Source organism: Micromonospora sp. LZ37 (assembly GCF_059359015.1).
Map to the genome: position 1 here is coordinate 224,915 of NZ_JCADBL010000010.1, position 40,392 is coordinate 265,306.

At 73.1% G+C, this 40,392-nt stretch carries 48 protein-coding genes and 2 pseudogenes (1 of these 50 running past the window's edge); 20 read left to right on the plus strand and 30 right to left on the minus strand.

The genetic code is table 11. The features are described from left to right. A protein-coding gene (locus AC5L3Z_RS21290) for an SRPBCC family protein (RefSeq protein ID WP_494844488.1) crosses the window boundary here: on the plus strand, positions 1 to 955 show its 3' portion. It extends 125 nt beyond the left edge of the window; the window shows 955 of its 1,080 coding nt (coding positions 126–1,080); the start codon falls outside the window, past its left edge; its stop codon occupies positions 953 to 955. A 7-nt stretch (positions 956 to 962) separates the two neighbouring features. Here AC5L3Z_RS21290 and AC5L3Z_RS21295 read toward each other — a convergent pair whose 3' ends face one another. Further along, the gene (locus AC5L3Z_RS21295) at positions 963 to 1,985 is read right to left on the minus strand and encodes a tyrosine-type recombinase/integrase (RefSeq protein ID WP_494844489.1); all 1,023 of its coding nucleotides are present in this window, start codon (positions 1,983 to 1,985) and stop codon (positions 963 to 965) included. A gap of 76 nt (positions 1,986 to 2,061) precedes the next feature. On the opposite strand from AC5L3Z_RS21295, the gene AC5L3Z_RS21300 reads away from it, so the two are divergent. Continuing rightward, positions 2,062 to 2,655, plus strand: a complete 594-nt coding sequence (locus tag AC5L3Z_RS21300; protein ID WP_494844491.1) for a GNAT family N-acetyltransferase — start codon at positions 2,062 to 2,064, stop codon at positions 2,653 to 2,655. A gap of 230 nt (positions 2,656 to 2,885) precedes the next feature. Here AC5L3Z_RS21300 and AC5L3Z_RS21305 read toward each other — a convergent pair whose 3' ends face one another. The 9 genes from AC5L3Z_RS21305 to AC5L3Z_RS21345 form a co-directional block, all read right to left on the minus strand. Further along, on the minus strand, positions 2,886 to 3,383 hold the full coding sequence (locus AC5L3Z_RS21305; RefSeq protein WP_494844493.1) for a hypothetical protein: 498 nt from the start codon (positions 3,381 to 3,383) through the stop codon (positions 2,886 to 2,888). An 87-nt stretch (positions 3,384 to 3,470) separates the two neighbouring features. Beyond that, on the minus strand, positions 3,471 to 3,650 hold the full coding sequence (locus AC5L3Z_RS21310; protein WP_494844495.1) for a hypothetical protein: 180 nt from the start codon (positions 3,648 to 3,650) through the stop codon (positions 3,471 to 3,473). Further along, complete coding sequence (locus AC5L3Z_RS21315; RefSeq protein WP_494844497.1) at positions 3,647 to 4,588, minus strand: peptidoglycan-binding domain-containing protein; 942 nt, start codon at positions 4,586 to 4,588, stop codon at positions 3,647 to 3,649. The genes AC5L3Z_RS21310 and AC5L3Z_RS21315 overlap by 4 nt, the downstream gene beginning before the upstream one ends. Next, the gene (locus AC5L3Z_RS21320; RefSeq protein WP_494844499.1) at positions 4,585 to 5,118 is read right to left on the minus strand and encodes a hypothetical protein; all 534 of its coding nucleotides are present in this window, start codon (positions 5,116 to 5,118) and stop codon (positions 4,585 to 4,587) included. The genes AC5L3Z_RS21315 and AC5L3Z_RS21320 overlap by 4 nt, the downstream gene beginning before the upstream one ends. Beyond that, positions 5,115 to 5,684, minus strand: a complete 570-nt coding sequence (locus AC5L3Z_RS21325) for a MauE/DoxX family redox-associated membrane protein (protein ID WP_494844501.1) — start codon at positions 5,682 to 5,684, stop codon at positions 5,115 to 5,117. Before AC5L3Z_RS21325 ends, AC5L3Z_RS21320 begins: the two co-directional genes overlap by 4 nt. A 7-nt stretch (positions 5,685 to 5,691) precedes the next feature. Next, a complete protein-coding gene (locus tag AC5L3Z_RS21330) occupies positions 5,692 to 6,399 on the minus strand; it encodes a hypothetical protein (protein ID WP_494844503.1) in 708 nt (235 codons plus the stop codon). Positions 6,400 to 6,851: 452 nt separating this feature from the next. Next, positions 6,852 to 7,022 (minus strand): hypothetical protein, encoded by a 171-nt coding sequence (locus tag AC5L3Z_RS21335; RefSeq protein ID WP_494844505.1) that lies wholly within the window; start codon positions 7,020 to 7,022, stop codon positions 6,852 to 6,854. A 39-nt stretch (positions 7,023 to 7,061) separates the two neighbouring features. After that, positions 7,062 to 7,508, minus strand: coding sequence for a VOC family protein (locus AC5L3Z_RS21340; RefSeq protein ID WP_494844562.1), 447 nt, complete (start codon positions 7,506 to 7,508; stop codon positions 7,062 to 7,064). Between the two features lie 194 nt (positions 7,509 to 7,702). Continuing rightward, entirely contained in the window at positions 7,703 to 8,431 is a 729-nt protein-coding gene (locus tag AC5L3Z_RS21345; protein WP_494844507.1) for an SDR family NAD(P)-dependent oxidoreductase, read from the minus strand. Between the two features lie 76 nt (positions 8,432 to 8,507). On the opposite strand from AC5L3Z_RS21345, the gene AC5L3Z_RS21350 reads away from it, so the two are divergent. From AC5L3Z_RS21350 to AC5L3Z_RS21360, 3 genes are all read left to right on the plus strand, one after another. Further along, a complete protein-coding gene (locus AC5L3Z_RS21350) occupies positions 8,508 to 9,338 on the plus strand; it encodes a patatin-like phospholipase family protein (RefSeq protein ID WP_494844509.1) in 831 nt (276 codons plus the stop codon). Between the two features lie 50 nt (positions 9,339 to 9,388). Beyond that, complete coding sequence (locus AC5L3Z_RS21355; protein ID WP_494844511.1) at positions 9,389 to 9,850, plus strand: peroxiredoxin; 462 nt, start codon at positions 9,389 to 9,391, stop codon at positions 9,848 to 9,850. Between the two features lie 68 nt (positions 9,851 to 9,918). Then, entirely contained in the window at positions 9,919 to 10,605 is a 687-nt protein-coding gene (locus tag AC5L3Z_RS21360; RefSeq protein ID WP_494844513.1) for a hypothetical protein, read from the plus strand. A gap of 38 nt (positions 10,606 to 10,643) precedes the next feature. Here the strand turns inward: AC5L3Z_RS21360 and AC5L3Z_RS21365 are convergent, their stop codons facing one another. Beyond that, a complete protein-coding gene (locus AC5L3Z_RS21365) occupies positions 10,644 to 11,846 on the minus strand; it encodes a GNAT family N-acetyltransferase (protein WP_494844515.1) in 1,203 nt (400 codons plus the stop codon). A gap of 60 nt (positions 11,847 to 11,906) precedes the next feature. Beyond that, positions 11,907 to 12,362, minus strand: coding sequence for a MarR family winged helix-turn-helix transcriptional regulator (locus tag AC5L3Z_RS21370; RefSeq protein WP_494844516.1), 456 nt, complete (start codon positions 12,360 to 12,362; stop codon positions 11,907 to 11,909). A 100-nt stretch (positions 12,363 to 12,462) separates the two neighbouring features. Between AC5L3Z_RS21370 and AC5L3Z_RS21375 the strand changes: the two genes are divergently transcribed. Next, on the plus strand, positions 12,463 to 12,903 hold the full coding sequence (locus AC5L3Z_RS21375; RefSeq protein WP_494844518.1) for a MarR family winged helix-turn-helix transcriptional regulator: 441 nt from the start codon (positions 12,463 to 12,465) through the stop codon (positions 12,901 to 12,903). A 68-nt stretch (positions 12,904 to 12,971) separates the two neighbouring features. Here the strand turns inward: AC5L3Z_RS21375 and cydB are convergent, their stop codons facing one another. Together cydB and AC5L3Z_RS21385 are read right to left on the minus strand one after the other, a co-directional pair. After that, positions 12,972 to 13,970: a cytochrome d ubiquinol oxidase subunit II gene (cydB, locus tag AC5L3Z_RS21380; protein WP_494844520.1), complete on the minus strand. Its 999-nt coding sequence runs from the start codon at positions 13,968 to 13,970 to the stop codon at positions 12,972 to 12,974. A 15-nt stretch (positions 13,971 to 13,985) separates the two neighbouring features. Continuing rightward, on the minus strand, positions 13,986 to 15,398 hold the full coding sequence (locus AC5L3Z_RS21385; RefSeq protein WP_494844564.1) for a cytochrome ubiquinol oxidase subunit I: 1,413 nt from the start codon (positions 15,396 to 15,398) through the stop codon (positions 13,986 to 13,988). Between the two features lie 150 nt (positions 15,399 to 15,548). Between AC5L3Z_RS21385 and AC5L3Z_RS21390 the strand changes: the two genes are divergently transcribed. The 5 genes from AC5L3Z_RS21390 (at position 15,549) to AC5L3Z_RS21410 (ending at position 20,282) form a co-directional block, all read left to right on the plus strand. After that, positions 15,549 to 16,310, plus strand: a complete 762-nt coding sequence (locus AC5L3Z_RS21390; RefSeq protein ID WP_494844522.1) for a lysophospholipid acyltransferase family protein — start codon at positions 15,549 to 15,551, stop codon at positions 16,308 to 16,310. A 110-nt stretch (positions 16,311 to 16,420) separates the two neighbouring features. Next, positions 16,421 to 17,263 (plus strand): SDR family NAD(P)-dependent oxidoreductase, encoded by an 843-nt coding sequence (locus AC5L3Z_RS21395; protein ID WP_494844523.1) that lies wholly within the window; start codon positions 16,421 to 16,423, stop codon positions 17,261 to 17,263. 90 nt (positions 17,264 to 17,353) lie between these two features. Then, positions 17,354 to 18,121: a glycerophosphodiester phosphodiesterase family protein gene (locus AC5L3Z_RS21400; protein WP_494844525.1), complete on the plus strand. Its 768-nt coding sequence runs from the start codon at positions 17,354 to 17,356 to the stop codon at positions 18,119 to 18,121. A gap of 16 nt (positions 18,122 to 18,137) precedes the next feature. Further along, positions 18,138 to 19,523, plus strand: a complete 1,386-nt coding sequence (locus AC5L3Z_RS21405) for an MFS transporter (RefSeq protein WP_494844526.1) — start codon at positions 18,138 to 18,140, stop codon at positions 19,521 to 19,523. Between the two features lie 42 nt (positions 19,524 to 19,565). Then, positions 19,566 to 20,282 carry a thymidine kinase gene (locus AC5L3Z_RS21410; RefSeq protein ID WP_494844528.1) on the plus strand — a complete coding sequence of 239 codons (717 nt, stop codon included), beginning with the start codon at positions 19,566 to 19,568 and terminating at the stop codon, positions 20,280 to 20,282. Between the two features lie 72 nt (positions 20,283 to 20,354). Here AC5L3Z_RS21410 and AC5L3Z_RS21415 read toward each other — a convergent pair whose 3' ends face one another. Further along, complete coding sequence (locus tag AC5L3Z_RS21415; protein ID WP_494844530.1) at positions 20,355 to 20,810, minus strand: Rv0361 family membrane protein; 456 nt, start codon at positions 20,808 to 20,810, stop codon at positions 20,355 to 20,357. A gap of 105 nt (positions 20,811 to 20,915) precedes the next feature. On the opposite strand from AC5L3Z_RS21415, the gene AC5L3Z_RS21420 reads away from it, so the two are divergent. After that, complete coding sequence (locus AC5L3Z_RS21420) at positions 20,916 to 22,622, plus strand: acyl-CoA dehydrogenase family protein (protein WP_494844532.1); 1,707 nt, start codon at positions 20,916 to 20,918, stop codon at positions 22,620 to 22,622. A 67-nt stretch (positions 22,623 to 22,689) separates the two neighbouring features. Continuing rightward, positions 22,690 to 23,064, plus strand: a complete 375-nt coding sequence (locus tag AC5L3Z_RS21425; RefSeq protein ID WP_494844533.1) for a VOC family protein — start codon at positions 22,690 to 22,692, stop codon at positions 23,062 to 23,064. Between the two features lie 55 nt (positions 23,065 to 23,119). Here AC5L3Z_RS21425 and AC5L3Z_RS21430 read toward each other — a convergent pair whose 3' ends face one another. Then, on the minus strand, positions 23,120 to 23,965 hold the full coding sequence (locus AC5L3Z_RS21430; RefSeq protein ID WP_494844535.1) for an LLM class flavin-dependent oxidoreductase: 846 nt from the start codon (positions 23,963 to 23,965) through the stop codon (positions 23,120 to 23,122). 34 nt (positions 23,966 to 23,999) lie between these two features. Beyond that, a complete protein-coding gene (locus AC5L3Z_RS21435) occupies positions 24,000 to 24,998 on the minus strand; it encodes a tyrosine-type recombinase/integrase (protein ID WP_494844536.1) in 999 nt (332 codons plus the stop codon). 98 nt (positions 24,999 to 25,096) lie between these two features. Between AC5L3Z_RS21435 and AC5L3Z_RS21440 the strand changes: the two genes are divergently transcribed. Further along, a complete protein-coding gene (locus AC5L3Z_RS21440; protein ID WP_494844537.1) occupies positions 25,097 to 26,089 on the plus strand; it encodes a helix-turn-helix transcriptional regulator in 993 nt (330 codons plus the stop codon). A gap of 39 nt (positions 26,090 to 26,128) precedes the next feature. Here AC5L3Z_RS21440 and AC5L3Z_RS21445 read toward each other — a convergent pair whose 3' ends face one another. The 6 genes from AC5L3Z_RS21445 to AC5L3Z_RS21470 form a co-directional block, all read right to left on the minus strand. After that, a complete protein-coding gene (locus tag AC5L3Z_RS21445; protein ID WP_494844539.1) occupies positions 26,129 to 26,554 on the minus strand; it encodes an Hsp20/alpha crystallin family protein in 426 nt (141 codons plus the stop codon). 74 nt (positions 26,555 to 26,628) lie between these two features. Continuing rightward, complete coding sequence (locus AC5L3Z_RS21450) at positions 26,629 to 27,141, minus strand: GNAT family N-acetyltransferase (protein ID WP_494844540.1); 513 nt, start codon at positions 27,139 to 27,141, stop codon at positions 26,629 to 26,631. Positions 27,142 to 27,281: 140 nt separating this feature from the next. Continuing rightward, on the minus strand, positions 27,282 to 27,695 hold the full coding sequence (locus tag AC5L3Z_RS21455) for a DUF6069 family protein (RefSeq protein WP_494844541.1): 414 nt from the start codon (positions 27,693 to 27,695) through the stop codon (positions 27,282 to 27,284). Positions 27,696 to 27,769: 74 nt separating this feature from the next. Next, complete coding sequence (locus AC5L3Z_RS21460) at positions 27,770 to 28,243, minus strand: MarR family winged helix-turn-helix transcriptional regulator (RefSeq protein WP_494844543.1); 474 nt, start codon at positions 28,241 to 28,243, stop codon at positions 27,770 to 27,772. Positions 28,244 to 28,295: 52 nt separating this feature from the next. Further along, positions 28,296 to 28,814, minus strand: a complete 519-nt coding sequence (locus AC5L3Z_RS21465; RefSeq protein ID WP_494844544.1) for a DUF2087 domain-containing protein — start codon at positions 28,812 to 28,814, stop codon at positions 28,296 to 28,298. A gap of 5 nt (positions 28,815 to 28,819) precedes the next feature. Then, positions 28,820 to 29,365 (minus strand): MarR family winged helix-turn-helix transcriptional regulator, encoded by a 546-nt coding sequence (locus AC5L3Z_RS21470; RefSeq protein ID WP_494844546.1) that lies wholly within the window; start codon positions 29,363 to 29,365, stop codon positions 28,820 to 28,822. Positions 29,366 to 29,433: 68 nt separating this feature from the next. On the opposite strand from AC5L3Z_RS21470, the gene AC5L3Z_RS21475 reads away from it, so the two are divergent. After that, positions 29,434 to 30,669 (plus strand): MFS transporter, encoded by a 1,236-nt coding sequence (locus tag AC5L3Z_RS21475; RefSeq protein WP_494844547.1) that lies wholly within the window; start codon positions 29,434 to 29,436, stop codon positions 30,667 to 30,669. A 4-nt stretch (positions 30,670 to 30,673) separates the two neighbouring features. Here the strand turns inward: AC5L3Z_RS21475 and AC5L3Z_RS21480 are convergent, their stop codons facing one another. From AC5L3Z_RS21480 to AC5L3Z_RS21490, 3 genes are all read right to left on the minus strand, one after another. Next, entirely contained in the window at positions 30,674 to 31,063 is a 390-nt protein-coding gene (locus AC5L3Z_RS21480) for a cupin domain-containing protein (protein WP_494844548.1), read from the minus strand. A 34-nt stretch (positions 31,064 to 31,097) separates the two neighbouring features. After that, the gene (locus AC5L3Z_RS21485; protein ID WP_494844549.1) at positions 31,098 to 31,583 is read right to left on the minus strand and encodes a GNAT family N-acetyltransferase; all 486 of its coding nucleotides are present in this window, start codon (positions 31,581 to 31,583) and stop codon (positions 31,098 to 31,100) included. 76 nt (positions 31,584 to 31,659) lie between these two features. Continuing rightward, entirely contained in the window at positions 31,660 to 32,397 is a 738-nt protein-coding gene (locus tag AC5L3Z_RS21490; protein ID WP_494844551.1) for a class I SAM-dependent methyltransferase, read from the minus strand. A gap of 310 nt (positions 32,398 to 32,707) precedes the next feature. On the opposite strand from AC5L3Z_RS21490, the gene rox reads away from it, so the two are divergent. Further along, on the plus strand, positions 32,708 to 34,135 hold the full coding sequence (rox, locus tag AC5L3Z_RS21495) for a rifampin monooxygenase (RefSeq protein WP_494844552.1): 1,428 nt from the start codon (positions 32,708 to 32,710) through the stop codon (positions 34,133 to 34,135). A 318-nt stretch (positions 34,136 to 34,453) separates the two neighbouring features. Here rox and AC5L3Z_RS21500 read toward each other — a convergent pair whose 3' ends face one another. Both AC5L3Z_RS21500 and AC5L3Z_RS21505 read right to left on the minus strand, forming a co-directional pair. Next, entirely contained in the window at positions 34,454 to 34,957 is a 504-nt protein-coding gene (locus AC5L3Z_RS21500; protein ID WP_494844553.1) for a DUF402 domain-containing protein, read from the minus strand. A gap of 64 nt (positions 34,958 to 35,021) precedes the next feature. Then, the gene (locus AC5L3Z_RS21505; RefSeq protein WP_494844555.1) at positions 35,022 to 35,609 is read right to left on the minus strand and encodes a TetR/AcrR family transcriptional regulator; all 588 of its coding nucleotides are present in this window, start codon (positions 35,607 to 35,609) and stop codon (positions 35,022 to 35,024) included. A gap of 19 nt (positions 35,610 to 35,628) precedes the next feature. Between AC5L3Z_RS21505 and AC5L3Z_RS21510 the strand changes: the two genes are divergently transcribed. Next, on the plus strand, positions 35,629 to 36,033 hold the full coding sequence (locus AC5L3Z_RS21510; protein WP_494844556.1) for a nuclear transport factor 2 family protein: 405 nt from the start codon (positions 35,629 to 35,631) through the stop codon (positions 36,031 to 36,033). A 500-nt stretch (positions 36,034 to 36,533) separates the two neighbouring features. Then, a pseudogene (locus AC5L3Z_RS21515) lies at positions 36,534 to 36,896 on the plus strand (pyridoxamine 5'-phosphate oxidase family protein); the annotation flags it as partial. Between the two features lie 180 nt (positions 36,897 to 37,076). Here AC5L3Z_RS21515 and AC5L3Z_RS21520 read toward each other — a convergent pair. After that, entirely contained in the window at positions 37,077 to 37,853 is a 777-nt protein-coding gene (locus AC5L3Z_RS21520; protein ID WP_494844557.1) for a maleylpyruvate isomerase family mycothiol-dependent enzyme, read from the minus strand. Positions 37,854 to 38,251: 398 nt separating this feature from the next. Between AC5L3Z_RS21520 and AC5L3Z_RS21525 the strand changes: the two genes are divergently transcribed. Then, positions 38,252 to 38,872: a DUF1062 domain-containing protein gene (locus tag AC5L3Z_RS21525; RefSeq protein ID WP_494844558.1), complete on the plus strand. Its 621-nt coding sequence runs from the start codon at positions 38,252 to 38,254 to the stop codon at positions 38,870 to 38,872. Between the two features lie 365 nt (positions 38,873 to 39,237). Here AC5L3Z_RS21525 and AC5L3Z_RS21530 read toward each other — a convergent pair. Continuing rightward, a pseudogene (locus AC5L3Z_RS21530) lies at positions 39,238 to 39,740 on the minus strand (Tn3 family transposase); the annotation flags it as partial. 492 nt (positions 39,741 to 40,232) lie between these two features. Here AC5L3Z_RS21530 and AC5L3Z_RS21535 point away from each other — a divergent pair. Continuing rightward, positions 40,233 to 40,392 (plus strand): cold-shock protein (locus AC5L3Z_RS21535; RefSeq protein WP_494844565.1); only part of this gene is annotated, 160 nt, incomplete at its 3' end.

The following is a 40,392-nucleotide window of genomic DNA, read 5'->3' on the forward strand; positions in this document are numbered from 1 at the left end:
AGGCCTGCTGCTGCACACCGCCGGACTGCCCGGCTTCACCGCCGCCGTCGACGCCCAGGTCACCGAGCGGCGGGAACCGGAGCTGCTGGTGCTGCGCTGCCAGGAAGGCGACCGGCGCACCCTGCTGACCTGCACGATCACCCCCACCGCCGAAGGAAGCCAACTGACCGTCCGGGAAACGACGGAACCCGGCACCTGGTCCACCGAGGACCGCGACCGCCGCGAGCGGTACTACCAGCAGGCCCTGACCGGACGACTGCCCGCCATCCTCGACTGGCTGGCCTTCCAGCAGGTCGACCTGCGACGCGCCGTGGACAGGCCGACCGCCCAACTACCCGTCATCGCGCCACCCGACGACACCCGCGCGGCGCGCCGCCGTCGCGCCGCCCTGATCGCGGCCGCGGCCGTCGCCGCGCTCGCCGCCGGCGCGACGGTCTGGGCCCTGCTGCCGGGCACCCCCGAGCACACCGCCGGACCCGACCCGCTGCTGCCACCACCGGGCGCCGCGACCCCCACCAGCCGCCCACCCCGGGCGACCCCCGGCGCACGCCCCACCCGCGGCGCCGAGCCGACCACCGCCCGCCCGAGCCGTACCCGCACCGCGACGCCCCCGCCCACGCGCACCGGCGCGACCCCGACCACCGCCGCCGTGACCGCCCGCTACGAGACCACCGCCACCCGGATCTTCGGCTACCGCGGCGAGGTGGCCCTCGACAACGCCGGCGCCACCACCGCCCGGAACTGGACCGTCGTGCTCACCCTCTCCGACGCCGGCAGGGTCAGCAGCGCCACCGGGGCCGACTGGCGGCAGGACGGACGGTCGGTCACCTTCACCGGCCCACCCGTACCCGCCGGACGGTCACGCACGTTCACCTTCGACGTCCGCGACCCCGACACCCGCGCCAAGGCGCCCGAGAGCTGCACCGTCGGCGACGACCCGTGCGCCGGCCTGTGACCACCGCTCACCCGGCCGGCCCACCCCGAGGCACCCGGCCGGCCGGCAGCAGCCCCGCCAGCGCGCGGTGGGTCCGGTTCGACCGCACCGCCGCCCGCTGCTGACCCGCCGTGACCTCGATGTACGTCTGCGACGAGGCCAACGACGCGTGCCCCAGCAGCCGCATGATCTCCGCCGCGCTCGCCCCGTCCTCCGCCAACCGCGTCGCGAACGTGTGCCGCAGCGCGTGCAGCCGCGCCCCGGCCGGCACCCGGTCCACGATGCCCGCCCGCCGGTAACAGGAGTCCACCAGGTACTGCAGCCCGCCTCGGCGCAGCGGCTCACCGCGCCGGTCCACCAGCAGCGGCGAGTCCGGCCGGACCGTACGCGAGCCGAACCGGCGGCCCCGGCTGTCCAGGTAGGCGACCAGCACCGCGTCCAGCTCCGGCTCCACCGGCACCACCCGGGGCCGGCCGCCCTTGCCCGCCACGTCCACCCGCCGCTCGCCGGGCCGCCCGGACAGCGAGGAGACCCGCAACGCCAGCAGCTCCGACAGGCGCAGCCCGGCGCAGAGCGCCAGCGCGAGCACCGCCAGGTCCCGCTCCGGCCACGGGTCACGCTGCCGCTCGTCCTCCCGGGCCACCGACGCCAGCAGCTCCTCCGGGGTGCCCTCGCCGCGTAACGGCTTGGGCCGGGGGAGTGGCGCGCGGGGACGGTCCACCGCCGGCATCGGATTGCCCGCGACCACGCCGTCGGCCACCAGGAAGGTGAAGAAGCTGTTCCAGCTCGACCAGGCGCGGTGCACCGAGGAGGCCGCCCGGTCAGCGGCGAACCGGGCGAACGCCGCCCGCAGGACGCGGGGGGAGAGGGCGGTGATCATCAGGGCGTCGAGGGGGAGGGGAGGGGTCGCGTCCGCGGCGACGAGCGCGGCGACGGTGCGCAGGTCCCGCCGGTACGCCTCCAGAGTGTGGGGGGAGGGCTTGCGGGTGGCCCGCGCGGTCAGGAACTCCTCGATGAGGCGCTCAACCGATTCGTCCTGTTTGTCATGCATAAGGGATATTATGCAGCTTTTTCGGGTTCGTGGCCAGGGGCGGAGAAGGGGAGGAGCCTCGCCCTACAGTCGGCGCATGCCGTCACTCGCCACGCCCGCCGTGCCGCCCGGCGCGATGGCGGCGCTGACCCAGCCGGAGATCCACGGCGAGAGCGTGGTGCTGCGGCCGTGGCGGCCCGCGGACCGGCCGAGCGTCGTCGCCGCCTACGCCGACCCGGCCATCCAGCGCTGGCACTGCCGGTCCATGACCGACGACGAGGCCGGTGACTGGATCGCCGGCTGGCCGCGGCGGTGGCGCGCCGAGACCGGCGCCGGCTGGGCCGTGCTCCACGGTGGGCAGGTCGCCGGGCAGATCGGCCTGCGCCGGGTCGACCTGGTGGAGGGCCTGGCCGAGGTGTCGTACTGGGTGCTGCCGCACGCCCGTGGTCGGCGCGTCGCCGGGCGGGCGCTGGCCGCGCTGACCCGGTGGTCGTTCGCCACGTTGGGGCTGCACCGGGTCGAGCTGTCGCACTCGACGGCGAACCCGGCGTCCTGCCGGGTGGCCATGCGCGCCGGCTTCGCCGCCGAGGGCACGAAGCGGGGCGAGGGCCGGCACGCCGACGGGTGGCACGACATGCACCTGCACTCCCGCCTCGCCACCGACCGACCCCTTCCGGAGGAGGCCCCATAACGCCTTACTTGACATAATGTGCATTATCGAATGAAGCTCGGGTGGGCCGAGGGCCTGCTGAACCGGGCTCGTCGCGGCGAGGCGCAGTTCCATCCTGGACCGCCCGCTGCCGGTGCGTCGCTGACGATCCTTGCCCCTGCCAGGTCACGCGCTGGACCTGACGGGTGGAGACGATCAGGCGCCCGCGTCGCGTCGACGATGCGGCACCGTCCAGCTCCCCCGCGCAGCCACTACAACTGGTGCAGGAAGAGCAGGCCGAAGGCGGCGGCGAGCGCGGCACACCCCGCCACGGCGATGGTGCGAAGGCAGGTGCCCAGGTCGGCGTCCCAACCCTCGACCGCCCCGGAAGCGCGGCGGATGAGCGGGGTCGCGGCACGCCCGAGGCCGAAACCGACACCGGCGAGCGCGGCGACCTGCAGGCGCTGCCCGCCGAGGAAGACCGCGACCGCGAGCACGTACGGGGCGGTGGCCGACACGTACGTACGCACGCCGGTGCCGAGCTCGAATCCGAATCGCAGTGCGCCGCGGCGAGGGCTGTGCCGCAGCACGTCCTGCGGCACCTGCGAGGCGTTCTGCGGCAGTGGGAAAGCCACCACCTCGGTCTCCCGGAGCACCCCCAGCAGCGCCACCGCCACGATGAGCGCGTACCGCCAGGAGGCCGGCAGCGGCGCCGACAACCCGGAGAGCGCCCCGAGGACCACCCCGCTGAGCAGGCCGCCGGCGATCAACCCCAGGACGAACAGGGTGAGCAGCCTGCCCTGCGGATTCCGATCTCGCCGCCCGGGCGAGGCCAGCGCGTACGCGCTGTTGCGGGTTCAAACCGAGCCGGAGAGGGTGTAGCCGGCCAGCCCGCCGACCACCGCCCAGGTGAGCACGTGTCCGTACGCGGCGGCGAGCACCGCCCCGGCGGTGAACAGCAGGACGGGTACGAGCGGGTGGGTGGCCCAGCGGCGCAGCGGCGCAACGGGTCGTACCGGTGGCGGCTGGTTCGTCACACGACGCCGCCGGTGAGGGTGCGCCAGGTGTTCTGTCCCACGATGCCGTCGACGTAGAGCCCGCTCTTGCGTTGCACGTCGCGTACCGCGCCTTCGGTCTGCGAACCGAAGTACCCGGTCACGGGCAGGCTGTAGCCGTGCTTGTTGAGTTGCCGCTGCACGCCGCGCACGGCGTGCCCGCTGTGGGAAAAGCGCACGGTGCTCACCAGCAGGGGCCACGTCCCGGCGTCGACGACGCCGGTCGCGGTGATCTTCTTGGCCGTCTGGAACTGCTTCACCCTGGTCTCGGTGCCGCTGCCGAAGATCCCGTCCACCGTGGTCGAATGGCTGTGCGCGGTCAGCAGGTGTTGCACGGTGTAGACGTTCGTGCCGGTCTGGCCGCGCTTGGTGGTGGGCCAGTTGACCGTGGTGAGGCACCCGCAGCTGGTGTTCCAGCGGCAGATCGACCTGACCCAGCCCGAGCTGGTCTTCCGGTACCCGTCGTGGCACCGGCGTTCGACGCCGCAGGCGCAGGCGCCGCACGCGCCGGCGTAGCGCCACAGCCAGCCGTCGTACGTGCCGGCGTAGCACTGGTTCGGCCGTAGTCTCCAGGTCGTGCCGTCGTTCTTGTGGTAGCCGGCGTAGCTGCCGCTGGTGTTGCAGGCGTCGCCGAAGACCGGGCTGGGGCCGCAGCCCGGGGAACAGTTGTGGTCGGCGGCGTACGTCGGGCACCCGCCGTAGATCGTGTATCCGTCGGCGTAGGCGCGGCGGGCGGCCGGGAAGACGCTCAGCGCGGCCATTCCCACCGCGGTGCCGGCCTGGAGCAGCGTGCGCCGCGACAGCGCCCAGGAGGTGGTGAGTCGACTCCTGGTCCGGCTCGCCGGCGGGTGTCGGCGGGCCGCGGGGCCGGTACCGGGGTCGGTCCCCCGTAGGGCGGGTACGGCGTCGAGGGTGGTCACCGCGCGCCTCCTCGTTGGCTCGGAGCCGGTTGGTCGGACGGGTTGCCGACCTGGTCGAGTAGTTGGCGCAGAGCCGCCCGGGAGCCGACGGGCTCGGAGCGGCGGACGCGCCCGGTCGGGTCGATCACGGCGGCGAACGGGGTGGCGATCGCGTCGTACCGGTCGAAGAGGTCCGCCTGCTCGCCGAGGATGGTCATCGGCCGGTCGGCCGCGTGTGGCGGGACAGCCTGCCGGTAGAGGACTCGAAGCACCGCGTCGGTTCGTGGAGCCTGTGCGGTGGCTTCGTCGAGCAGTTGGTCGCAGGTCGCGCAGCCGCCGTCGAGGAAGAGCAGGACGAGGGTGGCCGGGGACGGTGGCGCGAGGTCACCGAAGCCGGGCGCCGGCGAGCCGGGCCGCAGGCCGACGGACGCGCGGCGGCCGACGGCGCCGTTGGTCAGGGCGTGGACCTGGCGTACCAGGCCGGAGACCACGAGGGCCAGTAGCAGGATGGCGATCCAGCTCAGGATCACCGCGCTCGTCTGGAAACTCATCCGGGTACCTCTCCTCGTGTCACCTCGAGCGGCGGCTGATCCGGGGTCGGGTCGTGCATGGCGGCTGGCAGGTGCGCCAGGAGCGCGGTGAAGGTCGCGGCGGCGAGCAGGACGATCGTGAGTCCGGTGCCGGCTCGCCCCACCGGCACGACCGCGCCGGACATCAGTGATCCGACCAGGGCCATGCCGGCGAGCGTGGCCGCGCGCGCCACCACCCAGCCGGTCATCGGCAGTTCGACCCGGGAGCACCCGCAGGGGACGGCCCGGCCGGTCGAGGTCACGTACCGGGCGTAGCCGGCGTACGTCGTCAGGAGTGCGCAACCGGCGGCCAGGACCACGCCCAGGAGTCGGCCACCGTCGTCGCGGAGCAGGGCGACGACTCCGGCTGCGCCGAGCAGGCCCTCGGTCGCGATGACCACCGCCGCGACGACGGACGGCGCGGGGACCACCCGCTGGGCGGCCAGCGCCGCCGACAGCGCCGCCGGCTTCGAGAGGTGCTCACCGCAGGCGACGAGCAGGGTGAGGAGCACGGTGTACGCCGCGACGCTGGCGGCCAGGGTTGACACGAGCGCCTCACTGGGCCGACTGGACGCGTAGCCGGTCCACCAGGTCCGGTACCCGGTCGAGCACCGTGTCGGCCAGTGGTAGCACGGTGACCCAGGTGTCCGCGGCGGCGAGCACGAAGTAGGGCTTGCCGTCCGAGAGCGTGTCCCGGAAGAGTTCTCCCGCCCGGGTTCGCAGCCCTCGCCACGACGGCAGCTGTCGCGCGCGTTCCGCGGTGAGCGGCGTCATGTCCAGCAGGCCGAGTCCGGGCACCTGCTTGAGCACCGTCGCCGGTGCGGTGAACCGGCTGGCGGCCCGGGGGTCGGGGCGCACGACGAGACCGTCGTCGTGCTCGGCGATTCGCAGTGTCCGCAGCACCGCGAGCAGGTCTGCGGTCGAGGCGCCGTACAACTGGGTGAGGAAGCAGTACCGGCGCCCGCGCCACGCCGCCACCAGCCGGTCCTCGTCCAGCCGCACCTGCGCGTCGTACGACGTCACGCGCGCCGTGGACAGGGTGCCGCCCTGATAGTTGAGGTGCTCGTCGAAGTCGGTGACGCCGAGGGCCTGTGCCAGTTCGTCGGCCAGGCCGACCGAGCCGGCGGTGAATTCGTGCTGGCGGCCGGCGATGGTCAGCTCGACCACCGAGGTGAACGGCGCGCTGAGGTCGAGTGGGCCGCTGAGCAGGAAGCGCCGGCCGTCCATGGCACGGTGTGCGACAGGAGCCTCCGTGGCTGCCATCACTCCACCTCCCCCGTGAGGTGCGGAATGTGTGGCGTCGAATTATCCGTGTGTCGAATATCACTCGCAAGCCCCGACGTGGCTCTTCTTCACCACCGCTCGTACCCTGCCGGTGGTGGGATCGGGGCCACCCGGCAGCGCGCACCGGATCGAGCGCATCGCGCCGACCGGACGCGGACGTCACGAATCGCGAGGACCGGGCGGCGGGTGAGTGCCTTGTTCGCGCGGCTCAGCCGGCTGGGCCGCCCAGTGGGCCTCCGGTCTGCTCTCCCCCGCCCGCGACAGCCGCCAGCATCTCGAGTTCCGGACGACGAAACCTGGACCCGGCTCGAGCTGGTGAGAGGTGCCGAACCAGGGCGGTTCCCACCAGCTTGAGCCGAGTCCAGGTCAGGGGCGCTTGACGTGGCTCGGGGAACGAGAAGGGGACAGCGGCCGACGATGACGAGGCCGGCTCAGTCGCTTCCGCTCGCTTCGGGCTTGGCCTGTTCGTCGGCCATGTACTGCGCGTACCAGGCCGGCCAGTCCGGGTCGGGCCCGGCCTCCTGCTCGTGGCGACCGTGTGCGGCCTCCGCGCGTCGCAGCGCGGCTGCCAGGTCGGCCACCGAGTCATAGGTCGTTGGCATGGGAGCGCTCCTTCGTCGCGATGCTCGCCGACCCGGCAGTCACTGCCACAGTCGGCCGGGAAAGCGCGTGGTGATCTCCTGGAGGAACCAGCCGTTGCCGTCCGGGTCGTTGAACGAGGCGAACGAGAAGTAGCTTCCGCGGTTCGGAGCCAGCCCGGGGACCCGTCCCTGGCCGTTCGCGAGGGGCAGGCCACCGCCCGCGTCGTGGAACACCTCGCTCACGTCGACGCCGCGGCCCACCAGTTCGGCCCGGGCCGCCTCGACGTCCTCCACCGCCAGGTACAGGCCCTGCACCGAGCCGGGCGCGGCGGTGGTGTGACCGGGGCCCACCAACATGGCCGAGCAGTCCGACCTGGGTGGTGTCATCTGCACCACTCGGCCAGGCCCCTCGCCGAGGTCGGCATCCTCCCGCCACCCCAGCGACTGGTAGAAGCTCTTGGCCCGGCCCACATCGGCGACGGGCACCATGACGAATTCGAGTCTCATGTCCACGCTGTCGGCTCCTCTCCCCTGCGATGGCAGCGACGTTTCCACGCCTTCGGTTTCTGTGCCCTTGTCTGGCTCCCTGCGCCCATCCTCAACCAGCAATCATCCGAAATCCTTAGAAAACGAGAAATCCTGGCAAGTCTGACGACTGGTGCCAGGGCGGATCTAGCTGATCGGGGTGGCCCGGGGCCGTGTCACAGGCCGCCGGCGACGCGCAGCACCGCGCCGGTGGTGTACGAGGCGTCCGGGCCGAGCAGCCAGGCGACGGCGCCGGCGACCTCGTCGGGTTCGCCGGCGCGGCCCATCGGTATCCGGCCGGCGGCGGTGTCGGCGCGGTCGGGCACGCCGGAGAGGGTGTGGATGTCGGTGCGGATGACGCCGGGTGCGACGGCGTTGACCCGAATGCCGTGCGGGGCGAGCTCCTTGGCCAGGCCGACGGTGAGGGTGTCGGTGGCGGCCTTCACGGCGGCGTAGTGGACGTACTCCCCCGGGCTGCCGAGGGTGGCGGCGGCGGAGGAGATGTTGACGATGGCGCCGCCTCGGGTGAGCCGGCGGGTGGCCTGCTGGGCGCAGAGGACGTACCCGACGAGGTTGACGTCGACGACGTGGCGCAGGTCGTCGGGGCGCAGGTCGGTGAAGGGCCCGATGGGGCTGGTGACGCCGGCGTTGTTGACCAGCCCGGTGAGAGGGCCGAGGTCGGCGGCGGCGTCGAATAGCCGCGCGATCTGTTCGGGGTCGGTGGTGTCGGCGGGTACGGCGACGGCGCGGCGGCCGAGGGCGTGGATGTCGGCGACGACGCCGGCGGCCGCGGCGTGGTCGCGGCGGTAGCCGATGGCGACGTGGTGGCCGTCGTGGGCGAGCCGGCGGGCGGTGGCGGCGCCGATGCCGCGGCTGCCGCCGGTGATGACGGTGACTGGGTTCAATGCGCCGCTCCCCTGCTCCGAGTGAGGCGACGCTACCGTTTCCGGCACCGGTCGGGCAGGGAGAGGGTGGTCACAGGTGACGCGGGCGTTGGTGTTGGGCGGCGGCGGGGTGACGGGGGTGGCCTGGGAGTGGGGGCTGCTGGCCGGGTTGGCGCGGCGGGGGGTGGCGCTGGCGGAGGCGGATCTGGTGGTGGGTACGTCGGCCGGGTCGGTGGTGGGTGCGCAGCTGTGCTCGGGGCGGCCGGTGGATGAGTCGTACCAGGCGCAGTTGGCGCCGCCGGTGGGTGAGGTGGCGGCGCGGTTCGGGGTGGCGGCGGTGGCGCGGCTGGTGTGGGCGGGTGGTCGTACCCGGGACGCGGTGCGGGCGCGGGCGCGGATCGGGGCGATGGCGCTGGCGGCGCGTACCCCGTCGGAGGCGTCGCGGCGGGCGGTGATCGAGGCGCGGTTGCCGGTGCGCCAGTGGCCGGCGCGGCGGCTGCTGGTGACGGCGGTGGACGCCGCCTCGGGTGAGTTCGTGGTGTTCGACGCCGGTGGTGGGGTGTCGTTGGTGGACGCGGTGGGGGCGAGTTGCGCGGTGCCGGGGGTGTGGCCGCCGGTGACGATCGGCGGGCGGCGGTACGTCGACGGTGGGGTGCGTTCGGCGGTGAACGCGGACCTGGCCGCGGGCGCGGAGCGGGTGGTGGTGTTGGCGCCGGTGACGTCGGCGTTCGGGCCGATGCCGCGGTTGTCGGCGCAGGTGGCGGCGTTGCGGGCGGGGGCGCGGGTGGCGGTGGTGTCGCCGGATCGGGCGGCGCGGGCGGCGATCGGGCGCAACGTGTTGGATCCGGCGCGGCGGGCGGCCGCGGCGCGGGCGGGCTTCGCGCAGGCGGCGGTGGTGGCCGCGGAGGTGGCGGCGGTGTGGGGCTGAGCGCGGCGCGTACGCTGCGCGCGTCGGTGCGGTGAGCGTGGAGGTGCGCGGTGGCGGGTGTGGGCGTCGGTGACGTGGTGGAGGATTTCGTCCTGCCGGACGAGACGGGTACGCCGCGGCGGTTGTCGGAGCTGTTGGCCTCGGGCCCGGTGGTGTTGTTCTTCTATCCGGCGGCGATGACGCGGGGGTGCACGGCGGAGAGTTGCCACTTCCGGGATCTGGCGGCGGAGTTCGCGGCGGTGGGGGCGCAGCGGGTGGGGATCAGCCGGGATCCGGTGGAGAAGCAGGCGGAGTTCTCCCGGCGGCACGGCTTCGACTATCCGCTGTTGTCGGATGTGGACGGCGCGGTGGCGGAGGCGTTCGGGGTGCGGCGCCGGCTGCCGTTGGGGCCGTTGAGCATGCGGCGGATGACGTTCGTGATCGGGGCGGACCGGCGGGTGCTCGCGGCGATCCACAGTGAGCTGGACATGAACGCTCACGCGGATCAGGCGTTGCGGGCCCTGGGGGGTTGATCTTCCGGCTGTCGCAGCCGGCTGGTATCAAGGGCAGCAATCAGACACGTGTACGGAAGAGGGCTGTGATGGCGGGCCAGGGTTTGTCCGATGACGAGGTAGCCGGCATCCGGGAGGCGTTGGCCGCCGGGCGGAAGCCGAAGGTGGTCTTCACCGCCTCGGCGGGGCAGGTCGCCGGGCAGGTGGGTCAGGTGGTGGAGCTGACCGATCCGGCGGTGTCCGACGAGTTCGTGGTGGTGCGTTTCGGCCGCGACGAGTTGCCCTTCTCCCCCGCCGACGTGGCGGTGGCGCCGCGTGGGGCGGGTCGGAAGGTGGTGGAGGCGAAGCCGGAGCCGCCGGCCGAGGAGCCGGTCGCGCCGGTGGAGCCGGAGTTCGTGCTGGACACCCCGCGGGTGCCGGCGCCGCGGCGGGAGGAGCCGAAGGTGGAGCAGCAGGTGGAGGCGAAGCCGGCCCGGCGGGCGGTGAAGGCGGTGAAGCCGAAGGGTCCGGCGGGGCTGACGGTGACGTTGGCGTACGCCGACGGCGAGTGGACGGTGGCGGCGCAGCAGGGTGCCAAGGCGCTGGCGAAGCCGTACGTGGTGAAGCCGGCGGAGGCGTTGAAGATGGTGGCGCTGGTGGACGTGCCGGGGGTGCAGGAGGCGGTGGAGCAGATCCTGGGCGCGGAGCGGGCCGAGGCCGAGCAGCAGGCGGAGAAGTTGCGCGCCGAGCTGGCGGAGATCGAGGCGCGCCTGGCGGAGCTGCGCGAGGCCCGCTGAACGGGTGGCGGGGCCGTTGAGGCGGCCCCGCCGACCGGTCAGAAGTAGTCGAGCAGGTGCGCCGGTCCCCCGGCGGCCAGCAGGTCCAGGGCCCGGGGGTCGGCGCCGGTGGCGCAGCGCAGCAGGCCCGCGTCGGTGACCGACTGGGCGGTGGCGGCGCCGGCGTAGAGCAGGGCGAAGCCGCGTACGGACAGGTGCAGGGCGGCGTCGGTGGTGACGCGGGTGAGCTGGGCGGCGCCGTCGGCGACCTCCAGGCGCCAGGTGCCGGTGTTCCAGTCGGCGAGTTCGTCGTCGAGGGTGAACTCGACGCTGCCGCGCGCGTGGCGGGGCCAGCCCCGTTGCCCCACGGCGCGGGTGACGTCGACGGGGCGGTGCATCCAGGTGTCCTGTTCGTGTTCGCGGGCCTTCTCCAGCGGCAGCTGGGCGGCGAGGGCGTCGCCGGGCAGCGGGGTCAGTCGCAGCGTCGGGGCGACGCTGTGCCAGCTGGCGAGGACGGCGACGAGTTCCCGGGCGGCGTCGGCGGTGGTGGCGAAGAGGTCCTCGACGGTGAGGACGGCGTCGGGCCCGTAGCCTCGGCCGCGGTTCCAGCCGGCGTAGCCGACGAGGCGTCCGTCGTGCTCGACGAGGGTCAGGCCGTCGAAGGGCGGGTCGTCGGCGGTGACCTGGTCGCGGTAGTGGTCGAACACCGGGCCGCGCCGGGTGAGCAGGCCGTTGCGGTGCCGGGTGACCTGTTCGTAGAGGTCGGACACGGCGGGCAGGTCGGCGAGGTCGCCGGGGCGGACGGTCAGCCGCCCGGTGGTGCGGTGCCGGGGCAGGACGGCGGTGGGCAGGTCGACCGTGCGCAGCACGCCGGTGACCTCCCAGCCGCAGGCGCGGTAGGGGGCGCCGACGGTGGGGAAGAGCGCGCTGACCGCGGCGCCCCGCTCGTGCGCGCCGCGCAGCAGGGCGCGCAGCAGCTCGCGGGCGACGCCCCGGCCGCGGGCCTCGGGGGCGACGGCGACGCCGGCGACGTCGGCGGCGGTGACCGGCCGGCCGGTCCACCACTGGTCGTGGTGCAGGTCGACGGCCTTGCCGACGAGCCGGCCGGTGTCGTCGAAGGCGCCGTAGCGGGTCATGCCGGGCACCGGGGTGGTGGCGTGTGCGGGTGGCTGCGGGGCGGAGCCGAAGGCGAGCCGGCCGAGCTGCCAGGCGTCGGCCAGCTCGTCAGCGGTGAGTTCACGGACGTCAGGGATGGTGGACACCCGGCACACCCTAGCCGCGTGGGTCGGGCCGGCCAGCCGGTTTTTCGGGCGGCCGGTGGGTCAGGGGCGGCTGTGGTGACGCAGGACTCTGGTCAGCAGGCGGGACAGCTGGTCCCGTTCGGTGGGGGTGAGTGGGGCGAGCAGGTCGTCCTGGATCCGTTGCAGGGTGTGTGCGATCCGGTGCAGTTCCCGTTCGCCTGCGGTGGTCATGGTGACGATGTTGCGGCGCCGGTCGGTGGGGTCGGGTGAGCGGCGGACGAGGTCGCGGGCGGCGAGTTCGTTGAGGGCGGCCACCACGTCGCTGCGGTCGATGCCACAGCGGCGGCCCAGTTCGGCCTGGCTGGCCGGGCCGTACTCCTCCAGCGCGGCGAGCAGCCGGTAGTGGTAGCCGCGGGCGTCGATCCGGCCGAGTCCTTCGGTGACGAGACGGGCGGCGTGCGCGGCGGTCTGGGTGAGCAGCCAGCTCGGGGTGGCCCGCAGGCGTGTGGGTGGCTGCGCACCGTCGGTGGTCTCCACGTGGCGGACCCTACCAGCGTTCGTTGGCGCGGCCCACGACCTCTGATACGTTGGCCGAGCCAACGTTGGCTGCGCCAACGAAAAGATCGGGAGGAGTCCCATGTCCCCCACACCCACCCTCGACGGCCAGGTCCTCGGCCAGGCCCACCACGCCACCCGAGCCGTACTGGAACGGGAACTGGCCCGGCTCGGGATCACCTTCACCCAGTCGGTCGTGCTCGGTGTCGTCGCCCGCCAGGGTGGCGAGGTCGACCGCGCCACCCTCACCGACCGGATCACCAGCGCCCTGAAGGTCGACGAACCGGCGGCGCGGACCGCGATCGCCGAACTGGCCGAGGCCGGGCTCATCCGGCAGGACGGCGCCCGCCTCGCGCTCACCGCCGCCGGCCGGGACGTTCGGGGTCGCGTCGACGACGCCGTCGCCAGCATCACCGCCCGCCTCTACGCGGGCATCCCCGCCGGGGAGATGGCCGTCGCGGGCCGCGTGCTGGCCCTGGTGAAACGGCGGGCCGACGAGGACCTGGCGGCGAGCCGGGGCTGACCGCGTCGCGGGGCCGGTGCGACCCCCTCGCACCGGCCCCGCGTCTCCCTCGCGCCCCACGCGTGGTCTCAGTGTTGCGGGATGTTCACTACCCCGATCCGCTTGCGGAACACCCAGTAGGTCCAACCTTGGTAGGCCAGGACGATCGGGGTGAAGATCACCGCCACCCAGGTCATGATCTTCAGGGTGTAGGGGGTGGAGGCGGCGTTGACGGCGGTGAGGGTGCCGGCGGGGTCGCCGGTGGAGGGCAGCACGTTCGGGAACAGCGCCGCGAAGAGGGTGGCCACGGCCAGGGCGATCGCCACGGCGGTGCCGGTGAACGCCCAGCCCTCCCGGCGTACCCGGGCCGCGGCGAGCCCGCCGAGCAGGGCCAGGGCCGCGGCGGCGGCCAGCACGACGGCGGCGGCGCTGGAGCGGATGTTCAGGGTCCAGGTCAGGAAGGCCACCGCGAGGACCGCGGCGCCGACGCCCAGCCGTACGGCGAGCGCGCCGGCACGTTCGCGGATGTCGCCGGTGGTCTTCAGGGCGATGAAGACGGCGCCGTGGGTGAGGAACAGCACGGCGGTGGTGGCCCCGCCGAGCAGGGCGTACGGGTGCAGCAGGTCGAGCAGGCCGCCGACGTACTCGTGGTCGGCGTCCAGCGGCACGCCGCGCAGGATGTTGGCGAAGGCGACACCCCAGAGGATCGCCGGCGCCAGGGAGCCGTAGAAGATCGCCCGGTCCCAGCGGCGCTTCCAGGACGCCTCGGGCCGCTTGTGCCGGTACTCGAAGGCCACGCCGCGGGCGATCAGGGCGAGCAGGATCAACAGCAGCGGCAGGTAGAAGCCGGAGAAGAGGGTGGCGTACCACTCGGGGAAGGCGGCGAACATCGCGCCGCCGGCGGTGATCAGCCAGACCTCGTTGCCGTCCCAGACCGGGCCGATGGTGTTGATCAGGACGCGGCGTTCCCGGTCGTCGCGGCCGAGGACGGGCAGCAGCATGCCGACGCCGAAGTCGAAGCCTTCGAGGACGAAGTAGCCGGTGAAGAGGACGGCGACGAGGAGAAACCAGATGGTGGTCAGTTCCACGGTGGGGCTCCGGGGTCAGTAGGCGAAGGCGAGCGGACGCTCGGCGTCGTCGGTGTCGTCGGGTTCCGGGGCGGGGGTGAGGTCGGGGACGCCGGCTCGGGCGTAGCGGACCAGCAGCTTGAACTCGATCACCGCGAGGGTGGCGTAGACCAGGGTGAAGGCGGTGAAGGAGGTGAGCACCTCGGCCAGCGACACGCTGCGGGACACGCCGTTGCGGGTGAGCATCTCGCCGTAGACGATCCACGGCTGGCGGCCCATCTCGGTGAAGATCCAGCCGAAGGAGTTGGCCAGCAGGGGCAGCACGGGCATGACCAGGCCGGCGCGCAGCAGCCAGCGGCTGGTCGGGGTGCGGCCCTTGCGCTGGGACCAGAGCACCAGCAGGGCGATCGCGGCGGCGGCCATCCCGAAGGCGATCATGAAGCGGAAGCTCCAGTAGGTGACCGGGATGATCGGGGTGTAGCTGCCGGCGCCGTACTGGCTGGCGTACTGGGCCTGGAGGTCGTTGATGCCCTGGACGGTGCCGTTGGGGTCGCCGGTGCCCAGGTACGACAGCAGGTACGGGATCTTGATGGCGAACAGTTCCCGGCTGCCGTCGAGGCTGCCGATGGTGAGCACGGAGAACGAGGCGGGGCTCTCGGTGGTGTAGAGGCCCTCGGCGGCGGCCATCTTCATCGGCTGCACCTGGGTCATGATCTTGCCCTGGATGTCGCCGGTGATGGCCACCAGCGCCGCGGAGACCAGGACCACCCAGGAGCCGAACCTGGTGGCGAACCGGTATGCCCCGGTGTCGGCGCTGCCGCGGTTGCGCATGATGTGCCAGAGCCCGACGGTGACCACCAGCGAGCCGGCGACCAGGAACGATCCGGCCAGGGTGTGCGGGAACGTGATCAGCGCGACCTTGTTGGTCAGCACGGCGACGAAGTCGGTGAGTTCGGCGCGGCCGGTGTCGGGGTTGATCCGGTAGCCGACCGGGTTCTGCATGAACGAGTTCGCCGCGAGGATGAAGTAGGCGCTGAGGTTGGACCCGATCGCGGCGACCCAGATGCTGGCCAGGTGCAGGCGCTTGGGCAGCCGGTCCCAGCCGAAGATCCACAGGCCGATGAAGGTGGATTCGAGGAAGAACGCGACCAGGGCCTCGATGGCCAGGGGTGCGCCGAAGATGTCGCCGACGAAGCGGGAGTAGTCGCTCCAGTTCATGCCGAACTGGAACTCCTGCACGATGCCGGTGACCACGCCCATCGCGAAGTTGATCAGGAAGAGCTTGCCGTAGAACTTGGTGAGCTTGAGGTACCGCTCGTTGCCGGTGCGGTGCCACAGCGTCTGGAGGATGGCGACCAGCACGGACAGGCCGATGGTCAGCGGCACGAAAAGGAAGTGGTAGACGGTGGTGACACCGAACTGCCACCGGGCGACGTCCAACGCGTCCACCTGGCACCCCCAGCTGTTCATACTACGAGACGTAGTAAATACTACTGCGCGTCGTAGAGGAATCGGCAGGGCCGGGGGGCCCGAACCGGCCCGGGACCAATGACCCTGATCACCTCCGCCACCGGACCCCCGTGCGACCATCCACCCCTGATGGACACCACCGGATGGCACCCGCCGCTGTTCTGGCGCACCGCCCAACTGATCGCTCGCCTCGCCGTCGCCGCCCTGGCCCGACTGGAGGTCACCGGCGACGTGCCGGCACACCTGCGCAGGGGGCCGCTGATCCTGGCCGCCAATCACATCAGCCCCTTCGACCCGGTCGTGCTGGCCGCCGCCTGCCGGGCCCGGGGCGTCGCACCCCGCTTCATGGCCACCGGCGGGCTGTTCCGCGCCCCCGTGCTCGGCGCGCTGATGCGCCACGCCGGCCACCTGCGCGTCGACCGGGGCACCGCCGCCGTGCACCACGCCCTCGCCGACGCCGCCGACGCGGTCGCCGCCGGTTCCGTGGTGCTGGTCTACCCGGAGGGACGCATCGGCCTGGACCCCGGACTGTGGCCCGAACGCGGCAAGACCGGCACCGCCCGACTCGCCCTGGCCTGCGGCGCCCCCGTCATCCCGGTCGCCCAGTGGGGCTCACACGAGGTGCTGCCGTACCGGGCACCCAAGGGCCTGCTGCGCGGCATCCTGCGCTCGATGCTGCGCCGGCCGGTGCTGCGGGTGCGCTTCGGCGAGCCGCTCGACCTGCACGACCTCGGTCGGGGCGCCGCCCGGCAGGGCACCGACCGGATCATCGACGCGATCACCGACGCCCTGGCGCCGCTGCGCCCCGACGAGCCGGACCGGCCCCGCCACGTCGACCCCGGTCGCCCCGTCGACACCAGCCGCGCCCACCGCCGCCGCCCGGCGGCCTGACCCGCCGGGCGGCGACCACGTCACCCGCCGGGCAACCCGGAGTTGCCCTCGCGCGGCCCGGAACGGTGAGAGCCTGCCCGCAGGCGTTCCACAGGAAAGGCAGGGCAGACATGAGCGAGCAGACAGTGCTGGTCACCGGCACCTCCACCGGCATCGGCCTGGAGATCGCGCTGGGCTGCGCGCGCGCCGGCTGGCGCACCGTGGCCACCATGCGTGACCTCGGGCGCGCCGACCGGCTGCGCGCCGCCGCCGACGCCGCCGGGGTCGCCGACCTGATCGACGTACGCCGCCTCGACGTCACCGACGCCGACTCGGCCGCCGCCGCCGTGGCCGAGACCGTGGCCGCGTACGGGCGGCTCGACGCGGTGGTCAACAACGCCGGCGCCGGGCACGTCGGCACCCTGGAACAGGAGACCGTCGACGACGTGCGGGCCGTCATGGAGGTCAACTTCTTCGGGGTGCTGCACGTCAGCCGGGCCGCGCTGCCGCACCTGCGGGCCAGCCGGGGCCGGCTGGTCAGCGTCACCAGCGTCGGCGGGGTCATCGGGCAGCCGTTCAACGAGGCGTACTGCGCGGCGAAGTTCGCCGTCGAGGGGTTCATGGAGTCCCTCGCGCCGGTCGCGGCGAGCGTCGGGGTGACCGTCGCCGTGGTGGAGCCGGGCGCGGTGGCCAGCGAGTTCGTCGCCAACGTCGGCATCGACCGGGACCGCGCGCTCGAGCAGGCCGGGGTGTACGCACCGGCGCTGCGGGCGTACCTCGACCGCGCCGGCGGGGTGTTCGCGGCGGCGCAGTCCTCGGCGGACGCCGCCACCGTCGTCGTCGCGGTCGTCACCGGCCCGACCCCGCCGCCGCGTACCCAGACCTCGACGACGGCGCGGGAGTTCGTCCGGGTGAAACTGGCCGACCTCGCCGGGACCGCGGTCACCGACCTGACCGGCGGCTGGCTGCGCTGAAGCCCGCCCTCCCGGCGGCGAGGGCAACGACGGAGCAGGTCGCGCCGACCGGTCATCCGGCAGTCCCCGGCGCGAGGCATACTGCGCTGCGTGCTGACCCGACCCGGCTATCTGGACGCCCCCGCGCCGCTGGCCTTCGCCCACCGCGGCGGCGCCGCCGAGGGCGACGAGAACACCGTGGAGGCGTTCGCCCGGGCGGTCGGGCTCGGCTACCGGTACGTGGAGACCGACGTGCACGGCACCGCCGACGGGGTGGCGGTGGTCTTCCACGACGCCACCCTGGAGCGGGTCACCGGTGAGCGGGGGCGCATCGCCGAGCTGCGCTGGGCCGACCTGGCGTCGGTACGCGTCGGCGGGGCCGCCGTCGTACCCCGGCTCGACGAGGTGCTGGGCGCGTGGCCGCAGGTGCGGTTCAACATCGACGTGAAGTCCGACGGCGGGGTCGCGCCGACGGTCGAGACGGTGACGCGGGCGGGCGCGGCCGAGCGGGTGCTGCTGGCGTCGTTCAGCGACGCCCGGCTGATCCGGCTGCGGGCCCTGACCGAGGGGCGGGTCGCGACCGGCCTGGGCATGCGCGGGGTGGCCCGGCTGCGGCTGGCGTCGCTGCACGGGTGGCGGCTGCGGCTGCCGCCCTCGGTGGTGGCCGCACAGGTGCCGCCGCGCTACGGCCGGGTGCCGGTGGTGGATCGCCGGTTCCTCGCCTACTGCCACCGGCTCGGGTTGCAGGTGCACGTCTGGACGATCGACGAACCCGCCCAGATGCACGACTTACTTGATCTTGGGGTGGATGGCATCATGACCGATCACGTCGGCGTGCTGCGCGACGTCTACCGCAGCCGCGGCCACTGGGCCGCCTGAAACCCCGAGGACCGCGATGGCCGACACGGTCGCCCCCACCGCCGCCGCCACCCCGGCGAGCACCCGCCGCGAACGCACCGGATGGTACGTCTACGACTGGGCCAACTCGGCCTTCCAGACCACCGTCATCACCGTCTTCCTCGGCCCGTTCCTCACCACCGTCACCGAGCTGGCCGCCGGGTGCGAACTCGGCGCGGACTCCTGCGACGGGCACGTGTACCCGCTCGGCATCAAGGTGGCGGCCGGCTCCTACTACCCGTACCTGATCTCGCTGTCGGTGTTCCTCACCGTGTTCGTGCTGCCGGTGATCGGGGCGATCGCCGACCGGTCGGCCCACAAGAAGCGGCTGCTCGCCGGGGCCGCCTTCACCGGCGCCGGGGCGACGGTCGCGATGGCCTTCGTCACCGGCGACCGGTACCTGCTCGGCGGCGCGCTGTTCCTGGTCGCCAACATCTCCTTCGGCGCGGCGATCGTCGTCTACAACTCGTTCCTGCCGCAGCTCGGCGGCCCCGACGAGCGCGACGGCATCTCCAGCCGCGGCTGGGCGATCGGCTACCTCGGCGGCGGGGTGCTGCTCGCGCTCAACCTGGTCGCGGTCACCATGTTCAGCGAGGAGGGCAACCCGCAGCGCACCCTCGACCTGGCCCGCTGGTCCATCGTGTCCGCCGGCGTCTGGTGGGCGGCGTTCACCCTGGTGCCGCTGCGCTGGCTGCGCGAACGCCCCACCGCCGCGGCGCTGGCCGGCGGCGGCAACGTGCTCACCGACGGGTTCCGCCAGCTCGGCCGCACCCTGCGGCAGATCAAGGCGTACCCGCTGACGCTGTTCTTCCTGCTCGCCTTCCTGGTCTACAACGACGGCATCCAGACCGTCATCACCCTGGCCAGCCAGTACGGCACCGAGGAGCTGCGGCTGGGACAGGACACCCTGATCGTGACGATCCTGCTGGTGCAGTTCCTCGCCTTCGGCGGCGCGCTGGCCCTCGGCGCGCTGGCCCGGCGCATCGGCGCGTGGAAGACGGTGCTGCTGTCCCTGGTGCTCTGGACCGGTGTGATCATCGCCGCGTTCCGGCTGCCCGCCGAGGCGCCGCTGCCGTTCATGCTCCTCGGCGGGGCGATCGGCCTGGTCCTCGGCGGCAGCCAGGCGCTGAGCCGGTCGCTGTTCAGCCAGCTCATCCCGGCCGGCAAGGAGGGCGAGTACTACGGCTTCTACGAGATCAGCGACAAGGGCACCAGCTGGCTCGGGCCGCTCGCCTTCGGTCTGGTGTTCCAGCTCACCGCCTCCTACCGGGTGGGCCTGGTCTCACTGCTGATCTTCTTCGTGGTGGGTTTCGCGCTGCTGGCCGCCGTGCCGATCCGCCGCGCCATCATCGCCGCCGGCAACACCCCGCCCCGGGTGCTCTGACCGTCCCGATCGGCACGGGCCGATGGACTAGGCTGCCCCGACGTGACCGACGACGCCGCTGCCGCCCTGACCTGCCTGGCCCGCCCCCTGCCGGGCCCGGACGACAGCCGGGCCGGCTGCGCCGCCGCCCGCGGCGTCGACGGGCGTCCCCTGCACGCCGCCGCGCTGAAGTTCTTCTGGGGGCCGATGGACTCCGGCAAGTCGACCATGGCGTTGCAGATGAACTACAACCACGCCCGGCAGGGCCGCCGCGGCCTGGTCACCACCCGCATCGACCGGTCCCTGGGACCGCAGGTGACCAGCCGCATCGGCCTGGCCCACTCGGCGGTCGAGGTCACCGACTCCCTCGACCTGCGCGCGCTGGTCCGCGACACCTGGGCCGAGGGGGTCCGCGTGGACTACCTGATCTGCGACGAGGCGTCGTTCTACAACGTCGAGCACGTCGAGCAGATGGCCGAGCTGGTCGACGGCTACGACGTCGACGTGTACGCGTTCGGCCTGGCCACCGACTTCCGCTCCTGCCTCTTCCCGGCCGCGCAGCGGCTGTTCGAGCTGGCCGACGAGGTGGCCCGCATCCAGATCGAGGTGCTCTGCTGGTGCGGCCGGGAGGGGTTGCTCAACGCCCGGGTCGTCGACGGCCGGGTGGTCCGCGAGGGCGCGCAGGTCGTCATCGGCGACACCGCGGACACCGCCGAGGTGCGCTACCAGGTGCTCTGCCGCCGCCACTACCGCAGCGGCGACCTCGGCCCGCGCTCCTGACCGGCCCACGGGCCGCGCAGCGGGTCGGCGTGCCACGGCACCGCCAGGTATGTCGCGGCGGCCGGTGACGGCTCAGTACGGGTCACCGCAGACCCGCCATTCGCCGTCCTCCTTCACCACCGGCAGCAGGCGCTCCTCGGCGGCCCCACCGTCGCGGGTGACCCGGACGGTCACCTCGCCGACCGGCCGGCCGGCCTTCGTCCGCACCGACACGTCGACGATCTCGTAGCCGCTGACCAGCGGCGGGGTCCGCACCCAGCCGGCGAAGCCGACCTCGCTCCACCGGGTGCGCGCCTGCGCGCAGAGCCGCTGGTAGGCCCGGTCGACGTCCCCGGCGGCGACCTCCCGGAAGAACCCGTCCGCGGTGTCCCGCACGGGGCCGCTGGCCCCGGTGACCACCTGGACGTTCCAGGTGCCCAACCCGGCCACCCCGACCAGGCACAGGGCCATCGTCAGGCCGCCCAGCACCAACCCGGTCCGCACCGGACGGCGGGCCCGGGCCGGTCGGGTCCACCCGTCACCGCCCATCACCTGCGACCGTATGCGCCCGGTACGCACCCGCGCAGGACATCGCCCCCTGTCGCGCCGCCACCGCATCGTCTACCGTCGGCGCACACCCTCGAAGGAGCGACGATGAGCCGCTACGTGCAGCCGGTACCGACCCCCGACGACCCGTACACCGGCGACGCGCTGCTGCGGTCCTGGCTGGAGCGGCAGCTCGGCCCGGCCGGCCACGCCGCGGCGAAGGGCCGCCTCGCGGACCTGGCCGCCGACGTCGTGGGGCCGCTGCGCGCCGCGCACGCCGACGCCGAGGCCCACCCGCCGAGGCTGGTCCGCTACGACCCGTGGGGCGCCCGCGTCGACCGGATCGACACCTCCGCCGGCTGGCAGGCCCAGCGGGCCGCCGCCGCGCGGCACGCCGTGGTCGCGCTGCCCTACCTGGCGTCCGCGCGCGGCACCTGGGGCGCCGCCGCCCGGGTCGTGCAGCACGCCCTGCTGCACCTGTACGGGCCGGAGTCGGCGACCTTCTCCTGCCCGGTGGCGATGGCCGACGGCGCCGCCGCGCTGCTCAACCTCCCCGAGGTCGATCCGGGGGTCCGGGATGCCTGGCTGCCCCGGCTCACCTCCACCGACCCGCAGACCGCCGTGGTCAGCGGCCAGTGGATGACCGAGTCACAGGGCGGGTCCGACCTGTCCCGCTCGACCACCACCGGCCGGCCCGCCGCCGACGGGTCGTGGCGGCTGACCGGGGAGAAGTGGTTCTGCTCCGCCGCCGACGCGCCGATGGCCGTGGCCCTGGCCCGCCCGGAGGGCGCCGGCCGGGGCAGCCGGGTGCTCGCCCCGTTCCTGGTGCCCCGCTACGCCGCCGACTCGCCGCTGGCCGGGGCGACCGCCGGGGCGGACACGCCGGCGCCCGGGATCACCGTGCACCGGCTCAAGGACAAGCTCGGCACCCGCGCGCTGCCGACCGCCGAGATCGGCCTGCGCGACGCGTACGCGCTGCCGTTGGGTGACCCGGCGGTGCCCGGCCTGGTCCGGGCGATGACCCTGGTGGTGGTGACCCGGGTGCACAACGCCGCGGCCGCCGCCGGGGGCATGCGCCGTGGTCTGGCCCAGGCCCGGGCGTACGCCGAGGCGCGGCACGTGGCCGGTGGCGCGCTGTCGGGCAGTCCGCTGCACCGGGCCACCCTCGGCGCGCTCGCCGTCGACGCCGCTGGCGCGTTCGTCCTCGCCGGGCACGCGTTCACGCTGCTCGGCCGCCTCGAGGTGGGCGCCGACCCGGAGGCCGCCGCCGAGCTGCGGGTGGTCGCGCCGCTGGCGAAGCTCGCCACCGGTCGGCTCGCCGTCTCCTCCGCCAGCGAGTACGTGGAGGCCTTCGGTGGCGCCGGCTACGTCGAGGACACCGGGGTCGCCCGGCTGCTGCGCGACGCGCAGGTGCTGCCGATCTGGGAGGGCACCACCAACGTGCTGGCCCTGGACGTGCTGCGCGCGGTCAGCCGGGAGGACGCCGGCGCGCCGCTGCTGCGCCGGCTCACCGCCGCCGTCGACCTGGCCCGGCCGCTGTCCCCGGTGCTGGCCGACACCCTCGCCGGGGTCGCCGACGAGCTGCGCGGCAGCCTCGCCGAGGTCACCGCCGATCCGGCGGCGGTCGCGGTGCTGGCGGGCGCCCGCGGGCTGGCCCTGCGGATGGCGTACGCGCTGACCGCCGCGCTGCTGGTCGAGCACGCCGCCTGGGGCGACGAGCAGGCCGAACTGGCCGCCCGGCTCTGGACCCGGCGGTGGCTGCGCGGCGAGGACATCGCCGCCGACGCCCACCACCACCTCGACGTGCTCTGCTGAGGATCGCCGCCGGTCCGGAAGCTGTACCTGCCAGGAGATGTCAGGTACGTGCGGCAGGCTGCCGGTCATGACAGCAACCGCCGACCTCGCCATGGTCAACCTGGACAGCTCCGACCCGGCCGGGCAGGCCGCCTTCTACCACCGCCTGCTCGGCTGGAAGATCACCCACAGCGAAGCCGAGTACGCCATGATCACCAGCCCGGACGGCACGTCGATCGGCTTCGGCCGGGCCGACGGCTACCGGCCACCGGCCTGGCCCGACGAGGACTCCGCCAAGCGCTACCACCTCGACCTGTACGTCGACGACCTCGAGGTGGCGGAGAAGGAGTTCGTCGCGGCGGGGGCGACCCGGCCGGAGTTCCAGCCCGGCGAGGGGCGCTGGGTGGTGCTGCTCGACCCGGTCGGCCAGCCCTTCTGCATCTGCCCCCGCCCGCGGGGCTGACGCCGCCTCCCCGGCCGGGTCGTCGCGGCCCGGCCGGGGACGGCGCCGGCACCGGTCAGCGCAGCGGACCCCGGGCCACGGCGCTCCGCATGTCGTCCGGGTCGCCGGCCGGGACGTACTCCAGCCACCAGGTGGCGCCGGCCGCCGCCAGCTCGCCGAGGTACGCCCGCTCGGCCCGCTCGTCGGCGCGCCGCCGCCGTCCGCCGATCGCCACGTCGAACGGCGCGCCGTCCGCCCGGGTCGGCGGCAGCGCGCCCACCAGGTCGCGCACCTCGTCGGGGGTGAAGTCGGACCAGCCGTCGGTGTCGGTGAGCTTGTACGGCACGATCCCGTCGGCCCGTGCGGCCCGGCGGAGCACCGCCGTGGCCTGGGTGCTGCCGCCCACCCACACCGGCACCCGGGGAGACTGCGCCGGCGCGGGCCGCAGCGCCACCCCGTCGGCCCGGTAGTGCCGCCCCACGTGCGCGACCCGCTCGCCGCCGAGCAGGGCGACCAGCACGTCGAGGCCCTCGTCGAGCATCGCGGCCCGGACCTTCAGGTCGGTGGGCTCACCGAAGGCGGCCCACCCCCGGTCGGCGGGGTCACCGACGCCGACGGCGACACCCGCGCGGCCGGCGGAGAGGTGGTCGAGGGTGAGCACCTCCCGGGCCAGCTTCGCCGGGCGGCGCCGCGGCAGGCCGGTCACCGTGGTGCCCAGCCGGATCCGCCCGGTGCGCCCGGCGATCGCGGCCAGCAGCAGCCACGGATCGAAGGTGGGTGGGTCGTCGCCGGCGTGGTGGATCAGGTAGTCCTCCAGGAACACCCCGTCCCAGCCGGAGCGTTCGGCCAGCTCGCCGAGCTCGACCAGCAGGGACGCGGTGACGCCCGGGCCGCCGCAGCAGATCTCCAGTCCGTGTCGCATCCCCGCACCGTACGGACGGGGCCGGACAGTCGGCTCAGGTGCGGCGCCGGGCGCGGGCCGCCCAGATCACGTACGCCGGGTCGCGGTCGAGGTTGTGCCGGTCCCGGTCGTAGCGGCGGGTGGTGCGCGGGTCGGCGTGACCCATCGCGTCCTGCACGTCCTCCAGCGGCACCCCCTCGGCGCGGGCGGTGGTGGCGAAGGCGTGCCGCAGCGAGTGCGGCGACAGCTTCGCCGCGGCCGGAATGCCGGCGGCCTGCGCCAAGCGGCGCACCAGGCGGAACACCGAGTGCCGGTCGAGGCGGCCCCCGGTGGCGGTGACCAGCAGCGGGCCGGTGAGCGCGTCCACGCCGACCCCCTGCGCGGCGGCCCGTTCGGCCAGGTACGCGTCGACGGCGTACGCGGTGCCCGGGGTGAGCGCCCGGCGGCGCGGCTTGCCGCCCTTGCCGATGAAGCGGACGCTGCGGTGCCCCCGTTCGGCGCCCAGGTCGGCCAGGTCCAGCGACACCAGCTCCCCGACCCGCAGGCCGAGGTCGGCGAGCAGGGCGAGGGCGGCGCGGTTGCGGGCGGCGGTCGGGCCCCGTTCGGCCTCGGCGGCGGCCAGCAGCGCGTCCACCTCCTCCGGGGTCAGGCCGACGGTGGCCGAGTGGTCCCGGTCCACCCGGGGCCGGTCGGCGCCGGAGACCGGGTTGGCCTCGACGGCCCGCAGCCTGACCAGGAACTCGTACCAGCTGGACAGGGCGGAGAGCTTGCGGGCCACGGTGGCCGGGGTGAGCGGCCGTCCGGTCCGGGCGCCCACGGTGGACTCCAGCTGCCGAGCGTAGGCGTTGACGTCGAGGAAGTTGGCGAGCAGCGGGTCCAGGTCCCGGCCGGCGCACCAGGTCAGCCAGCTCGCGATGTCCCGCCGGTACGCGTCGCGGGTGTGCTCCGACAGCCGCCGGTTGCGCAGCCACGCCTCGGTGAAGTCGACCGGCCCGTCGGGCAGGGCGGGTCGACCCGCGGCGCGGGGCAGGACCGGGACGTCGGCACGGAGCATGCGAGAAAGGCTCTCAGTCTTCGGGGCGATTGACCATGAGGCGCGCCCGACGGGATTGCGACACCGTTCCACGTCGGCGCGGGCGTTACCGTCGTCGGGTGCGCGCCAGCCGGCTGGTCTCCCTGCTGCTGCTCCTGCAGAACCGGGGGCGGCTGACCGCCCGCGAACTCGCCGACGCCCTGGAGGTGTCGGTCCGCACGGTCTACCGGGACGTCGAGTCCCTCGGCGCGGCCGGGGTGCCGGTCTACGCCGACCGGGGACCGGCCGGCGGCTACCGGCTACTCGACGGCTACCGCACCCGGCTGACCGGGATGACCGCCGGGGAGGCCGAGGCCCTCGTCCTGGCCGGGATGCCCGGGCCCGCCGCCGAGCTGGGCCTGGGGTCGGTGCTGGCCGCGGCGGAGTTGAAGCTGCGCGCCGCCCTGCCGGCGGAGCTGGCCGACCGGGGCGACCGGGTCCGGCAGCGGTTCCACCTCGACGCGCCGGGCTGGTTCCGCGACCCGGAACCCGTTCCGCACCTGACGGCGCTGGCCGGCGCGGTCTGGGAGGACCGCATGGTGCGGGTGCGCTACCTGCGGTGGCAGCGTCCCCGTGAGGTGACCCGGGTGCTCGCCCCGCTGGGCGTGGTGCTCAAGGCCGGCCGTTGGTACCTCGCGGCCCGTTCCGGTGACCAGCTGCGCACCTACCGGGTCGGGGCGGTGCAGCAGGTGACCGTCCTCGACGAGCGGTTCGACCGGCCGGCCGACTTCGACCTGGCCGCGTTCTGGGCCGACTGGACCGACCGGTACGAGCGCGGCGTCTACCGCGACGAGGCCCGCATCCGGGTGACGGCGGCGGCGCTGGAGTTCATGGCCCACGTGTGGCCGACCGCGATGAGCCGCGCGGCCCGCGCGACGGCGGGTGAGCCGGACGCGGAGGGCTGGCGGCACACGACGGTGCCGATCGAGTCGGTCCGGCACGGCCACACCGAGCTGCTCAAGCTGGGCGCCCAGGTCGAGGTGCTGGCGCCGCCCGAGCTGCGCGAGATGGTGGCCGCGACCGCGCACGCGATGGCCGGCCGCTATCCGCGCCCGGGCGGGCCACCGGCGTGACGGCGGGGGGTGAACCACCCCCGCCGTCGTCGGCCGCGCTCACCTGGTGAGCTGCTTGTGCCGGTTGCGCTGGGCGGTGACGTTGATCCGGCGCGGCTTGGCGCGTTCCGCGATCGGGATGCGCAGCGTCAGCACTCCGTTGTCGTAGCCGGCTTCGAGGCGGTCGGTGTCGAGGGTGTCGCCGAGGAAGAGCTGCCGGGTGAAGGTGCCCATCGGGCGCTCGGCGGCGACGAGTTCGACGTTCTCGCCGGTGGGGCGGTGGCGCTGCGCGCGGACGGTCAGCACGTTGCGCTCGACCGTGCACTCGATGCTGTCCGGGTCGACGCCGGGCAGGTCGAAGGCGGCGTAGAAGTGGTCGCCGTCGCGGTAGGCGTCCAGGTGCATCGTCGCCGGGCGGCTGGTGGTGCCGAAGAACTGCTCGGCGAGCCGGTCGATCTCACGGAACGGGTCGGTACGCATCAACATGGTCGTGCCTCCTCGGTTCTCCTGGGCCGAAGGTGTCGGGTTGAGTCGAACCGACTCAACTTCCTCTTCTGTATTTAGCGCGTGGAAGGGCCGACGTCAACCCGCAGCGTCTTTTCGAACCAGTGCTCCGCGTAGGGGCCGTCGTTGAAGGCGGGGATCTCGGCGTAGCCGTGCCGGGCGTACAGGGCGCGGGCCTCGACCAGGTCGCTGCGGGTGTCCAGCCGGATCCGGTCGACGGCGAGCGTGCGGGCGTGCTCCTCGACCGCTGCGAGCAGCGCCGCTCCCCCGCCGCGGCCGCGGTGCCCGGGCTCGACGTACACCCGGGTCAACTCCGCCCAGCCGGGCCGCAGGCGCAGTCCCGCGCAGCCGGCCGGCGCGCCCTGCCGGTGGGCGAGCAGGAACAGTCCGGTGGGGGCGACCAGGTCGCCGCTCGGGTCGTCGGCCATCGCCGACTCGACCTCACCGGCCCGGCAGGGGCGGCCGTGGTAGCGCCGGACCATCTCGTCGAAGTACCGCCGCAGCAGCGCGACGGCTTCGGGGTGGTCGGGGTGGGCCGGCCGGATGCTCCAGGTCGCGGTGCTCCTCACCCGTCGATCATGTCCGGCGGGTCAACCGGGTTTCGGCGACGCCGCTCCGGCGGCGCCGCTCCGGCGGCGCCGCTCCGGCGGCGCCGCTCCGGCGGCGCCGCTCCGGCGGCGCCGCTCCGGCGGCGCCGCCTATCAGCGGGTCAGCGGTGGCGCGAGGGCAGCAGGGAGATCAGCACCGCCGCCACCGCCAGGTGCATCGCACCGAGGGTCAACTTCGCGCCGGTGGTGGCCTCGGTGGCCGTGAGAGGAAGCAGGGAGAGCAGGGCCACCACCACGGCGAGGGCGATCCAGACGGTGGTCGCCCGACGCGGCAGGAAACGCTCGAGGACGGCCAGCGCCGCCCAGCCGACCAGCGCGGCGCCGAGGGAGAAGAGGACGACCGGACCGATCCCGACGGTCATCTCCGGCTGCCCCGGGTTCTTGACGGTGTAGTCCACCCCGGCGATGGCGCCGATCACCCAGATCAGCACGCAGGCCAGAACGGCGCCGGCGACACCGACGGCCCGGCGGCGCGCGGGCGTGACGGTGGTGGCGGGTTGTGCGGTCGCGCTCATGGCTGCTCCTCGGTCGCGGGAACGAACAACGCGACCGTACCAGATAGTCTTGATCTGAACTATCTTCTACGGAACTAGCAGCCGGGGCGGTCCGGTGGCCCACACGGACCGGTGCCGGCCAACCGGCCGGACACCAGGCTCTCGATCGACCGGAGCAGCACCGCGCGGTCGGCCTCGGGCAGCGCGGCGAGCACCTCCTGCTGGATCCGGGCGGCGATCTCCTGCGCCCGACCCAGGACCCGCTCCCCCTCCGGGGTCACCTCCACCAGGCGGGCCCGACGGTCGCTCGGCGACGGGAGACGCCGCGCGAGCCCCGCCGCCTCCAACTGGTCCAGCGTGACCACCATGGTGGTCTTGTCGATCCCGCACAGCTCGCCGAGCTGCCGCTGGGTCAGGTCGCCGGGTCGCGCCCGCAGCAGCACGCAGTGCGCCCGCGGCGAGATGCCCAGTTCTCCCAGGCCCCGCGCGTGCTCGGCCATCAGGGCGTGGCTGGCCCGGGAGAGCAGGAACATCAGGTCCGGGGTGCCGCCGGGCGAGCAGGAGGTCATGCACCGAGGCTAACAAGATGGTCCGGAACGGGATCGTCTCCCCGACGGACGGTCAGGGGCCGGTCCGCCAGTAGATCCCCTGCTCCCGGGCGAGCAGGCCCTCGTCCACCAGAGAGCGCCGCAGGGTCACGTGGTCGGCGGTCCCGCCCTCGCACCAGCCGCGGAGCATCTCGTCGACCGCCCGCTCCGGGTAGCGCAGTCCGGGCTCGAACGACTCCACCAGGTGGGTGAGCAGCACCCGCCGACGGCCACGCTGGGCCGGCAGCGCCACCAGGGCGCCGTCGCGCAGGAACGTCCGCAGCACCCGGTCGGCGGGCTCCTCGGCGGCGCGGGGTGCGGCGGGCGTACGGGCCGCCTCGCGGAACCGGTCCGCGTCGACCCGCAGGTCGCCGTCGGCGCCGGTCACCACGCCCGCCTCGGCCAACCGGCGCAGCGCGGTGACCACCTGACGGGTGGACAGGCCGGCGCGCGCGGCCACCGCCGCGGTGTCGGCGCCGCCGAGCACGACGGCGGCGAAGACCCGCCGGCGTACGTCGTCGGCGAGCGCTCCGGCGAGGGTTCGGGTCGTCATGCCGGTCACCCTGTCAGCGACGTACGGTCACCGCCAGGTGTTTTCCCGGCGGCGGTGTCAGCGGCAGGTTCGGCCTGCAGGGAGACCCGCCGGAGCAGGTCGGCCAGGAGTCGCCGTTCCGCCGGGGTGAGCACCGCCAGCAGGCGGTGCTCCTCGTGGCCCAGCACGTCTATGGCCGCCCGCCAGCCGGCGTGGCCGGCGTCGGTGAGTTCGACGTCGACCCGGCGTCGGTCGACGGTGGACGGAATCCGGCGCACGAAGCCGCGCCGGAGCAGAGCGTCGACCCGGGCGGTGACCGAGGCGGGTGCCATCCGCAGGTCGTCGGCGAGTTCGGTTGGCGCGGCCCGGCCGCGCCGACCGGCCAGGGCGTGCAGGGTGTCGAACTCGTGGGCGGGCAGGTCGAGCTCGGCCAGCGACCGCTCCTTGACCGCCCGCAGGTGCCGGGTGAGGAAGGCCATCCGGGTGACCGCTTTCTCGATGTCGGGGTCGAGGTCCGGCAGGACGGGCAGCCACCGTTCGACGTGCCGGTCGGCGCGGTCGCGGTCGGTCATGCGCCCACTGTACGACGGCGTCGAATAATTCATTGACGAAAGGTTCGACGTCGAAATACATTCCCAGGGTGACCCACCCTCTGCGGCTCCCCGCCTTCCGGCTGCTCTTCCTCGGGCGCACCGTCTCCGCCGTGGGCGACGCCGTCGTGCCGGCCGCCCTCGCCCTCGCCGTGCTCCGCGCCACCGGCTCCACCGGCGCCCTCGCCCTGGTGCTGGCCTGCGCGATGCTCCCCAAGCTGCTCCTGCTGCCGCTCGGCGGGGTGGTCGCCGACCGCTTCGACGCCCGCCGGGTCGCCCTCACCACCGACCTGGTCCGGTGCGCCGCCCAGGTGGCCGTCGGCGTGGAACTGCTCGGCGCCGGCCCGTCGCTGACCCACATCGCGGTCGCCTCCGCGGTCGGCGGCACTGCCTCCGCCTTCGCCATGCCCACCGCCTCCCCGCTGGTCGCCGGTACCGTGCACGCCGACGGACGGCAGCAGGCCAACGCCCTGATGGGCGTCACCGCCAACGCCAGCCGGCTCACCGGACCCGCCCTCGCCGGCCTGCTGATCTGGGCCGCCGGCCCCGGCTGGGCGTTCGTCCTCGACGGCCTCACCTTCGCTGTCAGCGCCCTGCTGCTCAGCATGGTGCGGATCCGGCACGTGCCGGTGCCGCACCGCTCGATGCTCACCGACCTGGCGCACGGCTGGCGCGAGGTGCGCGGCCGCGACTGGTACTGGACCAGTCTCATCGGCCACGGGGTGTGGAACGGCGCCGCCGCCGTGCTGATGACCCTGGGCCCCGTCATCGCGACCACCCAGCTCGGCGGCGAGGGCGTCTGGGTGCTCATGTTGCAGGGCGGCGCCGTCGGCCTGCTGATCGGATCACTGCTGGCCGCCCGGGTCCGCCCCCGCCGGCCGGTGCTGATCGCCAACCTCGGCCTGGCCACGTACGCGGCGCCGTTGCTGCTGCTCGCCGTCGCCGCGCCCGCACCGGCGGTCATCGCCAGCTACTGCCTCGCCCTGACCGCGCTCGGCTTCCTCAACCCGGTCTGGGAGACCGTCGTGCAGGAGCAGGTACCACCGCAGGCACTGGCCCGGGTCACCTCGTACGACTGGCTGATGTCCCTGGGCGCGATGCCGGTCGGCTACGCCGTCGCCCCCCTCGCGGCGCACGCCTGGGGCGAGGCGACCCCACTGGTCGGCGCGGCGGTGCTCGTCGCGCTCTCCTGCGCCGGCACCGCCGCCGTTCCCGCCGTACGCCGACTCACCTGGCAGGCCACGCCCGCGCCGCAGCCGGTGGCCCCCACCGCGACCACCGGCTGACCGGTCAGAGCGGGTGCCCGGTGGTGGCGTCCACGTGGCCGGGGACCTCCTCGTGACGGTCACCGACACTCGACGTCCCGGACGGCTCGAACATCAGGATCGACGCGCCCTGCGGCGCGGACGGGCGGTGCGGCACCCCGCGCGGCACCACGTACACCGCGCCGCGCGGCAGCACCACCGTCCGCTCGCCGGCGTCGTCGCGCAACTCGATCCGCAGCTGCCCCTCCAGGACCAGGAAGAACTCGTCGGTGTCGTCGTGGGCGTGCCACACGTGCTCACCGGCCACCTTCGCGATCCGCACGTCGTAGTCGTTGACGCGGGTGACGATCCGCGGACTCCACAACTGCTCGAAGCGGGACAGCGCCGCCGCCAGGTCGATCGGCTCATCACTCATCGACCCATCCTGACACCTGCGCGCCGCCCCGGGGTCACAGGAACCGGTGCATGACGTGCAGGCCCACCCGACCCTCGGTCGGATGCGCGAACGACTCCGGCACGGTGCCCACCACCGAGAACCCGAGTCGCCGGTACAGCTCGACGGCCGCGTGGTTAACCTCGACCACCGCGTTGAACTGCATCGCCGCGTACCCCTGGGTGCGGGCCCAGTCCAGCGCGTACTCGGCCAGGGCGCGACCGACACCGCGGCCGCGGGCGTCGGCCGCCACCATGAAACTCGCCGTCGACACGTGCCCACCGGGCCCCGGCCGGTTGCGGCCCATCTTCGCCGTGCCCACGACCCGGTCGCCGTCGACCGCGACGACGGTGCGCCCCGGCGCGGCCTCCACCCACACCTCACGCGCGACCTCCGACGGCCAGGCCGGGTCGTACGGGAAGGTGTCGCCGGCGCCGGTCACCTGCGCGAAGATCGGCCACACCGCCGGCCAGTCGGACTCCGTGAAAGCTCTGATCCGCATCCGGCGGACGCTAGCCACCCCGAGCGGCACGGACAAACGGCTTTTCCGCCGCGGTGACCCGACGCGACAGCGTCGGCTATGCCGCGACCGCGATCACCAGGAACTCGCCGTCCGTCCCCGCGCCCACCGGCTCGCCGTGCCAGCCGCCGTGGATCCGCTCCACCCGGAACCCGGCCGCGGCGAGGGACCCGCGCAGCTCCTGCTCGGTACGGAACCGCAGCACCGCGTCGCCGCGCAGCTCCCGGTCGGGAAAGCGGTAGTGACGGGTGAAGTGGACCAGGCCGCCCTCCACCGCGGTGACCTCCGTCCAGACCTCCACCTCACCGCCGTCCGGCAGGCGCAGCCGCCGGCGGGAGTCGACCGGGTTCCACCGCTCCCACCGCCGGTCGGCTGGATCACGGGAGTCGAACACCAACCGTCCGCCGTCGACCAGTGCCCGCCGCAGCGCGCCCAGCGCACCGGCCCACTCGCCGTCGGTCACCAGGAACTGCGCGACATGGCTGGTCATCACCGCGACGTCGTACGCCCGCCCGGGTAGCACCTCCGCGCCGCCCTCGATCCAGGTGACGCGTTCGGCGCCGGGCTTGGCGCGGGCGGCATCCAGGCAGGCGCGGGCCGGGTCGACGCCGGTGACGACGTGCCCGGCGGCAGCCAGGCCGAGCGCCAGCCGGCCGGTGCCGCAGCCGAAGTCGAGCACCCGCACGCCCGGGGTCTCACCGACCATCGAGAGGAAGAAGTCGTCGTCGCGACCCCACGGGCACTCGACGTCGTAGACCGCGACCAGGCGGGTATCGGTGAACTCCGCGTTGCGCATCGCCGCACCTCAGCGCCTGTGGAGGAAGTTGCTCCTCCAAGAGCGGACGGCCAAAAGAAACGGCAAGGAGATTGCCTACTCCTTGCCACTTCCAACATATAGCAGACCGGGGGTCTTGCGGCAAGACCCGGGTCGTGCCGCAGAATCTCCAGCCGCAGCCAGAAACTGCGGAAATCAGAAAGACGCGGAGTACCCGCGGAATGGCGAAAAAGCCGGTGGGGCTCGCGGTGTGGTTGCGGGACTTCAGCGCGGAGGCGCGGGTGTGCGCGCCGCAGCCGGCCGAGAGGCGACCTGTCAAACGGGGGGTTTCATGGTTGACGTGATCGTGGTCGGCGGCGGACCGACCGGCCTGATGCTGGCCGGCGAGTTGCGCCTGCACGGTGTGCACACGCTCGTGCTGGAGAAGGAGACGGAGCCGACCAGGTACGTCCGCGCGCTCGGCCTGCACGCGCGCAGCGTCGAGGTGCTGGACCAGCGCGGTCTGCTGGAGCGGTTCCTCGCGCTCGGCCAGCGGTACCCGGTCGGTGGTTTCTTCGCCGCCATCGCCAAGCCGTCGCCGGACCGGCTGGACACCGCACATCCGTACGTGCTCGGCATCCCGCAGACCACCACCGACCGCCTGCTGGCCGAGCACGCCACCGAGGTCGGCGTCGAGATCCGGCGCGGCTGCGAACTGGTCGGGCTCAGCCAGGACGACCACGGGGTGACCGCCGAGTTGGCCGACGGCACGCGGCTGCGCTCGCGCTACCTCGTCGGCTGCGACGGCGGCCGGAGCACGGTGCGCAAGCTGCTCGGCGTCGGCTTCCCCGGCGAGCCCACCCGGGTCGAGACGCTGCTGGGCGAGATGGAGGTGGCAGCCTCCCCGGAGACGGTGGCCGCCGTGGTGGCCGAGGTCCGCAAGACCCACCTTCGGTTCGGCCTCGGGCCCGTCGGGGAGGAGGTGTACCGGGTCGTCGTGCCCGCCGAGGGCGTGGCCGCGGACCGTACGACTGCGCCCACCCTGGAGGAGTTCCAGCGGCAGCTGCGGGCGTACGCCGGCACCGACTTCGGCGTGCACTCACCGCGCTGGCTGTCCCGCTTCGGCGACGCCACCCGGCTGGCCGAGCGCTACCGGACCGGCCGGGTGCTGCTGGCCGGCGACGCGGCGCACCTCCACCCGCCGACCGGCGGCCAGGGACTCAACCTCGGCATCCAGGACGCGTTCAACCTCGGCTGGAAACTGGCCGCCGAGGTCAACGGTTGGGCGCCGGAGGGGCTGCTGGACAGCTACCACGCCGAACGGCACCCGGTGGCCGCCGACGTGCTGCACAACACCCGCGCGCAGTTCGAGCTGCTCTCCCCCGAGCCGGGACCCCGGTCGGTGCGCCGGCTGGTGTCGGAGCTGATGGACTTCGAGGACGTGAACCGGTACCTGATCGAGAAGATCACCGCGATCGGGGTCCGCTACGACTTCGGAGAAGGCCATGAACTGCTCGGCCGGCGGATGCGGGACGTGCGACTGAAGCGCGGGCGCCTCTACGAGCTGATGCACGGCGGCCGTGGGCTGCTGCTCGACCAGACCGGCCGGCTCTCGGTGGCGGGCTGGGCCGAGCGGGTCGACCACGTCGTCGACGTCAGCGAGGAACTGGACGTGCCCGCGGTGCTGCTGCGGCCGGACGGCCACGTCGCGTGGGTCGGCGAGGACCAGCAGGATCTGCTCAGCCAGCTGCCGAGGTGGTTCGGCGCTGCCGTCGGCTGAGCGCTCGGCCCATGCTGAAATTGTCATCCGGTACGCCGATGGAGGGTCCGCACAGCTCTCGGGAATTGTCGAAGCGGTATCCCGTCATGCTCGGTCACGGCCTCACCTTCTCTTTGTTCGGAGTCGGTGTCCTACTGCCGGCCGTGGCCGCCGACTGGATCACGATCATCGGTAGCGCCCGAAGATGGTCGCGTTGCGACGACGCCGACCGATCCGACGGGCCAGCGGTACAGCGTTCATTTTTGAACGCGGCCCAGCCTGTCGCGTCGGGGACGCACCCCTCGACGCGACACTGGTGCCGGCTGGACATTCGAGTCCTCACCTCTGTCGGGAGAGCAGCTGCCAGCCGCGCCGCTGCCAGGGCTCGTCCCGGCGCCGGAGTGCCTCGGCACGATCTTCGGCGGTGGACCGTGCGAGCTCGGCCTCGTCCGGGCTCATCCAGCCGTTACGGCACGCCTCTTCGTACTCGTCCCAGTCTTCGATCTCGACGCGGGAGTCCCGCTCGTGGAGGACCGGGTCCAGTTCGAGATCGACGTACCGCCAGCCCGCCTCGGTGCTCTCCGGCGGGAGGCACACGTCGATCTCAAGTCGCCGGTCAGCAGGATCATCGACCCACCACGCCACCCAGGGACGGCCCGCCGCGAGCAGCACCAGGACGGGTACCGCCAGTACGCCGCTGCCGTGCGGAGCGCCCCAGCGTGAACCGGTCGGACCCCGCAGCCACGTGCCGGCGCGGTCCTGGCGGATCTGCTGGAGGTCGAACCAGAAGACGCCGCCGGGGCGCTTGATCTTGAACAGACGTACGCTCCCGTCGTTCCGCACCGTGTCCACGTTAAGAGCAGCATCGAGTACGCCGCGACCCGGCACTCCGGTGGGAGGCGTCGTCTCAGTCGCGCTTCAGGCCCGAGAAGATGACCGCGAGCGTGCGGGCTTGCAGCTGCTCGTCCCATCCACCGTGCACGGCCCCCTGGCACACGCTGACCAGCAGCGCCATCACCTCGGGTAGCCGTACCGGGGCGGCGACCGCGCCGGTGGCCTGCGCCTGTTCCAGCAGCCCGGCCACCGCCTGCTCCAGATGACCGACCGCGTCCGGGATCCGGATGTCCACCCCGGACCCGGCGAGCAGGTCGACGACGGTCTTCTTCGCCGCGGCCTGCGCCACCATGTGCGTGAAGAAGGCGAAGAGGTCGCGCTGCCCGGCCTCCTCGACGAGCTGTGTCAGCAGTCGCTTCATGATCGCGGCGAGCAGGTCGTCCTTGGTGGGGAAATGCCGGAAGACCGTGCCGACCGCGACGCCGGCCCGCCGGGCCACCTCCTCGGTGGAGGCACGGGGGCCGAACTCGGCGAAGACCGACTCGGCGGCGTCCAGGATGCGTACGCGGTTGCGCTGCGCGTCGGCACGCAGCGGCGGCCCCTCTACCAAAATGAGTCTCCACTCATTATTCTCGGCGACACAAGTCGAGTCCTGACTCATCTTATCCAGGAGGACGACCATGACGCCGAACGAGATCTTCGACAGCATGCGCGCCCGGTGGCTCGCGAACCTGCCCACCTTCGAGCCCGACCTGCTCACCGACGACGTGGTGATCGAGACACCGTTCGCCGCACCCGGCCGCCCTACGCGTACCGAGGGGAAGCAACAGGTGCTCGAGTACACCCGATGGAGCCGAGCGACGTTCCCGGTCCGGTTCGACGACTGCCGCAACGTGGTCGTGCACGAGACCGCCGACCCCGAGGTCATCGTCGTCGAGTACGAACTGGTCGGCACTCACACCGCGACCGGGACAACCGCCTCGGCGCCGTTCATCGGGGTGCTGCGTAGCCGCAACGGCAAACTGGCCCACTGGCGCGAGTACCAGCACACCCTCGCCATCGCCCAAGCCGTCGGTCAGGCATAGGCCCCGGATCAGGAGTGAGCCGCAGACGGAGCCGCTGCACCTCGTGAGGGGCCAGGCCGCCCACCGCGCTGCGGGCGCTGATCGCCTCAGACGCCGACCAACATCTTCGTTGATCCCCGGGCCCGCACCAGGGCGGCGGGGCACGTGCCCGCCCTGTCGTCCTCGGTCCTCCTCTTCAGAAGCCGGCGACCTCGGTTCGGTGCCGGGGACACCGTCGTGAGCGTCCGTCGCTCCGTTCGCGGGTTGCAACAGAACAGACATTATGGTGTACCAGGGTTTCGCCCCTTATGTCCGCCTACATTGTTGAATTATCGGTAATCGTTATTCGTTAATCCGGCAAGGGTCAGTGAGGCGAGCTGGCTGAGGGGTTCGCCCGCCGTTGTCAGGTCTCACCTGAGCTGGCGAGTTCCCAGGCGGTTCGCCGGCACAGGTGGCGGAGCCTCACCCGATCTGGCTGAGCGCTCTCGATGTGGTGTGGCTCAGCGCTGGTGGCGAAGCCGATGACCGAACTCACCGAGCAGACCCGGCGGTTGATCGCCTGCTCGTCGCTGGTCCTGGTCGCCAGCGTGGACGCACAGGGCAACTGTGACGTCTCCCCGCGCGGCGGCCCCGCCGGGTTCGTCGCCGTCCTGGACGCGCGGACGGTGGCGATACCGGACGCGACGGGCAACAAGCGTCTGGACAGCCTGCAGAACGTCATCGCCACCGGGCGGGCCGGGCTGCTGTTCGTCATCCCGGGGCACACCACGACGCTCAGGGTGAACGGGCGGGCCTGCGTCTCCACCCGCCCCGAGCTGCTCTCACAGCTGACCGCCGTGGGCAAGCCACCGGCCAGCGCGCTGGTGCTGGGCATCGAGCAGGCCTACCCGCACTGCCCCAAGGCGCTGCTGCGCGGCGGGGCCTGGAAGCCGGAGCTGACGATCGCCGACATCGAACAGGTGGAGGCGGACTCGCTGAAGTACCGCTACGAGTGGGAGCCCGCGGACCCACCGCCGTGCGCTGAGGCCGAGGTCGGCGCAGGGCGATGGGTCCGTCGTCGCGTCCTATTCCTCCGGCTCCCAGGCGATCAGCTGGTCGAAGACGCGGCGGTCGCCGTCGAGCCGCAGCAAGTCCATCGGAATGCGGCCGTAGAAGAACATGACCAGCTCATTGGCCGTACCCCGGGCGGAGGCGTAGGCCGCCTCCGGGCCCTCGCCGGCGACCGGCGCGGAGAGCCGGGCGGTCCGTGCGCCGCCGGCGGAGAACCAGAGCCGCCAGGAACGGCCCTCGGTGGCGTGGTAGTCGATGACAGCGGGCTTGTGCGGCCACGCGGCCGTCGTCGCGACGCAGGTGGTCAGGAACTCGTCGACACCGTCGAGGGCCACCTCGTCCGGCAACGGCTGCGGGGCGCCCACGGCGACCTGGGCGTCATAGGTGTGCACGGCGACCTGCTGAAGCTGATGCCGGGCAACGGCACCAGCGGTCTGCGGCGCCTGCGACGAACCCCACCACGTCCAGCAACCACGATCCGGGCCGGCCTCCCGCAACGCGGCCAGCAGCTCCCCCGTCGACGCGGCGAACCAGGCCAGCAGGGCCTCGCGCTCCCGGGGCGGCACCGGGGCGGACATCGCCGGAGGAGCGTCGGCGGGCCCCGCGGCCACGATGGCGGCCCACTTGCGGCGTCCCTCGCCCAGGTGCTGCACCAGGTCGAACAACGTCCACTCGGGGCAGGTCGGCACTCGCACGTCGAGGCTGGGTGCCGCGGCGACCGCCGCCCGGAAAGCGGTCGATCGCTCGTCTATCAGCCGCAACAGGCCAGCGAACTCCAGAGTCTTTCCCACCGCGGCTTTGTACCACCCCACTCCGACGACCGACAGGATTTCCCCACCCCCGGCGGCGGGGCCACGCGGAAAATCCGTTGCCCGGCGGCCCGCGGGTTGACCATGCTGACGCGCATGGATCAGTGACCAGTGGCGCACGTGCGCGATGAAAGCGGGTTCGAGTCACCTCCCCGTCTCGGTCCGCCGTGCCACTCGAAGCCCGCACCGGGTGACCGGTGCGGGCTTCCTTCACGCGACGTGATCTGCGACGTCGCGCCAGCCGGCGTGCTCCGCGCCGAGACGCCGGCTGCCCGCCACTGGATCCGGGAGGCACCCCCCGGCGCGTCATCGCGCTGCCGGGCGCCTCCTGCCTAGACCTTGGAATCGCCGAAGTCATGAATAGTTCCAGCCATGTCCGCGTGCCGGCCGACGGTCGCGGACCCGGCATCGACCGCAAAGCGCTGTGGGTGGTCAGCGAGCTCGGACTGCCGGCCATCGTCAAAGCCTGCGTGTCGTGCAGGTCCACCCGTCACCGTCCCACCGGGAAGATCCGGGTCAACGCGAACCACAAGCTGCTCGACGTGTGGCTGCTGATCTGCTGCGACCTGTGCGGCCGCACGTCGAAGATCCCCGTCCACGAGCGCGTCAACGTGCGGGGGCTGGACCACGAGCGGCTACTGAGGTTCGAGAACAACGATCCAGCCATGGTGCGACAGCTGACCATGGACGCGACGCTCGCTCACAAGGCCGCCTACCAGCTGGACTGGACCGGCACCTGGCAGTTGGACACCGACATACCGTTCTACGACCTCCTGCGCGAGGATGCCGCGCCGCTCAAGGTCATCATCAGGTTCGAGCTCCCGGCACCCGTCCGGGTCGAGAAGCTGCTCACCGCCGGGTTCGGCCTGAGCCGTCCCGCCGTGCGAGGCATGGTCGACTCCGGGCGCATCCGCCTGCCCCTGCCCATCGACGCCAAGGCCCGCGAGGACTTCACCTTCCTTGTCGTCACCGCCCCACCGCTGTCACCCGAGCGGGCATGAGGTGCCGCCCCACGGCGCGATGACCTGCGCCGTGGAGCGGCCCGTACCATCCGGCCCGCCGGCCGTCGCGGTCGGCGGGCCGGCCCAGCCTGCGGCGGCTCACTTGAATGTGCCGGCCTTCGCCCGCACGGACATGCCTGCGTGCGAATCCCGTGCTTCAAAGACCTCCGCTTGGCTGTCCGCGACATCTCGCCTGAGCGACTACTCCCGCCTCGCGAGCAACGCATCCACCCGCGGGGCCGGACAGCACCTCCGCTCGCGGCCCGCGACGCGGACACCGAACCCGCGCCTTATCGCCCCGTTACACACCGCTGCCACGCACTCAGACGGGTGCCCCCTTTAAGGCCGGGCGCGGATCGCCTGCGTCATGGCATCAGCCGACACCGGCACTCCGGGTCGCGCAGGGACCTGAGCTGCTGTGCGCTTGACGGGGCGGGGAAGGTGTAACGCGCCCCAGCATGTTGATGTGCGCGTACCCGAGCGGTGACAAGCGGGCGGCGTCCTCGTCGCGGACCTGGTAGTCTGGGCGCGGAGCGCGGTGACGGCCAGGTCGATGTAGCGGGTGTTGAAGAGCACGACCGCGTTGAGGACGAGTCCGAGCGCGCCCAGCTGGTCTTCCTGTCCGGTGCGGTAGGGCTGCATGATGTCGCCGCGGTGTCCGTGCAGGATCTTGCGGGCCAGGGAGTGTCGGGACTCGCCGATGTTCAGTTGCCGGGTCACGGTACGCCGGTAGGTTTCGTCGACCGGGTCGACCATGGCCAGCAGGTGCAGGGTCTTGGCGATCCGGCCGGCACTCGGCCAGGGCTTGACCGAGCGGGATGGAATGCCCGTCGCGGGTCAGCATCCGCAGCAGGTCGTAGGCGCGGACCCCCGTTCTCCACCGGAACCACTGGGCGAGCCGGCCGATCCGCTACCTGACCCCGTCCCGCCTCAGAGCGAGACAGCGCTTCCGCAGGTGCCCCACGCCGAACCCGTGTGGACGGACATCGTGGCCGCTCGGCCTGACGGGGCCCGACTGGAATTCACGCCACACCAGGCGCGACCTGCCGATTCTCGGTGTCGCTGCTACTTTTCAGTCTTGCAACGAGCCCGTCGCGCAACCGGTCAACGTGCCGTCGACGTGGCGTGGTAAGCAGACGAGTGACCAGGTCCACTCACCGCCATGGGATCGACGACAGATCTTGTGCTACGGTAACCGAGTTGCAGTTTTGATTTCCTTAGACGTTTTCCGGCGCCTGATGGGGCATCTGAAACCCATCCAGGCGCTTTTCGTTTTTCGTGTCGTTTCGACGCGGGTGATCAACGCGGCGGCGTAAGGGTCCGCAGAGTGCGGTCTCTAACAGCCTGCGAAGGAGCAGACATGACTACAGGTACCGTGAAGTGGTTCAACGCCGACAAGGGCTTCGGCTTCATCAGCCCCGACGACGGCGGCGCCGACGTCTTCGCCCACTTCTCCGCGATCTCGGCGAGCGGCTTCCGCAGCCTCGACGAGAATCAGAAGGTGGAGTTCGACATCACCC

Excerpts from the sequence above, each read along its gene's own strand:
- AC5L3Z_RS21415 (WP_494844530.1), bottom strand. The coding sequence starts at position 20,810 with ATGGGCGGTGACGGGTGGACCCGACCGGCCCGGGCCCGCCGTCCGGTG.
- AC5L3Z_RS21480 (WP_494844548.1), bottom strand. The coding sequence starts at position 31,063 with ATGAGTGATGAGCCGATCGACCTGGCGGCGGCGCTGTCCCGCTTCGAG.
- AC5L3Z_RS21390 (WP_494844522.1), top strand. The coding sequence starts at position 15,549 with ATGGACACCACCGGATGGCACCCGCCGCTGTTCTGGCGCACCGCCCAA.
- AC5L3Z_RS21335 (WP_494844505.1), bottom strand. The coding sequence starts at position 7,022 with ATGCCAACGACCTATGACTCGGTGGCCGACCTGGCAGCCGCGCTGCGA.
- AC5L3Z_RS21420 (WP_494844532.1), top strand. The coding sequence starts at position 20,916 with ATGAGCCGCTACGTGCAGCCGGTACCGACCCCCGACGACCCGTACACC.
- AC5L3Z_RS21375 (WP_494844518.1), top strand. The coding sequence starts at position 12,463 with ATGTCCCCCACACCCACCCTCGACGGCCAGGTCCTCGGCCAGGCCCAC.
- AC5L3Z_RS21425 (WP_494844533.1), top strand. The coding sequence starts at position 22,690 with ATGACAGCAACCGCCGACCTCGCCATGGTCAACCTGGACAGCTCCGAC.
- AC5L3Z_RS21470 (WP_494844546.1), bottom strand. The coding sequence starts at position 29,365 with ATGACCGACCGCGACCGCGCCGACCGGCACGTCGAACGGTGGCTGCCC.
- AC5L3Z_RS21295 (WP_494844489.1), bottom strand. The coding sequence starts at position 1,985 with ATGCATGACAAACAGGACGAATCGGTTGAGCGCCTCATCGAGGAGTTC.
- AC5L3Z_RS21340 (WP_494844562.1), bottom strand. The coding sequence starts at position 7,508 with ATGAGACTCGAATTCGTCATGGTGCCCGTCGCCGATGTGGGCCGGGCC.
- AC5L3Z_RS21460 (WP_494844543.1), bottom strand. The coding sequence starts at position 28,243 with ATGACCTCCTGCTCGCCCGGCGGCACCCCGGACCTGATGTTCCTGCTC.
- AC5L3Z_RS21465 (WP_494844544.1), bottom strand. The coding sequence starts at position 28,814 with ATGACGACCCGAACCCTCGCCGGAGCGCTCGCCGACGACGTACGCCGG.
- AC5L3Z_RS21510 (WP_494844556.1), top strand. The coding sequence starts at position 35,629 with ATGACGCCGAACGAGATCTTCGACAGCATGCGCGCCCGGTGGCTCGCG.
- AC5L3Z_RS21300 (WP_494844491.1), top strand. The coding sequence starts at position 2,062 with ATGCCGTCACTCGCCACGCCCGCCGTGCCGCCCGGCGCGATGGCGGCG.
- AC5L3Z_RS21430 (WP_494844535.1), bottom strand. The coding sequence starts at position 23,965 with ATGCGACACGGACTGGAGATCTGCTGCGGCGGCCCGGGCGTCACCGCG.
- AC5L3Z_RS21330 (WP_494844503.1), bottom strand. The coding sequence starts at position 6,399 with ATGGCAGCCACGGAGGCTCCTGTCGCACACCGTGCCATGGACGGCCGG.
- AC5L3Z_RS21490 (WP_494844551.1), bottom strand. The coding sequence starts at position 32,397 with ATGCGCAACGCGGAGTTCACCGATACCCGCCTGGTCGCGGTCTACGAC.
- AC5L3Z_RS21485 (WP_494844549.1), bottom strand. The coding sequence starts at position 31,583 with ATGCGGATCAGAGCTTTCACGGAGTCCGACTGGCCGGCGGTGTGGCCG.
- AC5L3Z_RS21435 (WP_494844536.1), bottom strand. The coding sequence starts at position 24,998 with ATGCTCCGTGCCGACGTCCCGGTCCTGCCCCGCGCCGCGGGTCGACCC.
- AC5L3Z_RS21455 (WP_494844541.1), bottom strand. The coding sequence starts at position 27,695 with ATGAGCGCGACCGCACAACCCGCCACCACCGTCACGCCCGCGCGCCGC.
- AC5L3Z_RS21320 (WP_494844499.1), bottom strand. The coding sequence starts at position 5,118 with ATGAGTTTCCAGACGAGCGCGGTGATCCTGAGCTGGATCGCCATCCTG.
- AC5L3Z_RS21445 (WP_494844539.1), bottom strand. The coding sequence starts at position 26,554 with ATGTTGATGCGTACCGACCCGTTCCGTGAGATCGACCGGCTCGCCGAG.
- AC5L3Z_RS21405 (WP_494844526.1), top strand. The coding sequence starts at position 18,138 with ATGGCCGACACGGTCGCCCCCACCGCCGCCGCCACCCCGGCGAGCACC.
- AC5L3Z_RS21360 (WP_494844513.1), top strand. The coding sequence starts at position 9,919 with ATGGCGGGCCAGGGTTTGTCCGATGACGAGGTAGCCGGCATCCGGGAG.
- AC5L3Z_RS21395 (WP_494844523.1), top strand. The coding sequence starts at position 16,421 with ATGAGCGAGCAGACAGTGCTGGTCACCGGCACCTCCACCGGCATCGGC.
- rox (WP_494844552.1), top strand. The coding sequence starts at position 32,708 with ATGGTTGACGTGATCGTGGTCGGCGGCGGACCGACCGGCCTGATGCTG.
- AC5L3Z_RS21505 (WP_494844555.1), bottom strand. The coding sequence starts at position 35,609 with ATGAGTCAGGACTCGACTTGTGTCGCCGAGAATAATGAGTGGAGACTC.